Genomic DNA, 57,671 nt, shown 5'->3' with positions numbered 1-57,671 from the left:
GCTCAAGGAAAGAGAGCACATTCTGATGATGAGGTAACTCATGGAGCATTATTACATCTCGCCTTCTATGTCCAAGATGTTGAGGATATGTATCAGAAAGCACTCGCATATGGAGCCAAGCCATTTATAGAGCCGGCGAGTCTGTCCCTTGGCGAACCGCCGCTTGTAGTCAGAAACGCTCTCATCCACAGTCCCAATGGTGAGGTTATCGAATTTATTGAAGATGTAGATTTTGATGTGTCCTCCAGAGGGTCGGAGAACCATGGAAACAAAGCATTTTAACAAAGGGGCTCGTTACTTGCGGTACGATGAAATTAATGGGACTACCGAGGAAAATTCCAAATAAAAACATCGCAGGATCTGTAGATTATTTTAAGAGGAAAAAATGGGCAGGATTAAACTGTATCCTGTCCATTTTCTTTTCCCATTCATAGAAATGTCATTAGAACTGTTACACCAATCCCTAAAAGTGTTACAACAAAAGTCATCAATGCAATATTGATTATCAGATTTTCCTTTCCAACTGCATACAAAACCTTTATGTGATCTAAACATTCAGTATAGATTGTTTTATATTTCTCATTGTATTTATTATTTGTGAAATAAATTTCAATTTCTTCTCCCTCATAAAATGCTTTCCACTCCTTTACCTCACTCCTGTCATTTTTTTGATAACTCATATGTAGTTTGTTATCATTAATTGCTCGAATTTTATTTACAAGCCATTTATAATCTTTTGAAGTGATTTTGTCTTTCCCTTCATTAAAGTACTTATTCATTTTTTGATTTAATTCAAATTCTTCAATTCTATCAAATAAAAAGTAATAGAAATCCATTCTGTAACTACTCAAAATGCTTGTAAAGGTTAGAGGGGAATAAGTATTACCCGTAAAATAAAGCTCCATCTTTAATCCCCCATACCCTGTCATATCAGTAATCAGGTATTGCTCTCCGTTGCGTATCTCATATGTTGCACTCAAAAAAACATCCCTAAACGCTTCTTTATCAAAAGCGTTTTCAGGATAATTGATTACCTTTAATGAAGGTAGTTTGTAGGTAAAACCATAACAAAGTTCCGCTATCTCCATTAGTTTTGATTGCACCATCGAGTCAACCAATTCATCAAATATTCTATAAATATCACTAAAATCCATTGTTCTCATTAGACTATCAAGATTGTAATATCCAACAAACCTCTTATTATACAAATGTCTCTTATTATCCTTAATAAATTCAAGGAGTCTTACATCATCCATTATTTTAACAAAGGAGATCTTAAACTCAACTACCGCTTGATTATTATTTACTTGTGAAAAAGATGCGGTTATCTCTCTTATAAATTTGTCATCTAAGAATTTTATTGTTGCTAATGCTGATTGACTCGAACCTGCATATTGCAGAGTAAAATAATTTAGATCTCTTATCTTTTTTGGTTTATAATTCAATGCAACTTGATATTTTTCCCTGTTTAGTTTAGAAAACTTTTTAATGAGTCGATTCATTGCTTTGTTATCATAGGTTTCTAAGATAGTAAATTCCCATACTTTAAATAGTGATTTCCCTTCAATAAATTCCCTATAACGTTCGTTAGAGTTAATGTAGTCTTGATACTCTGTACTATTTTCAATGATATCTAAAAGTTGATTTACATATTTTTTTCTCTGCTTTTGGTGTTGTCTATTCCTCAAAAAATCATCCCTTTTCTATAATTACCCTAATTCCAATCCACCATAATTTTTTCCAAGGATCTCATTTATAGTGCTAAAGATGGTTTTTTACCTCTTCACAATATTGTTTGGTTATATTGGCTTTTTTAAGTATGTGTGATTTATCCTCTATTAAAAATTCCCGTTCATCTATTTTGCTTCATACCTGTAGCCTTTTTACTTCCTTCATTCAGAGGGTCGGAGAAGGGTGGAAAAGATAAAAGAGCTTACCGTACGATTCAGTTCGTCGAGCGCCTCGCCAAAGAAAAAAGAGCAGGGATAAGCCCTGCTCTAATCATTAATATTGCTACATGAACTTCTCAATAATTTTAAATATCACGGTTGCGAATACTGCAACCCAAAACCCTTTTGTACTGATAATACGTAAAGTTCTTCGAGCACATCTAAATGCAAACAAACTAAGTTGTTTTTGCATTTCTTACCCTCCTCATATGTCGGTATGGCAGAGGGTAAGGTTATTACATCAGGAAAGGCTAAGTACATCAAACGGATCTCATTTTTTCTAATAACCCTTTCGGGTTCCATTTGCTCTATTAATAACCCTTTCGGGTTCCATTTGCTCTATTAATAACCCTTTCGGGTTCCATTTGCTCCATTAATAACCCTTATGGGTTCCATTTACTACTTTATTAACCCTTATGGGTTCCATTTACTACTTTATTAACCCCTACGGGTTCCATTTACTACTTTATTAACCCCTACGGGTTCCATTTACTACTTTATTAACCCTTATGGGTTCCAATTACTACTTTAATGCCCCAACTTTGCATACAATCCTCTCCTGTATCATAACCACCTTCCCTACTTTTTCCATACCGACATTTTTATTATACAGTTACTTGTATAGCCCTGTCTAGAATGAAAAATTAACTAGAAGCGATATAAGAAGACGAGGTATTGTAAATGCCAAAACGCCCTTCATCTGAGTGTTTGACTTTTATTATTCAACCTCTTCATATGTTTCCTCATAGTACCTATCAACTTCTTTCTGTTACGGAATTACATCTTATATAATTTTGTTCCTACACTCCACCTTTCATGTGTGTAGCTACAGCTTAGGTAAACAACGAGTTCACTCTCGACATTCTTGTAGGGCTTTTTTGCATAAATTAAAGTAATAACAGCCTTCGTTCTTAGAACCGGTAATCTACTCTCCTTGACTGGATATTTCCGTTACCTTAGGTTGTAGTTTAGGGAAAAGAACGGCAAACACCCCCAAGATCATCTCCCCTATCTTACGATATAGGAGCATTCCCTTGGGGTGCTTTCTTCTGTTTCGTGGTATGGGGAAATTCCCCTCCCTAACGGCGAGGCTTCTTCCCCACCGGAATACTTTGGGCAAAGCGAAACACATTATGGGGATCATACTTGCGTTTTACCTGCTTCAGTCTAGGAAAGTTCACACCATAGTAAGCCTTGGGCCAATTTTTTATTTGCAAATCAGGAAAATTCACATAATCCCCTACAACGAAGGGACGTAATGCTTTTCGAAATCTTTTCACCCACTGAATATTCCGCTGCTGCTCGCTATTGTTCCTCCATCGCGCAGATAGCTCATAGATCGTCTCCGCCTTCCGATGGGGATAGGCTGTTGCTGTCGGTGATACTCGGCTCACTGCGCTTCCTGCACCACCTAAGCTTTGAGACCATACGGTAGAATGCCGGTTAGGTGCTTGAGACAGGAATTTCCGAATAATCCGAATCCCCTCGCGAGGCAAAGGGTGAAACCCGTAAGCTCCAGTTATTTTAAACTTCGGCTCCAAATTCAGATCCCCAGCGGCAAAAAACTTAGTTGCCTCGATAAATGGCACGGTTCGCACCATGACCTTCACCGGAGTCCCTGCTTTGAGCAAAGGTCTGATTAAACGGCGCAATTCCTCTTTGCTGCCCAGCAACTGTCCAGTAGACACGATCGTCCCTACCTGCTTCGCAGCCACCTCAATCGTTGAGGTTAAACGGTTCGTGACAGAAGGCGCCCAGCGCTGCCAAGCCGGGAGTACCCTCTCTAAATGGCGCCACTTCCAGGTTATGCTGTAGATGGAGACGGACTGAATAGGGCGTACCCGAAATGTAAACCTTGTAGCTATGCCAAAGTTCCCTCCTCCACCACCTCGTGATGCCCACAATAAATCAGAATGTTTCTTCTTATTTGCTACGATTGTCTTCGCCCCATACCGACCTGATGCGACAACCATCTTTACTTGTTTCAAGTTATCGCAGGTAAGTCCATATTTGCGCGACAGAAGTCCAATTCCGCCTCCCGAGGCAAGCCCAGCAATGCCCACATCGGGTGCAGTCCCCGCCGGAAGGGCCACACGCTTATCCCACAGCTTCCTGTACACACGGGCAAGCGGATTGCCCGTCTGCACATGGGCCACCATCCTCTTGCGATCCACCTGAACCTTATTCATCTCGCTCACATCGATAATAATCCCGCCATTGACAGACGAAAAGCCCTCATAGCTGTGACGCCCGCTGCGCGCCCTCAGCCGTACCCCCCGCTCGCGAGCCCACTTGACTGCGTTAATCACATCCTGCGTTCGTCTGCAAAAGACGATAACCCGCGGAAACTTGGAAAAACGCCTGTTGTACTCCATTCTTGCTTTATGATATGAAGGGTTCCCCGGCCGCACAATCCTTCCCGTTAATCGGGTTGCCCCTTTTTTCTTCTGCTTTGCCATCGAATGTCCACCATCCTCGTCCATGGAGTAAGCTACACTCATCTGCTTATTCCTATGTCGGGACATCTGACCTGGTAACGGCACCTGCCTTGTAGGCATTGTTTCCTCACCATTTATAATTCGTTAGCTCCATTCCGTTAGCCGCCTTTACAATCATTTTCGTGACAGCCTTAAACATGGCATTCATTAGGAATGGTACACGAAGCATCAAGTTACTTCAGAACGTTTCCCCTATTTGTGGCCTGTTGTACTTGCGGGTGCTTATTCAGCTGAGGATGATGATGAAGATGACAACTCCTATGGTTTCGAGTTTGATTATGGTCTCGCAAGGATACTAGATGGAATTGAGCAGTAGATTCGTTGATTACATCGTAAACAATACAAAACAAGCCCAGCACGGTGTATCTTGTGCATGGGCTTGTTTTGTTATTTAGAGAACCACCAATCTATTTATGCGAGGCCAATGGATCAGCTGCCGTAGACTTCGAACTCATAAAGCGAATACCAGTAGTCGGTACCCTGGTTCGTTGCATACATGCGGACATACCTCGCATTTACTGGTTCAAAGTAGATATCGTCAATGCCGCCATCGCCCGTTGATGTCGTATACATATCCGCCCAATTGAGGGCATCGTTCGACACCTGAATCCTGTAACCCTTCGCATAGGCAAACTCCCAATTCAATTTCACCTGATTGACGCGATACTGTTGTCCAAGGTCTACGTAGATCCATTGCGGGTTGGAATATAGACTGGACCATCTTGTCGTCGGATTGCCATCTACCGCTTTATCAGCCGTGTATGCGGCTGTCTCGTTGGAAGAAGCTGTTGCCGATTTATTTAACGCTAGATTTGGTTTGCTGCCATAAACCTGAAATTCATACAAGGAGTATCCGTAGAAGGTGTACGCCCTTTGCGTCCCGTACATTCGTACATACCTTGCATTCACCGGAGTAAAGAATATATCGTTGATGCCCCCATTACCCGTTGTCGTGGTATATACATCCGTCCAGTTGGCTGCATCATTGGATACTTGGATTTTATAGCCTTTTCCATAAGCAAGCTCCCAATTCAATAGGACTCGATTAATGTTATACGACTGACCGAGGTCAATCGCTACCCATTCTGAATCTGTAAACTGACTAGACCATCTTGTCGTCGCATTGCCGTCCACCACATTGTTCGGCGTAAGAGTTGCGTCTTGGTTGGAAGATGACGAAGCTGTCTTATTTAACGCTAGATTCGCTGTGGTGGCGGACCCAACGCTATCCCCATATACCTGAAACTCATAAAGGGAGTACCCATAGATCGTCCCTCGTTCCGTAGCGTACATTCTCACATACCTTGCCGTTGTTGGCACAAATCCAATATCGTCGACTCCGCCAACGCCAGTCGTGGTCGCATAGACATCCGTCCAATTGGTAGCATCGTTCGAAACTTGAATTTTGTAACTCTTGCCGTATGCGGTCTCCCAGTTCAGTCTAACTCGGTTAACGTTATAGGCTTGCCCGAGATCAACGTAGATCCACTCCGTATTTGTATATTGCTGGCTTGACCATCTGGTGCCGAACTTATTGTCGACCGCCTTATCGGCGGATACAGAAGAACTTTGGCTGGAAGAGGCTACAGCCGTCTTGCCGCTTGCCAGGTTTCCCGGAATCGTGTACGTTCCTTTGGTGAATTTGTAGATGTCTTCATACATTTGTCTGCCGTCATAAATGCCGCTTACGCCGTTGTTGTTCTTGTTCTTATAGAAGTTATATATACCGAAGATATCTTGGTACCAGCCTTTGATCGCCCCTGTCATGTACCCGTATTCTGCGCCAGCCTTTAAGTAATTATCGAACCGGTTCTTAAAGTCGGGGTCAGACATCGCTCTCTCGTCAAATTCCATTTCGATGCCTTGATTGTAGGTTTGAGCTTGGGTAGTAACAGCGGTCATTCTCGAATAGTCTGAACTCGGGACGAAGTAGTGGTTGGGCTGCTGGATACTGAAATCAAAGGTATAGTTATGCGCGTTTTTGCTCTGTCCTGCACCAAAGTATGGAATCCAGCAATATTTCAAGCCAAGCGAGTGCAGATAGTTTCCAGTGTTATTAATCGCATTAACCTCACCCTGATTGCCGGTGTCTATATCTTCGTGGAACCAATAGAAACCCTTTAATTCAAGGTTGCTGTATTGGGCTTGGTTCCATTTGCTTCGTACGGTGTCGATATACCATTTGGTTACCTTGGTCAAGTTGCTGGGATTGGTTTTTAAATTTTCACTGATGCCGTCGTTATCGACATCCCCGAAATTGGTTATTCTACTGTTGGGATAAGGTATCATAATATATACCTTGGATTTGTAGTTTGGTTGGTTTAGCGTGGCTGCAACCTGCTGGGTAGCTTGATTCAGGGCGTCCAGCTGTTGATTGGCAGTGAAAATACGGTTGATGTACCACTCCCAATCCGTCTTGTAGGTAAACTTGGCAGGGTCAGCCGAATCGCCGAAATCCCGATAGTCAGGCGTATTGATTCCTAGGAACAGGAACGAGTCAAAGAAGGTGTCGTCCATCACATTATTGCTGTTGTAGTGCGCAACATAAGGCAACAATGTATTTTTGTCATACGTGCCGATTTCTTTCCCCTCGTATGTGTTTCGACCTCCGTAATATCCGGTGTACAGCAAGGCCATATTTTTCACGTTTCCAGATGCCGCGGTGTTGGGTGGAAAATATCCCGTCGCAGCGGCAAGGTCAAGAGGCTGCTCTATGGCAGGCTGTGGCTGTTGCTCGAGATCAGATTGGGGCTGTTGATTGAAATCAGGCTGTGGCTGTAGATCGGGATCAGGCTGAGGAATTCCCCCTTGCTCCGGCTGAGTAGGAGTTTCAGGCAAAGGCTGTTGATCTCCCTGCCCCTGCGTAACCTCCGGCGGTATATCCCCCTCTGCATTCAGTACCGATGGATGGACAGAAAAAACAATCGAGAAGATTAGCACAAGTGATAACAACAACGAACCTCGTCTTGGATACCTTTGACTCTGCTTCATTTTTCATCCCCATTTCTTAGATTGAAATGACAATTACGTTTGTACAAGTCTGGTACATGAGCCTGACCCTGACGCCCAATTATTCCAAGTAGCCTCTTCACCATAGATTTTATGAGACATTTTTATCCGCAGTAATAGATAGTTGTTTACTTTGATATACACTTCTTTACATCCCAAAATCACGATGACGATGTACCCCTCTCTCTCGTTTCCTTCGCATGTAACCTACACAGTATCGTTCAATATTGACACATAAAGTAATGGGACGGTATGATCCATATAAATTTCATTTCAGTTCATAAAGGTGGCCTATGAAAAAAAAACTACAAATCTACATATCGTCTACTTTTTCTGATTTGGTTGAGGAAAGATACACCGCTGTAGAAGCCGTGCGTAAAGCTGGGCATATTCCTGCAGGAGTTGAGCTATTCTTCAAGGAAACTTCAATGGACATTAGGAAAAGATGGATCGATGAATCCGATATATATATCCTAATTCTCGGAGGATTCTATGGTTTAACGCTTCCTGATGATGAATCAAAGAGTTATACGCATTGGGAATATGATTATGCGGGAGAAGCTGGTAAACCCAGATTTGCTTTTGTAGTCACAGATGAAGCATTAAGACAAAAGCCATACGACTTTGTAGTAGGGGAGTATTATGAGAGGCTCCAAGAGTTTAAACAATCCGTATTTGAGGAAGTACCTACCTATTATGTTGAAGACATACGGCACATTAAGATGGTTATGCGCGATCAATTGCCAAAGTATGAAAGAAAAAAGGATCTGCACGGCTGGATTTCTGCCAAGGATGTCCCAGACGTACAAAAGTTATTGGAAGAGAATGCGAGTTTATTGAGAGAGAATGCTGCATTAATTGCTGAGTTAGAGAAAATTAAAAGAGAAAATCAATGATATGGAAGTACAGTATTTCATCGTCAGATGGGGGCTGTACTTTTTTTCTTCCCATAAAAATATCCTTTGAGTACAATAAATATTAAAAGATCTGGGGATAGGCCCATGGAATTCCATTAAGAAGGAGATAAACCATGAAATCCGCATATGAAATTGAAACCGAGCGTCTTGCTCTGCGCGTTTTTGAAGAAGAGGATGTTGAGGCTGCTAAGCGGTTTTGGGGCGATGAGGAAGTGATGCGGTACTGTCTTGGTGCCTCCGCCCATGAGAAGCTGCCTTTGACTCTTACAGCTTACCGCGAATGTCATCAGGCAAAGGGATTGTCCGTCTATGCGGTGGTGGAAAAAGAAACGGACATGGTCATAGGAGCCGGCGGTTTTAATATATCGGGAGAAGCCCATGAGGTTGAACTCATTTATCATTTTGCCAAGTCAAGCTGGGGAAAAGGATATGCGACAGAAGCGGCAAAGGCTTGCTTAGAGCTTGCCAAAAATCATGGCGGCGTGAAGCGAATCCATGCTTCTGTTGACCCTCAAAATGCGGATTCCAGCAGGATTCTTGAAAAAATAGGTTTTACATACGCCGGCACGGAATGGTTCGAAGATACACAGCAGGAAGAAGCCGTTTATGAAATCATGCTGAAATAAAGCAAGGAGGCGTATGATGAAAATTCGCGTACTAATCGCCGATGACAACTCATTCATCCGCGAAGGGATGAAGATTATTTTAACCACATTCGGGGAATTCGACGTACTCGCCACAGTAGAGGACGGCCGAGAAGCCGTCGAATACTGCCAAGCTCAAGAGGTGGATGTTGCCTTGCTGGATGTACGGATGCCGAATATGAACGGGGTTGAGGCCACCAAGCTGATTAGCGAGCAGACAGCGACCAAACCGCTCATTTTAACGACGTTTGATGACGATGAATATATTCTGGATGCCATCCGCTTCGGCGCAAAGGGATATCTGCTGAAAAACACCGACCCGGAGCGGATCCGCGATGCGATCAAAAGCATACACAACGGGCAGAGCGTCCTGCAGGATGTGGTGCTGGAAAAGCTCAAATCCCAGATGTCAGGGAGCCGGGAGTCGACGGAGAGTAAAGTGTCCGTCCCGACTGCATCCTTCGGAAAGCAGAAAGCAGGAATCAGTCCTGAAAGGGAGCAGAGTTCCCCCAATGACGGGCCCTTCGACCGCAGTTTGTTTACGGAACGAGAGCTGGATGTCATGTCGCTCATCGCGCAGGGCCTATCGAACAAGGAGATTTCTAAGGAAATATTTATTTCCGAAGGAACGACGGCAAATTATATCACAGCAATTTTGAATAAAACCGGGCTATCGCACCGGACACAGATTGCGATTTATTATCTGACGGGCAAAACCCGTTAGAGAAGGGAAAGGCTATCGCATGGAAGTTTGGACGGTTGGCAATAAAATGATCATGCTGCTGTTTGTTGTCATCGCTTCTTATTTTACGGCGGCAGCGGCTGATCCATGGTTTGTATTCTATTTTCTAATTTATTTGGCGCTGAATCTAGTCTTGCATATCGTGAAGAAGAGCGTCACCAAGCAGATAATTATTTTGGGAATTATTGTCTATTTGGTCGGTTGCACGGTTCACTATCCGTATTTTGCACTGCTGCTTCCGTTTAGCATGAATGAGCTGTCGTCCTTTCATCCGCGGAAAAACGGTTATTTGCTGATCGCCGTATTCCTTCCGATATTGTTTTTGCGCGGTGAAATGGTGATTTTGTATGCCTTTGTAGCTGCTTGGAGTTTCTTCGGTTATGTGATGGTTCGTCATTATATAGGGAGGGTCATTAAACAGGAGGATGAGCTTGAACGGATGCGCAAGGACGTGCAGAAGCTGGCGAAAAGCCTCAACGAAAACCGGGAATACGCCAGAGCTTCGGAATATATGGTCAAGCTGGAGGAGCGCAACCGGCTGGCTCAGGAAATTCATGATGGCATCGGGCATGCGATGACCGGCGCCCTGATTCAGATGGAAGCGGCCAAACGCCTTCTGGGCAGCGATGCGGCAACAGCGGAGACGCTGCTGCAAAACGCTATCGGCATCTCCAAGGAAGCAATTGATGAAATCCGGATTACGCTGAAACATAACAAGCCCCCCATGGAGCAGCTTGGGTTCAGCCGTTTGAAGACCGCGGTTGAAGCTTTTGCAGGCCAAACGGGACTCATGACCTCGGTCGTCCATGAAGGAAACATCGATCAGATCACTCCGCTTCATTGGAAAATTATTTATGAAAATGTCACGGAGGCTTTGACCAACAGTGCCAAATATTCTGGAGCTTCGGCCGTTCATGTGGAAGTCCGGGTATTGAACCGTTTTATTAAAGCCGTCGTAGCCGATAACGGCAAAGGTGCCCCCAAAATCGTCAAGGGCCTTGGCTTGATCGGGATGGAAGAGCGGACTGCACACGTCAACGGGACGGTCGTCGCCGACGGTACCCGCGGTTTTAGCATCACGACCCTGATTCCGTACGGTGACTAATGAAATTTCTCATTTGCCGTTAATCCCTCACCTAGCAAAATATGAATTTTCTCATGTAAAAAGGATGAACTTATGCACTGATATAAGAGCATCCTTTTTTATTATGATAAGGACATCGATAGCACAACGAAACGGAGTGAATGATAGATGAACGTATTGGAAATCCGGGGGCTTACAAAGAAATTTGGCGATTTTATCGCTGTTGATAATATGTCGCTGTCCATTCGGGAAGGTGAGATTTTTGGTTTTCTCGGATCTAACGGAGCTGGCAAGAGCACAACGATCAATATGGTTTCGTCGCTGCTGCGTCCAACCAGTGGGGAAATCTGGATTCTGGAGAAGGACATCATGAAGCATAGCCGCTTTGCCAAATTGAACCTCGGCGTTGTCCCCCAGGATTTAGCGATTTATGAGGATATGACTGCGTATGAGAATGTAAGCTTTTTTGCAGGGCTGTACGGTTTACGGGGGACCGAGCTGAAGGAGCGGACAGAGGAAGCGCTGACGTTTGTCGGTCTCGGCGACAAGGCCAAGAGTTTTCCGAAAAATTTCTCCGGCGGGATGAAACGTCGCCTTAACATCGCCTGTGCCATTGCGCATAAACCGAAGCTGATTATTATGGATGAACCGACCGTAGGGATCGATCCCCAATCGCGCAATTATATTTTAACCTCGGTGCGAAAGCTGAACGAATCCGGCTGTACGATTATTTACACAAGCCATTACATGGAGGAAGTCGAGGAAATTTGCTCCCGTATCGCTATTGTGGATCACGGAAAAATCATCGCTGAGGGAACCAAGGAGCAGCTGAAATCGACGGTCACCGACGTCAAAGATATTCGCATTGAATTGAAATCGGCCCAAGGCGGGGAAAGCGAAGGTTTAAAGACCATTCCGGGGGTGCGTAATGTACTTCAGGATGAACAGGTAATTCGGATTCAGAGTGATGCCGCGGTGGATAACTTGAACCGGATATTGAAGCAGCTTATGGATAATGGCAAAGAAATCCGCGCGGTTGAAGAACAGGAACCTAATTTAGAAACGGTATTCCTTACATTAACCGGGCGCAATTTACGGGATTAATAGATCGCGGAAAAGGAGGTTACCACGGTGAATATATTATCGATTGCATTAAAAGAAATAAAGCAGGATCTCCGCGATCGGCGTACGCTGGTGTTCATGCTGGGCTTCCCGATCGTCCTTATGTTAATCCTGGGTATGGCGCTGAGCAATGCATTCAGTTCCGATGTCAAAATCGGAGAGCTGAAGGTTTTGATAAAGGATTCAACCGGCGGCGGAGAGTTGTCTCAAGCGTTTAACGCTTTTACGAAGGAAGTAGGCAAAACGGGAGTGAGATTTGAGTCTCTTCAGCCTGGGATGGATGGACGGACGGAAGTTGAAAATAACCGTTATGTGGATTATGTCGAGTTGACTCCGCAAGGAATTTCCCTTTACGGCAGCAGCCGCGATACGATCGCAAGCAATATTGTGCAGGGGATGCTGGCTTCTTTTACGGATAAATATAATGCGGCTGTGGCGGTAGCCAAGATCGAACCGGCCCAAACCGAGGCGGTATTCGCGAGCAGCGGAACAGACTACATCAAAGAAATGTCCATAACGCCGAACCGAACGCCAAGCTCCGTCGATTATTATGCGCTCGCCATGACCGTGATGGTCGGTATGTGGGCGGCCATGTCAGCAGGCGGGCTGATCCAGAGCGAGATCAGTCGCGGCACAGGAAATCGGCTTATCATTGCTCCGGTAAGTAAAGGCGAAATTTTTACGGGCAAGATTTTGGGCGGAATGATGACGAATGTATTGTGCGTGATAGCGATGGTCCTGTTCAGCAAATATGTGTTTAAAGCTTATTGGGGCAGCCATATGGGGATAGTTGCCATCGTTCTGCTGTCGGTGGTCATCATGGCGATGGGCCTTGGCCTTGCATGCGGCTATATGATAAAAGGCAGGGCAGGCCGCAATTTCGTCAGTTTGATCGTTCAGCTCATGTCTTTTTTCGGAGGAGCCTATTTCCCAATCGGCGATGATTCCGGCAGTGGCTTGATGGGGTTCCTCATCAATTTGTCACCCATCCGCTGGGCTAACCATGGTCTGACGCAAGTGATTTACGGAAATGACGTATCGGCAGCCTGGCCGGTTGTTTGCATAAACATCGGCTTCGCCGTATTGTTTCTAGGTGCATCGATTATCGTGATGAGACGCCGGGAGGGATTGTAAGATGTGGAGTGAGATCTGGTTTCTAGCTACCAAAACGCTGATTGCGACATTTCGCAAACGCAGTGCGCTATTAATATACTTCGGTCTGCCGATTATCGGTATTTTGGGTTCCATACTGTTGTATGGCCAACAAGGGCAGACACAATTACGGGTTGGCGTGGTTAACGATGATCAGGGTCAACAGATTGCGGCGGATACGATCGGTTTTGTGCAGCGTCTCGACCATGTGCAAATCGTAAACGTCACGGCAAGCGAGCTCAAGGAACAGCTGGCTGCGAGCAAGTTGGACAGCGGCTTGATTATCGACTCGGGTTATTCGGAGAGCGTGCTGAACGGGAATCCAGGCCATATTTCCATCGAATCGGTGAAAGGGGCTCAAGTAACGGCGTACATGAAATCGATGCTGCACGGATATATCGATAATGTCGCGGCAATGGCGAAAATATCTGGAGGCGACCAAACCAAATTCCGGCAGCTGTATGATACTTACCATTCCTCGGACTTTAAGCTGACGTCCCAATCCGTAAATGATACATCTGTAACCAAAGCAATGTCGTTTCAATCCATCGGGTTTCTGCTCTTGTTTATGATGAACTCTGCGACCGGGCTATCGGAGCTGATTTTGAAAAACCGGGAGAACCGAACCTATTACCGCATTCTTTCCTCTCCGATCAATGCGAGGACCTATGTGCTGGCGAATGTTTTGGTGAATATTATCGTCATGATCGCGCAAATTATCGTCGCTTTGTTCTTCATGCGGGTCGTGTTTAATCTGGATCCAGGAATCTCAATGGGGGAAATGCTTATTATTCTAACGCTTTTTGCGCTTGTATCCGTCAGCGTGTCGCTGGTGATTGTAGCTTTCTCCAAAAACTCGGCGATGGCTGGAGCGCTTCAAAATCTGATTGTGACTCCAACCTGTCTGCTCGCGGGCTGCTTCTTCCCGAGAAGCATTATGCCTGAAATGCTGCGCCGCATTTCCGACTTCATGCCACAGAGTTGGGCGCTGCAGTCGATCGACAAACTACAGTCCGGAGAAGCGATGGGCAATATCTGGTTTAACCTGACGATTTTATTCGCCTTTGCGGTTGTTTTCTTCCTGATTGCAACATACAAATTCGGACGTAATAACGATACAAGAAACTTCGTTTAGCTTTCATGGTTTGCAGTGAAATATATTGGGGCATAAAAATAGCAAAGAGGTTGCACCCGGGTAAGCCGGCGTGCAGCCTCTTTGTCTTGGGCAAAACGAAACATATAATGCGGATCATACTTTCGTTTCACCCGAAGCCGATTTATTTCATGCTGATACCTTTATTGGATTGAGTTCATCAACTCGAAGAAATATTGAGGTTTATGGGTCTTATTTAGGCTATACCAAGCATCTAATGTTGTTTCTGAAAATACATCTAATGCTCTCAAGATGTGTGCAGAAAATTCCAATGGTGCTACTCCAGATGCCGTGATCAATTTCCCATCCGATACTACAGACTCCCTCTTGTAATACTGTTCGCCCGCATAAGTGGGACAGACCATCTTCAGGTATTCCATATCATTGCTTGTGTGGCAGCGTGAGTTCAGCAATCCTGTCTGAGCAAGTCCTATTGTGGCACCGCAAATCGCGGCAACCAGTATGCCTTCCTCTACACATCTCTGGGCAACTTGTAAGATCGGTTGGTGAATGGGTGCTGTCCATGTATCTCCACCAGGCAAAATCAATACATCTGTACTTGCCATGCTGCACTCCTCCAGACAGATTTCAGGGAGTATCTTCACCCCCCCCATCGTCGTCACAGGAGTCTTCTCATTCCCCACAGTAACTATTTTTGAGGGGGACATCCCCTTTTTATAAAATCTTCCCGAATTCAATTCGGCAGTTACATAACCGATCTCCCAGTCTGCCATTGTGTCAAATACATACAGATATACCGTATTACTCATGTGTACGTTCTCCTTCTCTACCCAATATTCAACGGATTCTCATCATCTATCGGTAATCCATGATTGTCTTCATCATAAAATAACTTCACTGACAACTGCTGTCAGTGAAGTTATGTTCGTTGATAATATCCCATTAATTCCGATGCAACAGCAATAAGTCTATCCTTCAACTGCTGTGGCTCGATAACTCGAATCGATTGCCCGTAGGATAAGAGAAGATGAGGAACATAAGTATCCATTGATGCTTCCTCAAGTACAAAGATTGCTTGATTTGCCGTCCTCTCTTGCAAATAGTGCCCCAAGAACCCGTGCAGACATAAGTCGTCCAATGCCTCTGCTCTGCCCTCGATAATTACAGAAAACGCTCTGTCATTGCCCACCAAATCAGGCAGCAAGTTTTGCTTAACAAACTCACGAGCTGAAAAGGCTTCGGGACGCTTAAATCGGATGGACGTACGCTTGATTTGTACAATCCGTTCTGCCCGGAAGATGCGGAGCTCATTCCTTAGGTGGCAAAATGCAACGGTATACCATTTATTATTCCAGTTCACTGTCCCATAGGGGTCTATGACCCTATGCTTGGGTTGCTCCTCCCGGACTGTGCGGTAATCGATTTCTAGAGAGCATTCCTGTTCTACAGCCTGCTCCAATTCCAGCAATACCGGCTGAATAGAAGGAGCTCCCCCTTGGTTGATTACTTCAAACCCTGCTAACTGACGATTAAGTCTGCGTTCCTGCTCCTGGTTCGAATACTTTTTCAACTTCGATGTCGCATTGTCTAATACTTCGCTCAGAGGATATCCAGCTTCTTTTGCAAAGACGGCAGCATGAAGGAGTGCCTTTTTCTCCTCCATATCAAATAGCAGAGGGGCTCTGATAAAATGATTGAGCAAGCTATATCCGCCATAATGACCTGAATCAGATACGATAGGCACTCCACTGGCACATAGTGCATCAATATATCGATAGACAGTCCTAATATTTATTTCTAGCTTTTCGGATATTTGTTTGGCAGTCATTTTAGCGCCCGAATTCAGCAGCCACAATATTGCCAGCATATTATCGTTTTTTGGCATCGCATAACCCTTCGTAATTCACTCAAGATTTAAGGACTAACATCTTACATATTTCCGTTTGAAGCCGATCTGCCCCTTCTCTACCGCCTTTTGAATATTCATGGATGCATTCAAGAACTTGCTCTTTCCAGAATCGCGATTGACCTCCACCTGGCCTACTTCCTTTGCGATCTCGACTGCCTTATCATGAAGCGGCTGATAGGATACTCCCACGGTGTAGATAAAATTATTCATCGCGTACTTCGCACGTTCAGGAGCATCATGAATCGTATTTTTCACAAGTCCCAGCATATCGTCAATTTTGGCTTCAGAGAAATCACTGTCCGGGCGATTTCCGAGCATCCAGCAATAACAGCTCCAGCCTGCCGACATTTTAAGCTCTATATCGCTTGCAATCCATTTATCGGAGACTTCTTGTGCAATATCCGTCTCTGCCAGCGTTACGGCCACCACATAATCCGATAGCATATAGAAATAGGCTTGATCAATCCACCGCTCGAAGTCCGCCGCAGTCATTGCCTCAGGATCCGCGATCACTCCGGCAAAGTACATCGCATCATAATTTCCTGTAGCATAGAGCTCCTCCGCTAATGGCTGATTGCGTTTTATTTTCCGGAAGATAGGCTTCATCTGACCTGTAGCTACTCCAAAAAGCGGCTCATGCGCGCCATTGGATAGGTATATTTTCTTGGTGCGTTCCTTGCCGAGAGCTTCAAGCTCTTGCATGACCGTCTCTAGATTCATGATTCATACTTCCTTTGCAATGGGTTGTCTTACGGAATAAGCTCGGCTTCACTTCAATATATCATAAAGCAGCCTGGATCCAATGAAATCAGAAAGAGAACTATCTCATCCGTTATCGCTGGGACTTGTACAGTATTCCCCATTATTTGGATCCACCTATTTCCCATATTGCGCTCGAAACTGTAGCGGCGTCATACCGGTCACTCGACGGAACGTATGGACGAAGTGACTATCGCTTTGGAAGCCCACAGATGCAGCAATCTCCTTCACAGTAGGGCATCTCCCAGAGAGGAGCATATCCTTCGATTTCTGAATGCGGAATTGCAGTAAATATTGATAGGGACTTATTCCCCAGCTCTTGCGGAACAATGAATTCAGATGCTGTGGACTGACCCGCAGTGTGTTCGCCATCCGTTCCAGCCCGAGATCAGGGTTCCCGTACGTTTCTTCAATAAGCAAATATAGAGGCGCTAGCCTCTCATGACCTTCAGATAAGGAGGGTTCACTGCCAGCTTGTCCGAACTGCTTGATAAGCGTCAGGAAGGTATATACCTCTAGCGAACCGTTAACCCCGGCAAGATCGAAGCTATGATTGCATTTATGATCGTATTGCCGATGAATTTCTGCGAGCGGCGAATCAGAACCCCAACTCAGCGGCTGCATATGCTGAAGATCAAGTGACGCTGTGATGGGATTGGCGAGCGCCCCATCGAAGGTCATAAACCATGTTGACCAGACGCTTGTGTCCGCACGATAGCTATGGCTCACATTCGGCTTGAGCAAGATGCCCTGATTCGGATACAGCTTCACCGTTGTTCCGTTTACCGAGAATTCTCCGACTCCCTCTAACGTATGCAGCCAGTGAAAAGCGTGATAGCCGTGTTCCCGATAGATGGCTCCCTGGTGCGTCATTAAGCCAACACTACCCAAGTGAAGCGGCAGTCCCCGGTCACGCTCCGTTGTTATGAAATGTCTGCCATAGCTGATGTCCATAACCGCTCCTCCAGTTTCATTTTTCGATATTGAAAGCGCTATATATGATATTTTATTACGGATTGGGTTCGATTAGAATAACTTACAAAGTTGATATTTATTATATCCTTGAAACGGGAGTGATCACGATTATGACGGTGAAGCTTGGATTTATCGGAACCGGAGGAATCGCCAATCATCATATCCGCAGCTTAGCTCAAATCGAAGGCGTATCCTTGACTGCATTCTACGATGTTGACCTTGGCCGTGCACAGAAAGCGGCTTCCGAGCACAATGATGCGAAAGCATACGCGAAGCTGAACGACATGCTGGACGACAATAAGCTCGATGGCGTCTACATTTGCGTTCCACCGCTGGCCCATGGGGATGCTGAACGGCAATTAATCGAACGGGCAATCCCTTTTCTTGTAGAAAAGCCGATCGGCATCAACCGCGACACCCCCGCTGCCATCAGTCAGGCGATCAAGGACAAAAATTTGATCACGTCCGTCGGGTATCACTGGCGATACAGCGAAACGGCACAAATAGCTAAAAAGCTGTTGGCTGAGAGGACTCCCGGCATGGCACTCGGATACTGGATGGGCGGAATGCCGATGGTGCCTTGGTGGAGAGTGATGACAGGATCAGGCGGACAGTTCGTCGAACAGACGACGCATATTGTCGACATGCTTCGCTTTTTGTGCGGCGAAGTGAACGAAGTATATGCCGCATACGCGCTTCAAGCAATGGGCAAGAAAGTCGAAGGAACCGATGTTCCCGATGTCGGGACGGTTACGATGAAGCTTGCGAACGGCATGGTTGCCACCATTTCCAACACCTGTATGATGCCCGTCGGCCACCACGTCGGACTCGATATCTACACGGACGAAGGTGTGCTCGAGGTGCGTGACACCTCATTGAAGGTGATCGAGACTGAGGGCGTTCAGACCCACTCCAATGGGATTGATCTCACTATCGCTGAAGATGAAGCGTTCATCCATGCGATCCGTACTGGCGACACCTCCCGCATTAAGTCCAATTATGAAGATGCGCTCCGAACTCACGAAATTACGATTGCAGCCTCTGAATCTGCCGTCTCCGGCAAACCTGTATTGCTTGGTTCATACTAGTGATTGGAGGGGATCGACTGTGAAGTTCTCATTGTGCATCGGCGCTTATGGCGGAAAAGACGTCATTTATCATTTGGAGAAAATTAAGGAGCATGGCCTGCACGGATTGGAGTATTATTCGTGGTGGAATCTTGATGATCTGAAACAAATCGCGAAGGAGCAAGAGCGCATCGGGGTTGGCATCAGCGCGACATGCACGAAGTTCTTCAATCTAGTCGATGAATCGTTCAGGGACGATTACATTGCCGGGATACGTGAAACGATTGAAGCGTGCAAGATTCTGAATGTCACTTCAATTATTTCTCAGACGGGCGACGAGCTGGAAGGCGTGCCTCGCGAGATTCAGCGCTCCGCAATGGTGGAGACGCTCAAACGCTGCGCGCCGCTACTCGAGGAAGCCGGAATCGTCTTGGAGGTGGAACCGCTCAACGGGCTCGTCGACCATTACGGACATTTCCTTCAGCGCTCGGATGAATCAGTGGAAGTGATCGATCGGGTAGACAGCCCGAACGTCAAGCTCGTCTTCGACGTCTACCATCAGCAGGTCACCGAAGGCAATGTCATTCGCAACGCTACCAATTATATCGACCGAATCAATCATTTCCACATTGCAGACAATCCCGGCCGCAATCAGCCTGGCACAGGCGAGCTAAATTACGTAAACATTCTGCGCGCAATTAAAGAAACCGGATTCTCCGGGTTCGTCGGATTGGAAGGCGGCTATACGATCGACACCGACGTAGCGGTGGAGCAATTTAAGCAGGACATTCTTACGCCAGTATTCGGAAGCGTGCAGTCATACGCATAGCGGAATCGGCACGAAACAGGACATTGCGACGTAATTTAGCCGCGATGTCCTGTTCTGCTTCCATCTAAAACACCAGCTACGTGCAATGGTTAAAGCGTTCCAACTACATCCTCAGGGCGCGGCCCTTCGATAACTGCTTACCACCGAATACATTCGCAATGCTGCCCGCAATAAACAACTGCGCAGCGAAGTAGGTCAGCATAATCCAAAAGCCTGACGCCGGCACGGCGCTGACGAACTTATTCCAGGCCAGAATCGAGTCCGACACGGCGAACAAAATCGCCCCGACCGAAGCATGCCAGTTCCGGCTCATGATGGCGGTCCAGCACATGACTGAGATGACACTCACGTAAACGGCGACCGACAGCCATAAGTCGCTATTATCGCTGTTAGCCATGATTCCATTGTTCAGTTGCCAACCGATAAGCCACGAGTATAAGCCGATTGGTATCACGCACACCAACGTTAACAACGAAAATTCCCAACGCCTTATCATGGCCGCTACATAAAACAGATGCCCTAGCAAAAAAGACAACAATCCGAGCATAAACCACTCATTTCCGTTGTTCAGCAGCAACGCGTCACCAACTATGCTAAAAACCAATCCAATCACGACCAAAACCTTATACATCTTCAACTTGTCCGCAGACGGCGAACTGACTGCGAGCACAATGATCAGCACCATCGGCAGAAGCTTGAAGACCCAGTTTAGTACGCTACTGTTCAAGGACAGCGTTGCCAAGTGAATCACACCTGTTACGATAATTGCAAAAACCAGCCATTTCCGAAGCATAAATCAAGTCCTCCCCATCATTTTGGGTATTTGCTTGAACTGATTCTGACTGATACGTATGCCTATTTTCGCGTCCACATTACTCAACTGGCTGTCTGATGCGACTGCGGTGCTATTATGAAAAAAAGCCCTTAAGCGATATTAAGGGCTAGATATTCATCCAAGTGACCAATGCCTGTCGAAGATAGCATCTTTTGATCACAAGATATACATCAGTATATAAAGACAAAGCCATTCCTGACAATGGAGTGGTTTTAGCTTATTGCAGAAAACCATAGCAAATTTGTAGTAATTCAAGAGGACAGTTGCATCAACACCATTTCACGCATCGGGCCATCCGTCCCTCGACCCGGAGGGAAGATCTATGATTACTCTGAAAAATACTGTTTGCTAACTCATAATGTAATTATAAAAAAACAAAAATGGGTAGAAATCCAGATGTATTCTGAAAATCCCTACCCATTTTATTGCACCAATAAAATATCTAACATCAATTCAACAACTTATTATTATTGGCTATATTAGACTTCCACAATTTTTAATAATACTTAGAGTCCGCTTCTCTTTTTATCTTTGAAACGTAATGGTCTCACTTACACTGCCCAGCTTCACGCTCGTCTCGCTCGGCTTAGTCTCGGCAATGACCTTACCGTTACGGAAAGAATATCGTACGGCAGCCTGCTTGCGAATCGCCTCATACTCATTCTCCGCATTCAATACGATAAAGTTGGCCGGCTTCCCTGCCTCAATCCCGTATTTATCCTCAATTTGCAGCGTCGTCGCGCTGTTCTTCGTAATCAAATCGATGCTGTTCACGATCTGCTCATAGCCCATAAGCTGTGAAGCATGAATGCCCATATGCAGAACTTGAAGCATATTGCCTGTCCCAAGCGGATACCATGGGTCAAAAATATCATCATGACCAAAGCACACATTAAGTCCTGCTTCTTGAAGCTCTTTGACCCGTGTTAAGCCTCTACGCTTCGGATACGTATCAAAACGTCCTTGCAAATGAATATTCACAAGTGGATTGGATACAAAATTGATCCCCGACATCTTCAGCAGCCGGAACAGCTTGTACGCATATGCATCATTATAGGAGCCCATCGCTGTGGTATGGCTGGCCGTTGTACGTGCGCCGATGCCGCGTTCGTAAGCTTCCTTGGCCACTACCTCAACGAATCTGGACTGCTCATCGTCAATCTCATCGCAGTGGATATCGACGAGGCGATCATATTTTTCGGCGAGATCAAATGCGATTCTCATCGAATCTACGCCATATTCGCGTGTAAACTCGAAATGCGGAATGCCGCCAACCACATCGGCCCCCATTTTCATCGCTTCTTCAAGCAGTTCTACTCCATTTGGATAGGAGAGAATCCCTTCCTGTGGAAAAGCAACAAGCTGAAGATCCACATAAGGCGACATCTCCTCCTTCACTTCCAGCATCGCCTTAAGCGCTACTAGAGTAGGGTCTGTCACATCCACATGAGTTCTCACATGCTGAATGCCCTGAGCGATTTGCCATTTAAGCGCCGTCTTCGCTCTCGTTTTGACGTCCTCTACAGAAAGAGTTTCCTTCCGCTGCGACCATCGCTGGATACCTTCAAATAGCGTACCGCTTTGATTCCACTCTGGCTCCCCTGCTGTTAAGGTGGTGTCTAAATGAATATGCGGCTCAATAAAAGGAGGAAGCACCAGGCTCCCGTTCACATCAATGACCTCATGTCCTTCTGTGGGAAGCGGACTTTGGGTAATCGTCTTGAATGCTCCATCCACAATCTCGATATTCCATAAACCTTCACGACCTCTAAGCTTCGCTTGTTGTATAATCACTGTTCATTCCCCTTTTCTCGTTTACGTTAAACTGTTTTTCCGGGAAACACTTCATACCTATAACATACAGCACAGCTGTACCGATCAAGCCATTAATAGGCGGGATGCCAGGGACGAACTGAGCAATCAGAATGCCACCGAGCCATGCCAATATCGCAATCCAGTTCACGGATTTGAAGCTCATTTCTTCGAACTTCTTATAGGAGCCACGGTTCAGAATATAGAAATCCGCTAGCAGAATCGCGCCAATCGATGGCAAAATCGAGCCAAGTACCGTCAAGAAGCCTACGAAGTTATTGTACAGCCACATCGCCATGATTGTGCCTACTGCTCCATTAAAGACAACAATGATATTCTTAGGCAGCTTCGTAATATTGGCAAAGCCCAGACTGGATGCATACAGCGCATTTTCATTTGTCGTCCAAATATTTAACCCTAGCACAATGATAGCCGGCATAATCAAACCTTGCAAAAACATAACATCTGAGATATCCGCTTTCCCATATACAATCGCGCCCACTGCTCCAAATAGAAACATCAACGAATTTCCTAGGAAGAAGGCAATGACCGTCGACACAACCGCTGAACGAGTCGTTTTTGCAAATCGGGCAAAATCCGGTGTCAGCGTACCACCACTGATGAAGGAACCGATACAGACGGTCAATGCTGTAGCAAGACCCATCATTTCCTTCGGCTGATAATTCATTAATCCTTGCAATCCGCCTGCTGTTGAAGTTGCTTCGAAGACCGAATAGCTTCCTAATATCGCAATCGACGGCACAGCTACGATGCCGAGTATCGCCAATGCTTTAATTCCATAGATCGCGGTCACCGTCATTAAGATTCCTGCAATCGCAATCAAGACATACACGTTCATTCCCGTTACTTTCTGAACCGGAACTGCGAACATCGCTACCCCTACACCAAACCAGCCTACTTGCGTAAAACCTAGCAATCCTGAAGATAAATAGGAACCCTTCGTGCCAAACGCATATTTCGTCAGCAAGTGAGTCGATAAACCCGTCTTTGCCGCAATATAAGCAAGCGCTCCTGTATAAATGCCCAAGATCAGATTCCCTGCCAGTACAATCCCGATAAAAGCACTGAACGTTAAGCCATTTCCTAACGCTCCGCCTGACCACATGCTTGCCGAGAAGAACGTAAATCCAAGCATTACGGCGAGTATTTTCCAAAATCCATTCCGATGTGCTTGTGGTACAGGTTGCAATGAGAATTCCAAATCCACTTTTTCCATTATCCATCCTCCAGATCGTCTAGATACCGAGTATGCTCAAGCAGATGGAACAGGCGGGAATGATCGATGGCTTTCAGGAGCAATAAAAAAGGCTTATTGCCCAGTTGCCCTGACAATAAGCCGTTTACGATCGCAGTAAAACAATAGGTACACGTGCATATACACACGTATCCCTATAAAGATCATACATTCCGCTGTCCTTGTCAGCCTCACGGGACTGAATTAAAGGTATCTTATTAAATTGTCACTATTATAAATAAATATATCAGTATCAACAAGTGTAAATATTGGAAGTTACGTAAGCTGCGACGGGCAGGACATCGATGATTGGCTGTCATTCCCCTCCAGAAGATGGTTTTTCACTAAGTCATAGATTTTACGAACTTTTTCGTCCAGCAGATCCAGATGCACGATTCTCGCTTCACGTATATATTCTTTCCCCTCCACGTAAAGCAATAAAACGGGCGCGGTGAAAACAGAAAAACTCCCGGCAACCGCCGGAACTTCTTGAGCATTGATCGTCGCCAGTTGGATATCCGGGTATTTCGTCAATAATTTCTGTACCTGCGGCCGCAATCCATGGCACACACTGCACCCTGTCATGGTGATATAGAGAAACGATAATCGATGGCACCTTATAAATTCATTTGCCGATTCGACACTCGTTAATTGTTCATATTCTCTCATGGTTCCCTCCAAGTGTAGGAATCTCTCATGTTCCACAAGGGATGGGATATATTCCCACCTACTTGTTATACGGTTCTACGTAATATCTATAGTACGAAATATAAGGGCACCCATTTGGGTACCCTTTATAGTTGACAGAGTTCAGGATGGAAAATTGCAACCGTGTAAATTCACAATTCACCAACTCAAGGCATTAATCCAAACTTCAGCGGTATTAGGATTTTCCCTCTTAATCCAACTGATCGTCCAACATAGCGTCAATGACCTTCAATATCCTCTTTTGCTCATTTAGACTTCTGATTCGGAGCCTATCCACAATTTCTGCAAGTGTAGAATCGTTCCCCTCTCCACTCACAGGTTGGATGTAACTAAAGAACTCCACCATCGAGAGGTTGAGCGCACTCGTAATTCTAGCCAGTACTACGACGGAACATACCTTTTCAGAACGTTCCAACTTGCCAATATAAGTCTCGTGTAGCTCAGCCTTGCTTGCAAGTTCCTCCTGGCTTAGTCCGCGTAGTTTTCGAAAGTGCCGAATGCCTTCCCCTACCATCTTCATAAAATCACTCACAGCAATCACCCTAAGCAAACCATAGACCAGCCATTTGCACACTCCAAGATACTATAGGGTTTATTTTATTAATATATACCCTATAGGGATTTATTTTTGATATAATAAGATTGCCCTGTTTTAAAAAAAATAAACTAAAAGGCATAATAAGAAACGCTACTTAGAACTTTACAAACTTAATCATCTCAACAAGTCCCCGTATCGAATCGGATATATGATATATAAACAAGGAAGGAATGAGTCCTATTAGAGTGCAATGCATATTCCCCGATAGCTCAACTGCGGATGTCTATGTTTCCGAAATTGGAGAATTTCTTCGTCTCACAAAATTAGTAAACGGGATAACAATGGAAGGAATCAATTATAATGTAGTTCATACAGAGCTAATTGTAGAAAAAGAAACTTTCTATATTTCAGTGCTATTGAAGCATAGGCATGTACAATAACAAGCTCAACCTGAAGCATGGCAAGGATAAAATTTACATCATTATAGGGGTGTCATTCATGAACGATTATTTTTTTCATAGGAATACCGGGCATAGATCACACCCTACGACTATTACCATCCTTTCTCTAAAATATTACTTATGTACCGTATTCCTTTGTCATCGATTTTCAGCACCCATTTTACATGATTGAAATATCCGGTTTTATTTAGAATACATACACCTTCAACAATAATATCGTCCCAAGGAAGGGCTTATCTATTTTATGGACTATCTGGTCTACCGTAAAGCTCATTTCTTATCCTCCCCCATTATCCAATTTGTCTGTTCAAGGCCATCGACTGAACAACATGCTTCCAAGTCGCCTAGCTCATACCTTATAGAGGGACAACCAGCCTTCTATTCCCAACAAAAGCAATTAACACAAATAAAATTTCCCGCCGCCACTTAGATACGCTTCAGCTTAACGGTCATATCGGCGGAAATAAAAAAGAGCTGGCGCCTCCAGCTCTTTCCGATTTGGGTCCATTCCAGTCTGGCATTACACCTATTAATCTTCTAATTCGTCCTCAAAATCATCATCATCCAGCACGTAAGAACAAGAATTATGTTGAATAAAGCGTACGGCATTTAATCCTATCATTTGAGCTGCTTGGCTAGTATTGCCGTCCGGTAAAATAGGTGCGATGGAAAGATCAGCGACTTTAAGATTGGTTGTACCGAATACATCCAGCTGTCCGTTGACAACTCCATCTTGAACGCTTTTCCCCATCTTGCACTGCCCGCCATAATGATAGAAATTTGAATACGATGCTCTTACGAAATCACTAAGCTGCTTCTTTTTTTCTGCCTAATCGGGTATTTGGAAAACTGCCTCCGGAGGGTACACCACAGCTTTTATCCCGCTATTATTTACTCTAGCCTCTTGAATAATGTTGTACATATTAATATATTGATCCACCAAGAAATCCAGATCATTTGTTGCCTGTTGCAATGGGTTAAAGGAAAAGGACGGCAGTGCTTCGGGATCGCTGTGGGAGGCCATAATCGTACCCTTACTCCGTGGATTAAGGTCTATAAGACCAAAACTCATAACATTGATTTGCTTATTTACTAAATCCAGCTCCCACCCATTGCTTGCTATATCTGAAGCTGGAATAAAGAGTGGTGCGGGGACTCCTAGAATTTGAAGGCGGCGGCCCTCCCCTACATTATCCTTATTTTCAGCTGTAAATGCGCCTAAAATAATCGGTTGATTAGGATCATCACCAACTACCGGTAGTATCTGTGATGTTAGGCGGAACACAAAATATTGCTGCTGCAACGGAGCAACAGTTAGCTTCTATGCAGGAGGTTACTTCTTCTGCAAATATACTGTCCAGCATGGCAGAAGAACTCCAAGAGAAAATAAGGCAGTTTAAGTTGTAACAGGAGCAGAATGCTTGATAAATGGTCTGACTTGAACAGATAAAAGGAGGCTGTCCCAAAAGTAGAGCAATCTACTTGGGGGATGGCCTCTTTGATTAGCATAATCTGCCGAATTGAACAAATTACCATTCATAAAAATTCTCTTCGATCATTTCCTCGAATGAATTGGCTAATACCTTGATCTCCCCGGTATCGTGATACCCGATGAAAACCTCTCCTGTCTGATTCATGAAAATCGGATCGCCGGATCCATCTATGGAAATGACATAACTGGTTCGTAAAACCTCTGCAAAGGGATGTCCCTTGAATTGCTCTCGAAACCCCAACGTCAAATCGACAACCGTTTCATTGCCGAGACTAGAGCCATTAGAGAATGCATGTATCGCAAGACCTGCATATGCTCCTCCAAACGTCTTGATAAAGTGTACGTAGTCCTCATGAAAGTTTACATTCAGCCGTTGCTCCGCACTAACAATTTCCTCTTGGCTTGCCGGAATGCCTACTAGTGTTTCATTAACTTCCTGATGAAGAAAAATCTTTAATCTCTCCATTAACGCATCCTTCATAGGTAATCCCCTTCTCAATAATTCCCCAGTTTAGTTCAGCAGTTGTTCCCCGTTTACAATCTCCTTTCAATCAGTAATCGCGAGCTGCATCGAACCAGCGCCCGGCCATCTCCTCCGTTATAGGCTGGCCGATCAGGTGATCGGACTGGCTGAGTTGCCATACTGCTTCGCCAAGATCTTCTCTTTCGGTTGTTTCGATGCCTTTGAGGGTATTGAAGCGCATGGTGAAGGTGGTAATGGCTGCCTCGGCATCAGCAAGGCTGCGAGCCTGCGCCAAGGATGCCTGTGCAGCATTGTAAGCTTCGTTAGCCAGTTTGGCCAGACGTTTAGGCCAAGACGAGAACGGGCGGCCGTATTCGCTCTCCCACCACTCAGGCTTTCGCAATTGGCTCACTGAAGCATAGCCGGCCCATGGGCGTGTCTTGGCGCGTGTTTTCACTTGCTGCCTTAAGCGCTTGCCCGCGGCCTCTTCCACATTGTAGGCGATAAATCCTTCAAGCAACGGCCACGTGTCCAAGGAGGGCATGTCCTCTAAATCAGACATGAAGCGCAGCTCCAGATTCGTTAACCGGGCATGACGAGCCAACAAGTCCATGTCGCAAAAGTTCCCCCATAAGCTCAGTGAGTCAAGATTGGGGAACCGGTCTAGACAGTCCAGCGATATGGGCTGTCCCAGCGGCGTGTTTTGCAGCGTCAGGCTCGTCACCTGGTGCAATTCACCGAGGTCGGGCAGTCTGAAAGGAGGATCATTCTTGCGTCGGCCGGTGCGCGGCGCCAGTGTCAGAGAATACGGCATATTTCCAGTAGCCGATAAGCGTAATAGATCGCCAGACACGTTCAGGCGGAAAGATCCCTTCGGAAGCTTCAAGCTCAGACGCTCTGCGGACTGGCCCAGCTCGATATGCAAGCCATGCACAATGGACTGACTGGCGTCCACCACCGTATCTGCAGACAGGATTGGAGCCCACGTCATCTCTTCAATAGGACGTGTCCGCGCCCAGTCCAAGAAGCCCGTGTCACTGCCTGAATAGTACAAAAATCGCGGCCAAGGCGAGCCCGCTGGCGTAGAAAAGGCATCGAATACGGTCCAATCGATGCGCGCGTCTGGCTCGACGTGAAGATCCACCCTTTTCCCCAGTTGCGGCGGTCCGATTGATAGGCTGCCCACGCCGGGCCGAAGGACAAGCGTGTGGCTGTGAGGGCCCGTCAGGTCAATGGGATAACTACCATCTTCTGTAACAGAATCAGAAGAGTGAGCTTGGTTATGAATTGGCACTTCCGTCATCCTTTCTTCTACCTTTGATTACATGTTTGATGCTCATTAGCTAATATAGCCCTATATAATATGTATCTTAATTTCATTATAATGATCGCTTGTCCTGAATCCACCTACTTATTACCTGAATTCTGGAAGTGCGCATGAGTCATCCCCTCATGAAAAAAAAGGGTGTCTCTCTGTCATTTCAGGACTTCGAGACACCCTCTTTTGAACGATTCCACATCTTCTACATGCTCGCCCTACTATAAAATTAAAACGTATTGTATACCTCTTCACATTCTTCTGCAGTAGGTTCATAAAAACAATGCTTCTTCCATCGTCCTGCGAGTGGCTGATTATACCAAGTGTCCGGGCATGGCCCGGGATTTTCGAACGTTCCTGGACGGAAATACCATAGGGAGAATTTAGCTGGCCAACTCCGCTCTCCATTCACAGCCCGTCGCGCCAGACGCCGTTCCCTATCTCTTGCGTTTTGATAGTACAAACCATGTTGCAACGCTTCGAACGCATGCGGCTGGTTGATCATTTGGGGAATTGTCCGGATGCCTTTAAAATCAGAGCAATTCGCTCTTACTCGGTTAATGCCAACATTTCCAACAAGGAGCATGCCCTGTTCGCCTTCGGTCTCAGCTTCAGCTCGAAGCAATCTTGCCAACATATCAATATCCTGTTGCCTGGCTTTTACGACTGCCATTTGCTCACCTCTTTAGATTTCTCTAGACTCATCATATTGTAGGCGAAGCGGAAGTGTTACTCTGGCAGAAATAAAGAGCGTATCAATCAGGGCAACCTGAGATCGGTGCCCTGAATTACATACGAAATTAATTTATTTTAACGTCATCGCGCAATACAAATTTGCTTAAGTCATTCTGCAATTGCTGTGACATATCCCTTAACTCTTTGGCGGAAATTTGGATTTTCTCCGCGGAAACTAGTTGTTCTGCTGTACCTGTAGCCATTACCTCAGCTTCATTCGATGTACGATGAGAAATATCGGATACATCTGCAATAGAAGCCACCACTTCCTCCATTCCAGCTGACATTTCCTCAGTGGTTGCGGATACGTCCTGAATTTGTTCACTTACAAGCTTAACCTCACTAAGAATGCAATCAATGGTCTCCTTCGTTCGCTCAATAGATTCCATTCCCATATTCGTCTCGATTTGTATCGAATCCATAGCGGATACCGTTGCTCCAACAAGAGATCGAATATCAATCAATAGGTCAGAAATGGATTTCCCAGAGCTTGATGTTTCTTCAGCAAGCTCTCCTATCTCTTGTGCAACTACGCTAAATCCACGACCATGCTCTCCCGCGCGTGCTGCTTCAATATTTGCATTTAAGGCAAGCAGCTTTGTTTGCTTTGCAATCTCCAAAATTGACTCTATAATTTGACTTATACGTACTGAATGCTCATCAAGCTTAGCTACAATCTGGGCAGAGTCGGCCTGAGTCTTCTTAATACTCTCCATTTGATCCATGGTTTCTATCAGTTGCTGATTCCCAATTACTGCATTTTCACTTGCGCGAATGGCAACCGAAGCAACCTCAGATGCCGCTTCCGCAACTCGTGTAATCCCAATCGCCATCTCATTCATTGCAGATGACGCTTCCACTGTCGTTCTCTTTTGTGAAGCTGTCCCATCCGATACTTTCTGCACAGAATCGGCAACTTTCTTCATATCCTGTATAGATTGATCTGAGATTCCAGTTAGTTGCTGGGAGGATTGAAATGTTGTTAAGGAAATTTGTTGATTTAAGCTAAGCACTCGATTCATCGATTTTTGCATTTCATTAAAGGCCGCACCTACAAGCTGCAGCTCATCCTTAGTATTCAGTACAATGTCTTGGGAGAAATCCCCCTTCGCCATCGACTCCGCTCTTTGCTTTAAGATACTCACTGTATCCATAACACTCCTAAAGAATGCTACATAAAATATGACTACTAATAGCAAGACTACTACCATGATCACTAATGTTACATTGCGCTCAGCAGTGTAGTCATCAATACGTTCTTGAAGAATATGATCTAATTCCATTATGGCTAGTTTGAATACCTCATCCGCTGTTGTGATCGCAACCGTCCCTTGAGTGAAAAAGGTATCAGGATTCATGCTCATCTCTTGCTTATGTATAATTTCTTGTTCAAGTAAAACAAGATAGTTTTGAATATTTTGTGCAACCTGCCCTCCCTTCTCAACCAGATTCACATTAATGTTACTCTGAGATTCCGCAATTTTGGAAAGGGATTTATTTAGACTGACAAGAGCAGTCTTACTCTCATATTCTCTCAGGAGTAGCTGGATTTTCAACTCATCCGTTAGTGTTCTCGATGCAAGAATACCATTGCCAGTTCCCCGAATAAAAGCGGAGTTTTCGATCAATGCAGGCAGTTCCTGAACGACCAGCCTCATCAAATAGTATGAATTAATTTCATTATCAAGTGATAATTCAGACTCATCGGCACTGCTGACAATAAGTTCTTCTATCTGCTCCACCAGTTTTGAATGACGAACAAAACTATCTGATGCCTTTAAGCTTTCATAAGAATCACGCAGTTCAATCCATTCTCTATGAATAGAAGCCCATTTTTCATATGACTGGGGCAGGTTTTTTTTCTGGAATTTTGTTTCGATGTTTTCAATCAATTGAGCAATTTCTTGTAGCTTCGCCTCAATAGCACTCTTTGCTTCTTTATTTCCATTCAAGTAACCATTAATAAGCCCACGTTGTTGTTGTACTTGTAGCATGAAGGGCATTATTTCACTGATCTGCTCAACCCCAGCTTGTTCGCCTTTGATGAATTTTATTTGAGTTTGCTGTGTCGCGTTCCAATTATATAGAAGGACTACTATTGGAATAATAAATAGTACACTGATGAGCATAAACTTTTGCCCATATTTTAGCCTCGATAGAATCGAAGTAAATGGACTTAATAATCTTTCTAACATACTTTCTTACCCCCATGATGTATTCTCTTAGATGTCCAGTATATTTTACCGATGAAGTTTACCAAACACTTGTGATAAATATCATAGCCAGCAACCTTTTCTAGCAGATAAATAGGATGAAGCCATTTCTCTTGAAACGCTGGAATGATGCTCACCCAGACATCTTTATGAAGTTGGTTTCCATTCATGAATCTTGCTGGAGTGTTAGTTATGCGCTAGACGCTGAAGTCATGGACGCGTTTTGCGTAATCATGTATGGATAAAAGCCTCGCCCCAGTGATGATTGTATTTAAAGTGATTCAGCAACATCATGGCAATACAGTAGCCTATGATTGCTTAAGACGATCGCGAGAAGCTTTATTCGCATTTAATCGAAATATCGCGAAGGAATCCGTCATGATTGACATCGTAAATCAGCTTGGACTGGATGGAGAAGCGATCATTCAAGATGCTGAACATCAATCCGGACAATCCTTATTGAATGAGGATTTTAGACTCGCTAGAAGCCTTGGTGTTCGAGGCTTCCCAACGATCGTCATGATCAATGAAGAGAATAAAGGAGCCAAAATCGTAGGTAGTCGTCCGTTGGAGTCTTATGTTGAGGGCCTTCAGCAAGTGTTAAATACGGGAGAAATTAAGCCAAGGCAACAACCATCACTTTCGAACTTACTTTCGCAAGAAAAGCTATTATTTTCTAAAGAAATTGAAGTGATGTATGAGATCGACAAGTCGGGGATCAACGCTTTTGTTGAAAAAGAACTTGCACCAGGAAGTTATGAAATAGGGGATCTCTTAGGGGAGTTCTACTATACAACAAAGAGTTCTTGATGGGGAACGTTGAAAATGAGCGAAAATAACCATTCCTCTTAATTTCGGTGCGTTTGCCATGTCTGCCCACGACATTCATAAAAAATTTATAATATTCCCCCTTTCATCTTTATAATTTTTTTGTAATCTGGAGCAAGTTCGTATTTGTGGTAAAGGGAGGGATATCGGCATGAGGTTTTGGGAAATAGGCTTGATCGTTGTTAATTTTGGCCTGTTGTACTGGACGGTAATCGCGAACAAGAAAGGCGGACGGGGATGGTTCATCCCTTTAGGGATCGCCTACACTTTGGTAATTGTGCAGATTGTCGTGGAAGGTGGACGGTGGGAGATGGTTCCGGCCTACTTGACGCCACTCTTATTGATGGCTTATTTCTTCATTAACAAGCGGAAGAAAGCCAGTAAAAGCCGGATTGCTGTTACCGTTCAAGCGATGCTATTGACCGTATATTTGTTGGTCTCGGTCGTGCCACCTGCGATGCTGCCAGTATTCTCGTTTGAACAACCCACGGGGCCCTATGCGGTCGGAACGACGGTTTATCATTGGGTTGACGATGAGCGGCGAGAAACATATTCGGATAACACTGCTGATAAGCGCGAGCTGATGGCGCAGATTTGGTATCCGGCCGCCAAAGGCGTCGGAGAAGAGAGAAGCCCATATCTCCGGAACGCATCTAAGATGACGACAGCCATATCAAGCAAAATGATGGGTCTTCCGGCTTTTGTGCTAAGCCATCTAGGGTTGATCAAGACGCATGCTTTGGTGGAGGCTAGGCTCTCGGACTCGGAGAGCCGGTATCCGGTTCTGATTTTCTCCCATGGGATGAACGGGTATCGCAATCAGAATATGTACCAGCTAGAGGAGTTGGCCAGCCACGGCTATATCGTAATCGCTATCGATTATGCCTACGAAGCTGCTGCCTCCGTTTACCCTGACGGAAGAGTCGCCGTGAGTAAGACCGACCCTAACTTGACTTCGATTGCTCAGTATGGGGGGCATATCCCGCTTTGGACCAGCGACGCTGCGTTTGTGCTCAATCAAGTGGAGAAGCTCAATCAGAAGGATACTGCGGGTCGATTTACAGGCAGAATCGATCTTGAACGAATCGGCATGCTTGGACATTCATTCGGTGGAGCCGTTACGGTGCAAATGTTACAGAATGATTCGCGTGTGAAGGCTGCCCTTAGTATGGATGGAGGGTTTTATGGTCCGCCGGTTTCGGTCAAAGGATTCGGAAAGCCTTTCTTCATGATGTATTCAGACGAGACGTACAGCAATGTAATGATTTCTTACGATGATGTCGCCAAACAGTTAGGTGGGGTAAGCCGTGAAGCGTTCGAAGCCCCGAGGAAAGAATATATCCAAAAATCGGGCTATGCTCTGGCAGGCGGAGGGATGTCGATCCTTATTCCGGGTTCAAAGCATGCAAGCTACACCGATCTTGCGTTATTCTCTCCCCTGCTTGGCCTCAGCGACGAAAACCCACGGCGGGATCACCGCATCGTGAACGAATTCAGTGTTGCCTTCTTCGATCGGTATTTAAAAGGGAAGGACGATTCTGCGCTGCAAGTTCTGGCCGCCAAGTACCCAGAAGTGAATTTCAAGGTGAACAACTGATCCATAGCATCGATTCTTACGTCGCATGCTCTCCACAGTGACCCACGTTCTTTGGCGATGGGTTGAAGTTCTGCCCCCGCAACCAACTTACACATGTAGCTCGGCACATATATCAAAATGCCTTTAATCCACATTCAGCGGGTTAAAGGCATTTTTGCGTTATCTTATCATTTCACGGCTCTTTGGGCGATAGGAGCTCTGTCTATTATTTGTATAATACCTTATCTACATTGTACTTAGCCTTGTATTCGTTAATAATGTACGTCTCGTATATTTCTCTATGGACGGCATCCTCAACCAAACAAACCTCGATCTTGGTTACTTCCTCCCGATTATCTTTGATGACCGACACCGTATCCTCGAAATGCTTCTTGATCCGAGGTCTTAGCTTCCGCGCCTTGCCGACGAATAGGAGTTCATCCTTATCATTGTAGAACATAAAGATCCCCGCTTTATCTCTAGGAATCTGAATGAAATCCGTAAACCCGTATATATGGCTTAATTTAGGATCAATCTGTTTGTAAATCGTGACATCCGGTGTTGGAATCGTTATTTGTATCATAAACATTCACTCTCTCTTCTGTGTCATTGTTATTTTCGGTTCGCCTCATGTTCTCGAGTCTAGGTTATATTCTATCTATTATGGACATACCTGTCTATTCCATGCAGGAAGTTCGATGGTAAGGTACTTAGTTTCAAGGCAGAAAAGGCGCTGGGCTTATCGCGCCATATATTCTTGACCTAGTACAAAGACCCCTTTTTCGAGGGGTCTTCTTTTCAATAAGAGAGGTGTATTTTAAAGCAACTTAATCAGCTCTTCTAGCTCATCAACCAATATCTTTGCGGATTCAAAATCAGTATTTTTTAAAGCCATTTCTATTTTCATTTCAACTGCTTTTTTATTTTGTTCCGCTTCTAAATAGTCTTTATTAAAATGACTAGCATAAATCATCTGTCTAAATTTACGCATACTCATTTTTCTTATCGTCTTATCGCCGATGATTAAAACATAATCCATACCATTTACAACAGAATAGAAATCATGAGAAATCATGAGAATCGCACCTTTATAGTCTTCAATGGCTTTCTCCAATGCGATTTGTGAATAGGTGTCTAAATGGCTTGTCGGTTCATCTAGAAGCAATACGTTTGCTTTACTGGCAGCAACTTTGGCCAATTGAAGCATATTTTTTTCTCCACCAGATAAAGATGCTATCTTCTGATTAACGATTTCTCCTTCAAAGCCATAGTGTGATATATACGATCTAACCTCATCATAAGTGCTAAACCCAGCATCAATGAATTCTTCTAGTATTGTATTAGAATCCTTTAACACTTCGCCTTGAAGCTGAGATAGATAAGCCACTTTAGCATCTGCATTTATTTCAATGGAATCATGATTATTGTTAAAGATATCTCGGAGTAAAGTCGTTTTTCCGGTACCGTTTGGACCGATAATGGCTACTTTATCCGTAGATTTTATCTCAAAGTTAACATGGTCTAGCAGCAGCTCATCAAAGGCAACGCGATAATTATTAACATTTACAACAACGGTATCTTCCATTTCATGATCCATATCAAAACGAATATTCGGTTGCTTCATATCAACAAATGGCGCTTTAATTCTACGTGCTTCCAATCTTTCTTGAAACTTAACTCTGGCTTTTAGTGCTCTCCCTCTAGATGCATCTGCATTAACAGTCGCGATAGCTCTAAGATTATCAATGATGTTATCGTATCTCTCAATTTCTTCTTGTTCAGCGACTGCGATTTCTTGCAACTCAATTTTAGTCTGAAGTAATGAGAAGTTATAATCAATATATCGCCCATCAAATTCTTGGATCTCTTTATTTTCAAGGTGTATAATTTTGTTGAAACAATGATTCAATAGATATCGGTTGTGCGTAACAACTAGCAGCATTCCTTTGTGAGAATTAATAAGATTTCTGAGCGCATTTAGGTTTTCAAAATCTAAAAATACATCGGGTTCGTCCATAATCATTAAGTCTGGACTACTAAGCATTTCCTTCATCACTTGAATAAGTTTGAATTCCCCACCACTCAGATCGGATACCCTAACATCTTTTAGCTTCATGAGGTTTGCTAGATTTAGTTTCTTATTAATTTTGCTCTCGAAATCATCCCCACCGATTGAATCAAATGCGTCTAAAGCTAATTGATACTTTTCTAATAATGAATCAATATCCGATGATGTTTCCATCTCTGTACAAATAGCTGTTATTTCATTTTGTATCTTAATAAATTCTTCCGCTATATATTCAAAAACTGTTGTTTCTTTTGTTTTGTCTTGTTGAGAGAATTGACTTACATGCCCAATTTTGCAAGTCGGGTCAACTTCTAATTTGCCCTCGAACAAATATCTTTCTGGATCCATCAGTATATCTATTAATGTACTTTTCCCATTGCCACTCGTTCCTATAAAAGCACAATGCTGTGCCTCTTCAAGCGTAAATGAAATGTTTTTATATAGTTCTTTTTGCGGGAATGAGAAGGATAAGTTATCAACCTTTATCACAAGTATTACCTTCCTTTATAACTAAAATAGTGTCTATTCTTAGGTGTATTACAAAATATAGATTTTGAGTGTAACACTGTTTACAACCAACTTCAAACCATTTGAATCCCATCGCTTGGAATATCGGTAAAAAGTTCCATTCTGCTTCCTGACGAATAGCCTAGCTGTTCCATTTCATTTGAGTTGTACAATAAAAACTTGCCGTTACTTATGATACGGTTCAGCTTAACGGGTCTATCAGCGAAAATGAAGAAAGGAGCAGCCAAGGATGCTCCTCATTCAATCACTTATTTATCACCTAGCTTTATCCCTGCTATTCAACCTGTTATGTACATGAAAAGTTACCTTTGTCCCTGTACCTAACGTACTTGTGATATGAAGTCCTGTTCCGAAGTGCCTTTTTAATCGCTGATCCGTATTAATCAATCCTACACCTGAACGACTATCCACTTTTCTTTCTAATATTCGTTGCAATTGAACCTCGTCTATTCCATCCCCATCGTCTTCAACGGTTATCTCTGCATGCGTCTCATAGACAAAAATCCGAATAAGAATCGTTCCTCCACGATTGCGCTTCATTATGCCATGTCTTATCGCATTTTCAACGAGAGGCTGGATCGTAAGAAATGGGACTTTTATGCCCCCGTAGCCATCTATCTCCCAAATAACCTGTAACCTTTCTTCAAACCGAGCCTTTTCAATATATAGATAAGAACGCACTAGACTTAATTCCTCTTCGATAGGAACAAGCCTATCCATATTTTGAAATTTAAATTTATTCCTCAAAAAATTGCTGAATTCATCGAGCAAATTACGCATTTTATCCAAATCAATATCGCTTAAAGCTGCTACAGCATTCAACGCATTAAATATAAAATGAGGCTGGATTTGCGCTTGCAGCCATGCAGCTTCTAATCGCAGTTGTTCCCGAACGGATTGTTTAATCGTAATTAACGCCTCGATCCGTGATTTTATTTCTATTGCTTCCACTGGCTTCGTCACATAATCGTTTGCCCCCGCTATAAAACCGCTCTGAATATCTTTCGGTTGGCTTCTTGCGGTAAGGAGCAGAATGGGAAGCTCTGTGAGTGTAAACCGCTCGCGAATCATGCGCGTCAGCTCATAACCGGACATCTGCGGCATCATAACGTCGGAGATGACCAGATCCCAGTCCTTGGTATCCAGCAAAGCCAACGCTTCTTTACCGCTCGTTGCCATCGTTACTTCGTATTCGTCAGGTGGCATTATGGCTTCAAGCACTTGAAGATTGACAGGATCATCATCGACGATTAATACAAGCGGACGAGTACGATTTATTTGGAATGGAGTTGTTGGTGTTGCCCCTTTCGCAGCTAGCGGAAGTTCCATTTGGTCCAAATCATCAGTAGAGGCTATTTTTTGCATCGCCATCGATTGTAATACGAACGGTTCCAATCGGTTCGAACCTTCACTTTCTTCCTCCGCTTCCTCATCCGCCAGATTTAACGAAAATGTAAATTTCGAGCCTTCCCCTACAACAGAGGATACATCTAACGTACCTCCATGAAGCTCAATCAACTGCTTGCTTATGCTTAAACCTAACCCAAAACCGCCTTCTATCATCGTCACACTCGTACTGCCTTGCTCATACGGACGGAATAAGCGCTTAAGCAGGTGCTCATCCATTCCGATCCCCGTATCGGCAATCACAATATACGCTCTGCCGCCTTTGGCAAAAGCTTGTATCGAAATTGTCCCTTCATTCGTATATTTCACAGCATTATGAAGTAAATTGAACACGATTTGGATCACTCGATTCTCATCCGCAATTACCGGGGGAAAATCTTCCGAAATCTGATTTGCAATTGTGATAGACTTTACTTCTGCGTTAAATTGCAGCATATCCATTACTCCAGTCACAATTGGCTGGATAAATATTACTTTCCTTTGTAAACGTGGATTGCCTTCCCGTAAACTCATCACGTCAATCAAGTCGTTTAATATCCATGACAACCGACGTCCTACAGATAAAACCGTTTCAAGCTCCTTGATACTCCGTTCCTGCAATAAATGCTGTTCCCTTTTTAAAACGGATTGTGACATGTTAAGCATGGTATGCAGCGGATTTTTAAATTCATGTGAAGTGTTTGCCAGAAATTGATCCTTATGGTCATTCATTCTTTGCAAGGTTGCAGCAAGCTCTTTGGTGTTCGCATGCATGATAAAGTAACCCTTAAACCATTCAGAGGCTAAACAACCCATCGCAATAATCATATCGAACGGATAGTAGACAAGACTCAAACCGCTATTCAGCAAGATTAACGACCAAAGAGAATGGTTCACCAACGCTAGAAAAGAGAAAAGCAGTAAAAGATTGCTCTTTAAATCTTTGATTACTTTTTTAAACATTGTAATTAACGTGATAACTCCAGCAACAACAACTAATAAATAATAAACCGGAAAGAGCATAATCACTTGAGGTGGATCTAAAAACAACGTGATGCCGGCAGTCCCTAGATTCATTACTTTATAGATAGGGTACATCCTACGCCAATATGGAAGCTCGCGATGATTCATACACTGGAGCAAAGCATAGGCTGCAATAACGAAAGCAATATTAGTCAGCCTAAAATCCCAATTACTTCCAATATAAAATAATTGATGGAACAACTTCTCATCCGTACTAAAGACACTCGTGATCGTTACACATAATGCAAGCAAACTGAAATAAAGCAGCTTCTTTTCCTTATTTCCTAGTACATACAAAATAAGTGCATAGACAGCATGCATAATAAATATAATCGCTGCCAAAAACTGCATAAAAACGGAAGCATTCGTCTCTTTGGCTATAGCTTCTTCTGAACCAAATTTAATGGATCGGACAATGCCCCCGCTTCGACTATCCACATAATTCGCCGCCTGAATGACGATTTCGATTACACCGTTGTCATCTGCTGTAAAGGCTGTAGAATAAGGTAGGTCCTTCGAAATATATTCATCCTTTGTTGTCGCCACCTGTCCAGATTTAATAAGCAAGCGACCGTTTACATATAATTCTGATGCAGTGCGTACGCTGGGTACACGAATACTATAATTAGGATGCTTTGCAGGGTCTACATAAAGACGCAAACGATAAGAGCCATATCCGTATGGAGATGGCTTGTCAGCATGCAAAGCTTCATTCCATCCTCCCGGTACCTGAATATGCATTGGCGCATTATCGCCTAACAATTGTTGCCGACTACCATCTATCAACCATTGCGAGGGATAAAACTCCCATTCCCCATCAAGTAAGAGAATGCTGCCATCTTCTGCATTCCAATTGCGCAAATCAACGAATTGCCCATTATGAATTGACGCCTGTTTGGGAACATGAAACGCTTCCATCCATAAAATGCGCAAACCGGTTAAAACAAATAATATGAACACTAGCAATAATATAATATAGCTCTTTTTCATTTGATATTTGGATGAGTGAGTTTCCAAGAAGTATTTCTCCCCTAGTCATTTTCTTCTAAGACATTTAAATAAACACTCTCCATAATTTACCACAGTTAATATAGCAGAAAAACGGACGATAGAGACATCTTTATGTCTATTAAATAGAAATACCTACTTGGAATTACGCGAGTTTGTTGTTCAAAGGAAATTTCGTGCTTGGTATTTGTTTCATCAATTAGTTGGCTCGTTTTTGGGTTTAATGGAAGTCATTTTAATTTGGGTGAGGTTTTCTAAGTTGATTTCAATTTGTAATTCGGTATGCTCATTAATAGCGATTAGGATTTTATCTTTAATTTCTAAGCTTTTTATAGGGTTTGAATTTTCAAAAAATATTCCCCATACCAAACGGTCTTCAGCATCCGTACAAGCAATAAATCCTTCATTTCCCATTTGACCATCACCGCCACAGATTTTCCTGTCTTGATAATCAATACTGACCCATTCATCAACGATCGTCCAACATTCAACATTATACTTTGATATGCTTTCAATGGTTGTGTCACACAAGGGAGAGCAATAAAATTTACTTTCATTTGTGTTGGGGTTATATGCGCTGTAACAACTTAAGATTGTTACAGTGCCATTTGGAAAGATGATGCTATTAATGCCGGGCAGTTCATGCTTTTCAAGATTCCAATGTTCCGCAACAACAATATTCATAATAAATCCCCCTTTATATCTTAAGTTACTAATATATACAGCTACTTGTTGAGGACTATTAAGCTATATAATCTAGTAATCGTTTCCTTAGAAATTTTTTCACTGTATAGGCCTTCATTTTGCTTCCAGTGTAGCAATGCCCTTTTTCATAGAGATCGTGAACTGAGGATAAGCAAGATTGTATTGAACTCCAATGCCAACTGTAGATAGTAAGCGTTGGGTGTACATACTTACAATTTGAGTAACTTCGGAACCCCGATTGTACTTCTCATAGAAATATTCCTTGATCTCACACGAGGTGTCATTACCAAAAACCTCAGCACTCCATGTTCCCATACGCTCTTCATAAGGGAAAGCACGTTCTATTGGCCCATCTGGATGAAATAGTAGAGGGATTGTTTGAAAGCAAGAATGAATTTTATCGGAACGAGGGAGCAGCAAAGGTTTCGGCTGCATCCAATTGTTCCATCTCCGGCGAAAATTTTTCGCCGTCACTTATGGTACGGTTCACCTCGGTTTATCTTCACGGCACGGTAAATTTGCTCCACGAGTACCAAGCGCATCAACTGGTGCGGCAGCGTCATACGCCCGAAGGACAGCTTCGAATTGGCACGGCGGAGAACAGCATCAGATAGCCCGTTGGAACCACCAATCACAAAGGCTACATTGCTTGTCCCGTACGTCGCCAATCGATCGAGCTGCGAGGCTAAGTCCTCGCTCGACCAGAGCTGTCCGTCAATCGCCAGTGCCACGACATGGGCATCCGGCTTAATATGACCAAGAATACGCTCGCCCTCACGATCCTTAACCTGCTCCAGTTCGGCATCACTCATTTTCTCTGGTGCCTGCTCGTCCGGTACCTCGGACACTTGGAATTTCACATACGGTGCGAGCCGCTTGCTGTACTCCGCAATGCCCTGCACCAAGTATTTCTCCTTCAGTTTCCCTACGCATACCAATTGAATGTTCATTGTTGTCGTTTACCCCGTTTCCTGATCTTGATCGTAATATAGAAAAGGAGAGCAGCGCACGCCCTCCCTTGATACAGCCATTATGCCTCTAGTGTACCCGACATCTGCTTCCTTCGTCCATGTCGGTGTTCTCGCTGCTTGATAGCTACGTACACTACCCCCTCAATATGTGTACGATGCCATGGCCCCCATCCACGATGACCCGATCCCCTGTCCGCAATCTCGTTGTTGCATTGCCGCAGCCTACGACAGCGGGGATGCCCAATTCCCGTGCTACAATAGCCGCGTGTGAGAGAGGTGCCCCGACATCCGTAATAATGGCAGCGGCTCTTGGGAACAATGGCGTCCAGCCAACATTTGTCGTAGATGCCACTAGAATCTCGCCCGATTGCAGTTGGTTGCCTTCCTCAGGCCGGTTCAGAACACGGACAGTCCCTTCTACTCTGCCGGAAGCGCCGGCAAATCCTGTGAGCCCAGTCCCATCTTCCACGACTGTAGGCATGGATGCATCGAAGACATCGACTCTTCGCTCTGGATTGTTCGCCCACTGAAACGGATCGAACCGCCCACGAATCAACGTAGGCAGCGGCGGCAGCGTCAAATATTTCTCGTATGTCTCCTTACGGGCAGCAACATGCTTCATGCCTGCGCCATCTCCAGCAAGCAGCCTCTGCACTTCCTCCTTATACAGAAAGAACACATCGCTCCTCACATCGCTGATTTTCCCCACCTGCAATGCAAATGCACGAATGACGCGGTACACCCGCACAAATTCGGATCGCGTCTCCTCTCTTAGATGAGCATACTCCGATGCCTTGGCAATCTGCTTCTTTATGTGCTTCGCCTTTTGCGGATATTTCTGCTCAAACCGTTCCCAGGCATCTTCATATTGCGACCTCTGACGGTTCAGAAGCTGCTCCACATTCGTGTCCGATCTCTCATATTCTTCGATTTGAATCTCTAGCCACTTCGGATCCTCTCCCGGGTGAGGAAGAGATAGTTCAAATTCATGCGGGCCGCGATGGCCGTATTGCTTCAGGTATTCTTCGCGACTCATCGTCCCTTGGAGCACCTGCGATATGCCGATAACCGGCCCAAGGCTGGCCAATCCGGACTTTCCTCGCAAATTCGACATTAACGCATTCGCAGTCTCCATACCAGAGAGCTTAGTAAGTTCCTTATTCAGCTTATAACTCGCATCCCCAAATTTCCGTCCACCTGCTATTAAGCCCCACCATGACTTGCATGTATAAGGCCACAGCTCATCACTCCATATGCTACACAGTTCCTTACGCGAACTTGTTGCCTGAATACGATTTGTCATCCTCGCACACCAATCGGGATTGTCAGCGAGGTACTGCTCGATATCCTCAAGCGTAGTCTTGACCTTCTTCGCAAAACGAAAAATAGACGGAGTTATTTTTGTAAACACATGCCACCGAGAATAAGGATATACGGGAAATTCCATTCCCTCTGGAATCTTGCCAAGTGTTTGGGACAATTTATCCAGACTCTTTGCAAGCGGTACTCCCAGTGCCGGAAATATAGACACCGGCAAACTTATATTTGTATATGCCCTCCCACATATATTGCCCGACATAATGCGGAAGCCCGATATCATATTTGATTCCTCATCAAGTGCCCTTAATACGGACCATGTCAGCGGCGTCATGACGTCTGGAGTGGCTTCGCCGATATTCGTATTCGTCCATAAGAAATCGCCGGAGTTCGTGTCATTCCATTCATACGTATCCAGATTCCCCAGCACTAGCGTAGTGATCGGTCTCGTCTGGAGAATATATAGTTTACCTTCCGCTACAGCCCACTCGATATCCTGCGGACTTCCCAGTTCTTCCTCCAGCTTAGACGCTAGTCGATAGAGTTTAGGTGCATACCGCTTAAACTCTTCGGGCCCTTCGTACCTCCCTTTTGGTCTTCGGAGTGCAAATGAGAAAGCGTTGGCCTCACCCGATACGAGTTGCTCACCCAATCCATGCACATAATTGCCTACCATAGCTGCATAGCTGCCTGTAATCGGATCAGCAGTGAAAAGGACACCCGATAGCTCGGAACGAACCATGATTTGAATGACGACCGCGATTTCATGCGCCTGCTCCATTCCTTTTACGGCACTATAAGCCTCCACCCGTTCAGAGCTTTTGGAGTCATATACCCTCCTAATTGCCTCTCGGATTTGCTCATCCGTCGTTACGTTTAGTACCGTCTCGAACTCCCCTGCATAAGATGCTTGCGCAGAATCTTCGCTAAGCGCCGAAGATCTTACCGCGAATGCCACCTCCCCATGGTGGCTGCGCATACGCTTCACATAGACTTGCACGGCTGACCAAGCCTGTACATGTAGCTCCCCATCCTGAAAAGCCGACGTCAGTACGACGATACCCTCCGGCACAGGATATTTATGCTGATACATCCAAGCCAGCATGCTTCCTTTGCCTCCGGCATCTGCTTGCAATGCTGGCGTTAATTCCTCGAAATGCACAACCATTTTTCCCATGAGCAGCTGCTCCTCCCATATGCTTTCCCCGAATACATACGGATGCTGATTGAACCTCATGATGGCGATTGATGATAATCGTTATTCGAGAAATATCGCTTTCTCCCTTATTTGTAAAAGCTCTGTCTAAACATGTCGATATATTCGTCCGCTTCCTTCACCATATGCACATAATCATCAGAGTTTATCTGCATTGCATTTGCACGTTTCATCTTATCCTTTAGAAATCCATGGAACGTCCAGACGATGATATTAATTGCTTTGTCGATATCCAAGCCTTCCTTGAACTTAGAACGATCGAACCCTGCAAGCACTTTGCCGAACGCTTCCTGCGTCAGTCCCTTATTTCGCTGCTCGATGTGCGGCCTAATGTCGCTTGCCGTCTCGATATATGCGGCGTTTAGAAATTCGAACAGCTCCGGATACTGCATAAGCAGCTCCCATCTCACCTGTTGAACCTGCCTAAATCGAATAAAGAAATCCTTCTCCTCTAGATTGATTCTGCCGTAAAAAAGGCTCATAACCTTCTCAACCCCATAATCATACAAAGAGAGAAACAGCTCCTGCTTGTTATTGAAATAATGGAACAATAATCCTTTCGATATCCCAGCCCCTTTCACCATCTCATTGGTGGATGCATGCTCATATCCTTTTCGTACAAATTCCTTCATGGCTGCGTTTATGATTCGATCCTGCTTTTCTGTAGATAGGGTTATAAACTTCGAATTCATCGCGACTGTCACCCTTTAGTTGTTTACTTCAAATATTTGGTAATTATTATCATAATCACGTTGACCATTTTGGTCAATATGCAAATTAAAAAGCTTTGCCCTTCATTCACAAAAAAATAAAAACTTTTGTACCCAAACGCGTAAAAGCATGATAGAATACGTCTATGCAAATATTTACATGGTATTTATCAACAACTACTACTTGGAGGTGTTAAGAATGGCGACGATCATTCTGTACATGGCTTACCTGCTTATTCCCGTACTCAGCTTCCTGTTTCTGTTCAACCTGCTCGACAACAATAAGAAGAGAACACAATACTCCGTCACCTACGCATCCGTGATGTCGGCATTCTGCTTCATCGTGTTCTTGTCGGGCCAACTGTAACCTAGCAATCATTAAATTGACATGCAAAAGGGGCTGGATATCCAGCCCCTTTATTTGTGCTTCCCTATTAGGTTTTATTGCTTACTCAGATACATGGTTCATGATTCGCTCCAAGAAGACAACAGCCTCTGCTCTCGTAGCATGTCCCTGCGGAACAAGCTTCTGTCCGTTGCCTTGGATCAATCGCTCACGAAGCAGACTTGCCAAGCTATCCTTCGCATAATCCTGAATTTCACGGTAATCTGTAAACGCCTGAAGCGCATCTGCATCCCCTGTCGCGCTCAACTTGCTGAATTGCACAAGTGCACGCGCCGTAATCGTGAACATTTCCTGCCGTGTAATCTTATCGTTCGGGCCAAATGTCCGTGCGTCCCTACCCTGCACAACTCCATGCTCTTTCGCAGCAGCAACAGCATCTGCGTAATAGGCATTCGCAGGAACATCCTCAAATCCGCTCATCGACTGCACAGATTGCAGATTCAACACGCGTGTCAGCAGGACGATGAAGTCTGCACGTGTAACTTGCGTATTCGGAGCAAAGCGATCCGCTCCAAGACCCTGAATGATTCCTCTGGCAGCTAACGACTCAATAGCCGTTTTCGCCCATTCCAGCTTATTGATGTCATGGAACGTTACCGCAGAGAAGCCAACTGCATACGTACCAAGCTGCTTCACTGCAAATTGTACCGTTCCTGTCTTTGCATCATACTTTGCATTTGGAATGATAGTAGGGCGTCCTTGCTCATCTACACCCCATACAACGATTGCATGTGGACGAGTCAACTCATCTGTGCTTGGCTGATACGGAATCGCTACCTGCATAGCTGCTCCGACTGCAATGTCCTTCAGCGCTTTTCCATCTACGCGCAGTTCCAACTGAACGGCCGGACGATTTGCAGTACGTCCAAGCAACTCTGTTCCCCATGCACTGCGATCCGGTTGAACGATGGCGACATCAATCGTCTTCGCTCCTTGTGGAGTTTTCCCACTCGCCACATTCGAAGGAAGCGTCACACCTGCATGAGGTGTAACAACCTCATATTGCTGCTTTAGAGAAGCATCTGTCAGTGCCGAAGATGGCATGGATACAAGAATATCCCGTACCTCTTTGTCTGCCGACACTTCAATCCGAACCTTCTTCACACCATTCGAGTCCGGCTTCAAGCTGTCAGCAGCTTCCCCCAATACCTCAGCAGGGATGACTGCCTTCGCTGTTGTACTACCTGCATCCCGCTTCGCTTGTACCACAATCTTGCCATTCTCCAGCTTCGCTGCTCCTGGATCTGGCTTCGGCGGCTCTGGACGCTTGTTCTCTTCCTTGGAACTGTTCGAACTCGAATTGTCCGTTGACGGATCCGGAATATTTGGCTTATCTTCTAGTTCTACCTTCAGTTGGAAGTCTGCATACTTCGTTGCATCTGCCGCACTCATCACCCGAATGACGGCTGTTCCCGGCTTCAATGCCTTCACAAGCCCGCTCAGCGTTACACTTGCAACTCCTTCTGAAGAAGAACCATACACAGACCATACAACGGATTTATTGCTTGCGTTGTCCGGCAATACCGTTGCATTCAATTGCAACGTATCTCCGATTTTCAACGTTCCTTCGTTACGGTCAATTCGAACTTCGTCAATGCGAACCTCTGGCAATCGATCGACCGTAATAAGACTATCTGCATACACCGATTCCACGACGCTCGTCGCCCGTACGATTGCAGTCCCCAGCTTAAGTCCGGTTACCACTCCATCTGCGCTTACCGCCGCAACGCCATCCTCTGACGATCCATAGACCGACCACGTAACAGAACGATCATACGCTTGGTCTGGCAGAACCTTTGCATTCAGCTTAACGCTTTCGTTCACAGCCAAGTTTACACTCGGCTGATCAAGCACTACCGAAGTAGGAGGCTTACTCTCTAGTTTTCGTATCGAGAATTCATCAATGACTACATCATTACTATTCTTCACGAGAAACTTCATCTCGTTGCCAACAACCTCAACGGCTACATAGATTTGCGCCTTCGTTCCATCTATTTTGTACTGCCAATCTTGTGGCACAACTTCATAGAACTTCGGCCCAGAGGAGCCTGCAATGATGTAAGTGGTGCCCTCTCCCTCCCCGACGGGCTTGCCACCGCGGAGTGGATACGTACGCAGGTAAACATGATCATGGCCATTCAAGGCTACGTCCACATTAAGTTCATCAAATGCGGATGTCCAAGCTTCGCGAATACGCTTCTCATTATTCTTGCTGCCATATGGACCACGATGAAACGTGACGATTTTCCACGTTTTATCCGTTGCAGCCAAGTCACGGCGCAGCCATTCCTTCTGCTCCTCGAAGTCGTACTCACTATTCAGCACTGCAATATGAGCGTTATGATAATCAAATGAATAATTGCTGCCCTTTAAGCTGTCTATTCCATTCTGAGGATTGTTGAAATGGGCAAGGAAATCATCATTTTTCCGAGTACCCGTTACCTCGTGGTTGCCGACCACCGATACAACTGTCGTCTTCAAGAACGTATCCTGTACGGCCTTGAACCACATATTCCACTCGGCCTCTTTAAATCCGTTCTCTACCATATCGCCAGCCTGAAGGATAAAGTCATAATCAGGTTGATCGGTCACTGCTTTTCGTACAATATTGCTCCAGAGTTTGAATCCTGCCTCATCTTCGGATTGGGAATCGCCGAAGAAGAGGAATTTCGTACGTGTACCGTCCAGCTCAGCCGTCTTGAATGCGCCCTGCTCACTCACCTTATCGCTGCCGTTGCCAACACGGTATACATATTCCGTTCCCGGCTCAAGTCCTTGCACAACTGCCTTGTGTACACGAACTGTACCGATATCCCACGTATGGAGCATATTGCTCGTACCGTTCGCACGAATGACATTCGCATTGTGAAAATCGACGAAGTCCTTCTTCTTCACGATCTCTACTACTGAAGCATCCACGTTAATCTTCGAATGCCATGTAAAGCCGCGAGAAGTTGCAGGATCTTCTCCCATCGACACACTGATGTTGTAAGGCAATTCGCTGCCCGCTAGCGGGGATACCTTGAACTTCACAACCGGACTGAAGCGTACTCCCTCGTTCGCTTGCAGCTCGTATTCGCGTACCGTCCCCGTCAGTTTATTCGTGGTAAGCTTGCCGTCAGCGCCCGTTACACCTAACTCTATTCCATCACGTGTCACGATACGCGCTCCCTGCACCGGAGCACCAGCCTCATCTACAACCCCAAGCACAGTGTCTTGCCCCTCAGCTACACCGTCTGCATTCCAATTCAAGCGTAAATGATACTGAATAGCTGCGTGCATAGGCAGACCGAAGAAGCTAAAATCGGTATTTCCCTTATCTGCCAATGCAATGCTTCCGGATTGAAATTCAACCTTAAATGTGCCCGACACATCCGATTTCAGGTGATATTCAATCCGTGCAAGCGATTCGTCATCCTTCAAGTTCAACTGATTCACATCAGACAGCTTCAGGTTCACTTTCCCATCCGGGGCAATATGATGCTCGATATTAGCGGGAGCAAGTTTATCGCCTGCAACTACTTCTATTTTTTCTATCAAATTCGGGTCAACCTTAAATCCGACTTCAGCACGTTTAATATTGGAAGGCTTATATCCTTTGACCTCTACCTTATAAACATTGCCTGCATATGCATTGTCTGCTCCCGTATATACCAGCCTCGATGCCCCAGTATCGACTGTGAACATCCATTCTTTCTCTGCTCGATTCCCGTTTAGGTCACGAATTTTGACCATCACGACATGAACACCGTCTGCCAAAGGTACATTTGGTGTGTAGTGGATTTCACCCTTAGGTGGATAAAATCCATGCTGCACCAGCTGTCCGTCCACATACATGCGTACCTTATCAGGATCAATTAATGTTGTTCCCGGATGCTTAATCGGATCATATCCGAAATCTTCACCGTACACATGAATTCTTGGAGTCGAGGTATGAATCGTGCTGCCGTCAACTGGAGAGAAGTCCTTTAGCACTGGAGGATCCATGTCATCCATGTTCGGGCCATACAGCGCTCGGATTTGATCGATATAGAGAGTCCCATCGTTCTTGTTTGTATTTTTCGTCTCCATATATCGAATCGGCATGGAAATTTGAAGCGGAAGAGGTCTTCCCTTTGGAACCGCTGCCTCGATATACTTCCATCCTTTGAAATCAAGACCCGTCTTCTCATCCGTATAATCAATATCTACTGCAGCCCCATTGCCGTCTCGCAGCTGGCCGCGCAACCAGTGCTTTTGACCGTCACCATACACCCATACGCTTATTTTTTCCGGATAGCCAGGAATATCAATATACTGATCCTTGCTCTTCGTATTGATGTATGCGCCTGATATCCCCACTGTATCCGTGAAGTCATACTCCAGCTTTGCAGCCTTGCTGCCGAACCGAACGAATTCCTCATCCGTCGTCTCACTGAGATTCACGCGCTTGTATCTTGCACCACTTTCTTCCAAGTAACGATCCAGACCATTCTCGAAATCTTCCAACACGACAGGCTTCAGCCCTATATTTACTTCCATTGATGCCTCGACATTACCGTACTTGACGATAATTTTGCCATTCTTATCCGTTTCTAACGTCGCGGTAAATAAACCGTTAGCATCAATAGAACCGATCGGGCCCTCGACCTTCCACTCAAACTGGCGATTATCGGAGATAACAACCTGCCCATCTCGAACAGCCGTTACCTGCATGCTCACTTGTTCGCCAGAAGAGAAAGCCTTTACCTTGTCAGGCAGTATGAGATCTGTCAAATCCTTCACAACCTCGACTTGACCTTGCCCCTTTACGTTACCTGTTGCCGCTTCCACATTTGCGATCCCTGCAGTAGATCCAGCCGTAAACTTACCATCCCCTGCTATCACTCCAAATGGGGGATCTACAGCCCACTGCAATGCACCTGTATATGGAGCAGGATGCCCATTGGCATCTACCCCAGCTGCTGCGAATTTGAAGGTTGAGCCAACGAGCACTCGCTCCATATTTGGCTGTACGACTAACTTCGAAGCAGTCCCTTGCTCTGGTGCCTTATTTACGAGCAGCAATCCGTTTGCCGTCTTGCGCTCACTGCCGTCAGATGGGCGATTCAGCACCTTGCGAGTTAGTTCGCCCGGCAGCTTCGCTACGAACGTGGACGAGCCGCCACCATCTAGGCATAGCGCATTGACGACACCCATGTCCTTCAGCACCTTGCCGAAATCATCATAGGATACACCTTCACTAAATCCAGGTGCACGACCGTCAATCACCATCATGATAATGGAGCCGTCAGCCTTCGTTCCAATTGCTACTCGTGGATAGAGTGCCTTATCTGGATGCTCTTGTGCCACGCCGTCCTTGACCAGCATGAACACACCGCCGACTGCCATTTTAACGTCCTTCCACTCATCCTCCAGCTCGAAGCTCGCTGAGATTTCATCCCCTACCTTCAGCTGACCGAGGATTTTGCGGTTCTCTGTTCCCGAAGCAGACAACACAACCTTTCCCGGGGCAAGCGGCGAGTCCCCTTTGTCTTTGCGTAGTTCCGCGACCTTGAGTTTTAAAGTGCTGCCACTCTTTACTTCTCCCGACAATACATCTAGGATAACTTCGTCGCCTATATCATTTGTTTTGGTCGAAGTATGGAATGCAGATGTAAATAAGGACAGCTTGTCGGCATTTTCCCGCATCCGATTAATTTCTGATATTTCATAGTCTTTTCCGCCAATGTGGAGGGTACGCTTCAACTCAGGACTCAGTCCATATATGGACGTTCCATCCTTCTTCAATCCATAAGCATACCAATCCCATTTAGGCGGCGGACTCACTAATATTTCGCCGTCACCCATGAATAATCCAAGAGGCACGCCTGTCGTCATATCATAGAAGTCGCCGTTAATGGCTGCGATGACCCGATTGCCCGCCTTGTCGGCATTATCGGCCATCTTCGTAACACCCGCCATACCGTACACTTTTCCGTCCGTCATTCCAGGCTGCAAATCCAAGGAGGGATTCTTCGGATCGAATTCCACGTAATGAACCTTCTCTTGCCCTTGTGGGAGCTCCATATTGTTCCAAATATAATTCGCTCCTGGTGCAAGTTCCATCTTGCGCTCATCCGTAACTTTGGCGAAGCTTCCTGGAGCAGCACTTGACGCCATTGCCATACTAGTCCCTGTCGATGCAATCGTGGACCAGATCATACACAGTGATAGAACAACCGCCAACCGTTGTCGGATTTGTTTCATACGTAATGCGTTCCTCCTACCATCGAAATGTTCGAGAGGCCTTGTCCTCTCTATAACATGACCTAGTATAGTCGGCTGTCTCTGCAAAGTAATGAAACACATTTATCATTTCTTCGCCGATTCTACTCTTTACGGAATATAAAGATTTCTAGATACCGAACTGCTTCCGATACTCAAGCGGCGTCATATTCACGATCTGCTTAAATACTCGATTAAAATACTGCAGCGTCGTATATCCAGCAGCATTTGCAACCTCATACACTTTGAGATGTGGGTTCAATAGAAGTTCCTTCGACTTCTGTATACGAACCAGATTCACATAATCAACGAAGGAATAGCCATATCCGCGCTTGAATTGAGCACTGAAATAAGAGATACTCATCCCATATCGTTCACTTAATTCAGACAGCGACAGTTCCTCATGATAATGAGCGTGTATATAATCGCCGGCCCGCTGGATAAGCAGTCTTGCATTGTTCCTCCGCAACATATTCGTACGAGCCGCCCAATGCTCAGCCATACGCTGAAAATGGGGACCAATATCCGCTTCCCGCTCTGGCAGCAGATCCAAGTAAGTGATTTCATGCTTGCGGAACAAGCACCGCCACTGGGCATCCAGTTCCCGTAAACATTGGAATCCGGCCTCATCTGCGGTACGAGCATTTCGCATTAAACCCTGTACCAGTTGTTGCTGCTCCTGCAGCATGTCGACAGCTGTGAGGCTTCCGAGTTGGTGGAAGAACCGATAGATGTGCCCATATTGGGTGTGATATACACGATAATATCCTGCCAGCTTGCTGGCTCTTCTGAGCGCATCACTAACCTCATCACGCTTCCAAGGCTTCGGCAAGAACGCAATGGCGCCATATCGCATCGCTTGAAGCAAGAGCTGGTGATCCGACGAACGTCCTGTGAGCACCACCACGATCGGATGCTCCCTCTCAGATAACCCTCTAGCAAGAGTCAGACCGTCTACCCCGTTTCCTGACGTATCCGCTATTATGACTTCAGGCCATAATTTCTCAACCTGTTCCCACGCTTCCGGCTGGCTCCCTGCTTGTCCAATGACTGTATATCCTCCCTCTTCCACCATCTGCACGGCTTGCCTGCGCTCAATAACATCTTGATCCGCCAGCATGACCCGCAACATCAATATCAATGTCCCTCCTTCGCTACTTCTACTTGGTAATCAACGTTAGCATAGTCCGTTGCAATCTGGTCATGTTCACCCCAATCTTATCCAAATCTTAATAGTTAGGCGCAAACCCGTCCCCCTTTCATTCCCTTCTTTTATAAAGTGTTCCATATGGTGCTTGATGATCCCCTTCCTTATGTCTACTATTGATTACATGCATCTATACAAAAAAACTGCCGCACGCACTCTTCGATTTTCCATCATTCGCAATCGATACCTCCCTCTCTCAACAGGCTCACGTAAATTTACCGATAATCCGTCACCTCCGTATGCAAGCGCTTACTAAATTGTCTAAACTTAACTCCTCTGCTCGATTCAGCCTTGATTCATCAACGCATCATCAGTTCGTTCTAGTCCTTAATTTTGGGCATCACCTCCTTTATCGCATGTTTCCTGCCCGAACTACGCACAATGATAGCAATGCTGTCAATTTTAGAAATGAACGGGAGAACAGCCTTCTATGAAATCCTTCATCAACCTGTATGTAACTGATTTGAAACGCATTACGAGCAACTGGGCTGCCGCCATTGTCATCACTGGCCTTATCGCCCTGCCATCCCTATATGCATGGTTCAATATCCTGGCATCCTGGGATCCGTACAGCAACACCAAGGGGATATCCATTGCTGTCGCCAATAACGATACCGGCGATACACTCCTCGATAAGCCGATTAACATTGGCAAACAAATCATCGAATCGTTAAAGACAAACGAGGCCATCGGCTGGACATTCATGGATGAAAAAGAAGCACTGCGCCGTGCCGAGCGCGGACAAGTGTATGCCGCCATCATCATTCCAGCCGATTTCTCTGCGCGTATCGGTACCGTACTGACTGACAATCCCCAGAAGGCCGAGATCGTCTATTATGTAAATGAGAAAATCAATGCCATCTCGCCTAAAATTACGGGCAAGGGAGCCTCGGGCGTCATCCAGCAAGTTAGCTCCAACTTCGTTCGTGAAGCGAACCGCACCATTTTCAAAATATTTAATGAAGTAGGCATAGAGCTAAAGAATGAGCTGCCCACCATTGAGAAGGTCAAGAACCTTGTCTTCAAGCTGGAGAAAGGATTCCCCGAACTCATACATGTGGTCGATGTGGCACTTCGCGATACGGCAAAAGCAAATGACATTGTCGCTTCGGCCCAGCGCAATCTTCCACTGGTATCCCAAGTTGCCGAGGAAGGCGCCCGCTTTTCTCGCAGCGTCGCCGATCTGCTTAATTACAGCGAGCAAGGGATTGATACGATTTCTCCCTTTATCAAGCAGGATCTTAACTCCATCCATCAGACAGCACTGGCTATCCAAGACCTGACCTCCATTCTGCAGGATGCGGGCAGTGATCCTTCTATCGTGAAGGAGGCACTTAACCGTGCAGAAGGACGGCTGGATACGGCCGTCACCCTTGTGAATGGTCTGAACAACTGGTTCAATCGGCTCAACGGGCTTGTCCCAGGCGATCGCTTCAGCAGCACCATAGGCCGTCTGCAATCCATACGTGACAAGCTGGAGCGACAGTTAGCGATTGTTCGACAGATCTCAGGCGCGGTGGAGCGCGGTGAACAAGTATCGGCAGACCTGATTAATCAATTGAGTCGGATTTCCAAGGAAACAGCGGATGCCACCGGCAGCATACTGAATCGATATGATGATGAGATTAAGCCAAATATCGTTCAGGGCATCCAGACAGCCAAGCGTACCGTAGGCAATGCCCAAACCGTCCTTCAGGATGCGGTGAAGCATATGCCTGACGTGAAGACGATCCTGAACGATGCAGCTAAGCTAATTACAGTCGGCAGTGAAGAAATTAAGAAGATACAGCAAAGTCTGCCTGAAGCGCAGTCCAAACTAACTAACATTGCAGATCGGATTCGCGAACTGGAGGCACGCGGTGATATCAACGAGATTATTGATTTGCTGAGAAATAACTTCGAGAAAGAGAGTGAGTTCTTCGCCGAGCCCGTCGTGTTGAAAGAACATAAACTGTTTCCAATACCGAACTATGGTTCGGCCATGTCACCATTCTTCACTACATTATCTTTATGGGTCGGCGCCCTGCTCCTGGTGTCGCTTCTGACGGTGGAGGTACATGAGGAAGGCGCAGCGTATAAGGATTATCAAGTATATTTCGGCCGCTATCTCACCTTTGTAACGATTTCCCTGCTGCAGTCTTTACTTGTGACCTTAGGCGATTGTTACCTGCTGAAGGCATATGTGTTGAATCCATTCTGGTTCGTCATCTTCGGCATGCTGCTTAGCGGCGTATTTATGCTAATAGTATATACGCTCGTATCTGTTTTCGGCAACGTGGGCAAGGCGCTGGCCATCGTGCTGCTTGTCCTCCAGTTGGCGGGATCTGGGGGTACCTTCCCGATTCAAGTAACGCCGCCGTTTTTCCAAGCGATTCATCCGTATTTGCCTTTTACCTACGGCATTAGCATGATGCGTGAGGCAGTTGGTGGGATTCTGTGGGATGTGGTGCAGCGCGACCTGCTCATGATGTGTGTCTATATTGCGATCACGCTCGTTATTGGTTTGTTGTTAAAAACACCACTGAATCGCTCTAGTGCCAAGTTCGTGCGCAAGGCGAAAGAGAGCAAGCTGATCCACTAGTGCATATCCAACTGTAATCCAACGACCAGTACAATCAGAATGGTCGCCAATAACCCTTTAACCATATTAGCGGTAGCAGTACAATTAAGCTCCCCGTGAGTCCTAAATCGAACATTTCACCCCCTTCCTTGTTCATCGAACCATGATACAATGGAAGATGCCAACATGGACAATCGGGGGAACGCTCATGCGCTTATATCAACAAGTATGGACAGACGTGAAGCAATGGGATCGGAACATTAAGCTGTTTTTTGTCGCCAACTTATGCTTCCAAGTGGGCGGTGGCATGTTCATGGTGCTTTATAATTTGTATATTCAATCACTCGGATATAATGATGATATGAATGGGACACTCATCAGCCTGCAATCTCTTGCAACGGCTTTGATGTTTGTTCCAATCGGCTTTTTAGGGGATCGCACGAGCCGGAAGAAGGTTCTCATTTTCGGCGCACTGCTGACAGGAATAGGATTCATTGGACGCGCCTATGTTGAATCTGTGATGAGCTTGAACATGCTCGCGATCTTCTCAGGACTTGTCGCTTCGGCATTCCAAGTCATCGCAGTCCCATTCCTTGCAGAAAATGCGCAGAAAGAACAGCGACTACAGCTCTTCAGCTACCACTTTGCTCTAGGCTTAGCCGCTCAGGTGCTCGGCAGCATGGGGGGCGGCGCATTGGCCGACATACTTCAATCCGTCGGATGGAGCAAGGTTGCTAGCTTGCAGACGGTGTTGATGCTAGGGGGAACGGCTACATTAGCCGCCTTTCTACCGTTGCTCGCCGTTAAGGAGGTTCGCAAGCAGGACGTTCTTAGGGTAGAAATAGAGGCTGAGGATAGGAAACCAGCACAGGCAGCGGCTTCAGTAGAAGCTCCTGTACAAGCTGAGACATCCCCGATGCCTCAACCGGCTGCAGAATGGCGCGATATCCGCCGCCTCACCTTCTGTCAGCTGCTTGTAGGCTTAGGCTCAGGACTCGTTGTGCCTTACTTGAATTTATATTTCACGAATCGATTTAACGCTTCTATTACCGCTGTCGGCTTCCTGATCTCACTTGGGCAGATCATGACGATTATCTCCATGCTCATTGGACCAACACTGGTGAAGCGGATCGGACAGGTGCCTGCAATCGTCGTGTTCCAGATGCTGTCCCTCCCCTTCTTGCTGCTTACTGGATTTACAAATGCAATCTCCATTGCCATCGTGAGCTTCCTGTTCCGGCAAGCGCTTATGAATGCGGCGAATCCAATTCAATCAGCAGTCATGGTTGACCGTATCTCGGATTCACGTCGCGGAATTGCCAACTCCTTAACACAGACCGCCTTCATGCTTGGCTGGGCGAGTATGGGAACCGTACAATCGTATCTGGTCACCACTTACGGTTACTATTGGGGCTATGCGCTAACCTTCAGCATTACCGGTGTCCTGTACGTAACCTCATCCATCTGTTATTTCACGATGTTCCGAGAGAAACGGATTCCAAAGGGTCTTCAGGCGGAGGGAGTCACTACATAAAACAGGATCAGCAGCCTCCTCGCTCTGGACAACATCCTTAACAATAACAAAATCGCTGCCTGATAACCCAGGCAGCGATTTTTATATAATCTATATGATGATTGCATAATACGACTATTTACCATTTACCCTAATAAAACCTCTTACTGTTCTACTACAAGACTATTCGCCTGCAAATCTACAATCTACACCTACAACAGCTTACTTTCCTTCGCTTTCTTCAAGAACTTATCGCTGTTCTTATTAATTGTCTTCTTCAAGCCTATACCAAGTACAAAAGCAATTCCGATATAGATCAATAGGATAAGTACATGCTTCGTCACAACATCCCATAGAATTCCCCCGACTGCCTCACGCATAATGCCTATCGCATGTGTGAACGGCAGGAACGGATTCAGCTTCTGGAAGAACTTCGGCGTCATTTGAATCGGGAATGTACCACCAGAGGCCGCCAATTGGAACACAAGCAATACAATGGACAACGCCTTACCTACATTACCGAATACCGATACCAACGTATAGACGATGCTGACGAATATGATACTGATGAAAATCCCGAACGCGAAGAACCAGAACTTGTGCACGACATAGGTTTTGAGCAGGAACATGTCCCCCAGTGTCACGATCATACTCTGACATATACCAATCGTCACGAAGGTCAGCCAGCGTCCAAAGTACACTTGGTAGCTCTTGTAGTCATGCTTATTCTCGATGTCTACAATCAGCATGGAGATGAGCAGCAAGCCGCCGACCCACAATGCCAATGTCGAGAAGAACGGTGA

Annotated in this window: 43 protein-coding genes and 1 pseudogene (2 of these 44 cut by a window edge); 15 read left to right on the top strand and 29 right to left on the bottom strand. The window is 45.3% G+C overall.

Going from position 1 to position 57,671, the window contains the following annotated elements:
- Nucleotides 1-282, top strand: partial view of a VOC family protein gene (locus PBN151_RS23765; RefSeq protein ID WP_072730969.1) — the 3' portion only. 201 nt of this gene lie to the left of the window's left edge; the window shows 282 of its 483 coding nt (coding positions 202-483); its start codon lies beyond the left edge, outside the window; its stop codon occupies nt 280-282.
- A 146-nt stretch (nt 283-428) separates the two neighbouring features.
- Here the strand turns inward: PBN151_RS23765 and PBN151_RS23760 are convergent, their stop codons facing one another.
- The 3 genes from PBN151_RS23760 to PBN151_RS23750 all read right to left on the bottom strand — a co-directional run bounded on the left by PBN151_RS23760 (nt 429) and on the right by PBN151_RS23750 (nt 7,402).
- A complete protein-coding gene (locus PBN151_RS23760; protein WP_227775011.1) occupies nt 429-1,688 on the bottom strand; it encodes a hypothetical protein in 1,260 nt (419 codons plus the stop codon).
- Between the two features lie 1,340 nt (nt 1,689-3,028).
- Nucleotides 3,029-4,408: an FAD-binding oxidoreductase gene (locus tag PBN151_RS23755; RefSeq protein WP_072730990.1), complete on the bottom strand. Its 1,380-nt coding sequence runs from the start codon at nt 4,406-4,408 to the stop codon at nt 3,029-3,031.
- A 468-nt stretch (nt 4,409-4,876) separates the two neighbouring features.
- A complete protein-coding gene (locus tag PBN151_RS23750) occupies nt 4,877-7,402 on the bottom strand; it encodes a discoidin domain-containing protein (RefSeq protein WP_227775009.1) in 2,526 nt (841 codons plus the stop codon).
- Nucleotides 7,403-7,749: 347 nt separating this feature from the next.
- On the opposite strand from PBN151_RS23750, the gene PBN151_RS23745 reads away from it, so the two are divergent.
- The 7 genes from PBN151_RS23745 to PBN151_RS23715 all read left to right on the top strand — a co-directional run bounded on the left by PBN151_RS23745 (nt 7,750) and on the right by PBN151_RS23715 (nt 14,252).
- A complete protein-coding gene (locus PBN151_RS23745; RefSeq protein WP_072730967.1) occupies nt 7,750-8,352 on the top strand; it encodes a DUF4062 domain-containing protein in 603 nt (200 codons plus the stop codon).
- Nucleotides 8,353-8,486: 134 nt separating this feature from the next.
- Nucleotides 8,487-8,999, top strand: a complete 513-nt coding sequence (locus tag PBN151_RS23740; RefSeq protein WP_072730966.1) for a GNAT family N-acetyltransferase — start codon at nt 8,487-8,489, stop codon at nt 8,997-8,999.
- A gap of 16 nt (nt 9,000-9,015) precedes the next feature.
- Entirely contained in the window at nt 9,016-9,741 is a 726-nt protein-coding gene (locus PBN151_RS23735) for a response regulator transcription factor (RefSeq protein WP_072730965.1), read from the top strand.
- Between the two features lie 19 nt (nt 9,742-9,760).
- The gene (locus tag PBN151_RS23730) at nt 9,761-10,864 is read left to right on the top strand and encodes a sensor histidine kinase (RefSeq protein ID WP_072730964.1); all 1,104 of its coding nucleotides are present in this window, start codon (nt 9,761-9,763) and stop codon (nt 10,862-10,864) included.
- A gap of 147 nt (nt 10,865-11,011) precedes the next feature.
- Nucleotides 11,012-11,947, top strand: a complete 936-nt coding sequence (locus tag PBN151_RS23725) for an ABC transporter ATP-binding protein (RefSeq protein WP_072730963.1) — start codon at nt 11,012-11,014, stop codon at nt 11,945-11,947.
- A 27-nt stretch (nt 11,948-11,974) separates the two neighbouring features.
- Nucleotides 11,975-13,099: an ABC transporter permease gene (locus tag PBN151_RS23720; RefSeq protein ID WP_072730962.1), complete on the top strand. Its 1,125-nt coding sequence runs from the start codon at nt 11,975-11,977 to the stop codon at nt 13,097-13,099.
- 1 nt (nt 13,100) lies between these two features.
- The gene (locus tag PBN151_RS23715) at nt 13,101-14,252 is read left to right on the top strand and encodes an ABC transporter permease (RefSeq protein ID WP_072730961.1); all 1,152 of its coding nucleotides are present in this window, start codon (nt 13,101-13,103) and stop codon (nt 14,250-14,252) included.
- A gap of 161 nt (nt 14,253-14,413) precedes the next feature.
- Here the strand turns inward: PBN151_RS23715 and PBN151_RS23710 are convergent, their stop codons facing one another.
- The 4 genes from PBN151_RS23710 to PBN151_RS23695 all read right to left on the bottom strand — a co-directional run bounded on the left by PBN151_RS23710 (nt 14,414) and on the right by PBN151_RS23695 (nt 17,853).
- Nucleotides 14,414-15,040 carry a type 1 glutamine amidotransferase family protein gene (locus PBN151_RS23710; protein WP_072730960.1) on the bottom strand — a complete coding sequence of 209 codons (627 nt, stop codon included), beginning with the start codon at nt 15,038-15,040 and terminating at the stop codon, nt 14,414-14,416.
- Nucleotides 15,041-15,150: 110 nt separating this feature from the next.
- On the bottom strand, nt 15,151-16,116 hold the full coding sequence (locus PBN151_RS23705) for a helix-turn-helix transcriptional regulator (RefSeq protein WP_072730959.1): 966 nt from the start codon (nt 16,114-16,116) through the stop codon (nt 15,151-15,153).
- 36 nt (nt 16,117-16,152) lie between these two features.
- Entirely contained in the window at nt 16,153-16,860 is a 708-nt protein-coding gene (locus PBN151_RS23700) for a DNA alkylation repair protein (protein ID WP_072730958.1), read from the bottom strand.
- A gap of 156 nt (nt 16,861-17,016) precedes the next feature.
- Nucleotides 17,017-17,853: a helix-turn-helix domain-containing protein gene (locus PBN151_RS23695; RefSeq protein WP_072730957.1), complete on the bottom strand. Its 837-nt coding sequence runs from the start codon at nt 17,851-17,853 to the stop codon at nt 17,017-17,019.
- Nucleotides 17,854-17,984: 131 nt separating this feature from the next.
- Between PBN151_RS23695 and PBN151_RS23690 the strand changes: the two genes are divergently transcribed.
- Together PBN151_RS23690 and PBN151_RS23685 are read left to right on the top strand one after the other, a co-directional pair.
- Nucleotides 17,985-18,962 (top strand): Gfo/Idh/MocA family protein, encoded by a 978-nt coding sequence (locus PBN151_RS23690; protein WP_072730956.1) that lies wholly within the window; start codon nt 17,985-17,987, stop codon nt 18,960-18,962.
- Nucleotides 18,963-18,981: 19 nt separating this feature from the next.
- A complete protein-coding gene (locus PBN151_RS23685) occupies nt 18,982-19,770 on the top strand; it encodes a TIM barrel protein (RefSeq protein ID WP_072730955.1) in 789 nt (262 codons plus the stop codon).
- A gap of 103 nt (nt 19,771-19,873) precedes the next feature.
- Here the strand turns inward: PBN151_RS23685 and PBN151_RS23680 are convergent, their stop codons facing one another.
- The 11 genes and pseudogenes from PBN151_RS23680 to PBN151_RS23635 form a co-directional block, all read right to left on the bottom strand.
- Nucleotides 19,874-20,563 carry a lysoplasmalogenase gene (locus tag PBN151_RS23680; protein ID WP_072730954.1) on the bottom strand — a complete coding sequence of 230 codons (690 nt, stop codon included), beginning with the start codon at nt 20,561-20,563 and terminating at the stop codon, nt 19,874-19,876.
- Nucleotides 20,564-21,130: 567 nt separating this feature from the next.
- The gene (locus tag PBN151_RS23675; protein ID WP_072730953.1) at nt 21,131-22,399 is read right to left on the bottom strand and encodes a cytosine deaminase; all 1,269 of its coding nucleotides are present in this window, start codon (nt 22,397-22,399) and stop codon (nt 21,131-21,133) included.
- Nucleotides 22,374-23,654 (bottom strand): cytosine permease, encoded by a 1,281-nt coding sequence (codB, locus tag PBN151_RS23670; RefSeq protein ID WP_072730952.1) that lies wholly within the window; start codon nt 23,652-23,654, stop codon nt 22,374-22,376. The genes PBN151_RS23675 and codB overlap by 26 nt, the downstream gene beginning before the upstream one ends.
- A 294-nt stretch (nt 23,655-23,948) precedes the next feature.
- A complete protein-coding gene (locus PBN151_RS23665; RefSeq protein WP_072730951.1) occupies nt 23,949-24,341 on the bottom strand; it encodes a thioredoxin family protein in 393 nt (130 codons plus the stop codon).
- Nucleotides 24,342-24,570: 229 nt separating this feature from the next.
- Complete coding sequence (locus PBN151_RS23660; protein WP_072730950.1) at nt 24,571-24,912, bottom strand: helix-turn-helix domain-containing protein; 342 nt, start codon at nt 24,910-24,912, stop codon at nt 24,571-24,573.
- 996 nt (nt 24,913-25,908) lie between these two features.
- Nucleotides 25,909-26,190, bottom strand: a pseudogene (locus PBN151_RS32075) (GMC family oxidoreductase); the annotation flags it as partial.
- An 18-nt stretch (nt 26,191-26,208) separates the two neighbouring features.
- The gene (locus PBN151_RS32070) at nt 26,209-26,682 is read right to left on the bottom strand and encodes a hypothetical protein (protein WP_227775020.1); all 474 of its coding nucleotides are present in this window, start codon (nt 26,680-26,682) and stop codon (nt 26,209-26,211) included.
- Nucleotides 26,683-26,908: 226 nt separating this feature from the next.
- A complete protein-coding gene (locus tag PBN151_RS23650) occupies nt 26,909-27,352 on the bottom strand; it encodes an SMI1/KNR4 family protein (RefSeq protein ID WP_072730949.1) in 444 nt (147 codons plus the stop codon).
- 70 nt (nt 27,353-27,422) lie between these two features.
- Nucleotides 27,423-28,637 (bottom strand): hypothetical protein, encoded by a 1,215-nt coding sequence (locus PBN151_RS23645; RefSeq protein ID WP_370510450.1) that lies wholly within the window; start codon nt 28,635-28,637, stop codon nt 27,423-27,425.
- Nucleotides 28,638-28,881: 244 nt separating this feature from the next.
- Nucleotides 28,882-29,325: a cell wall hydrolase gene (locus PBN151_RS23640; RefSeq protein ID WP_065291060.1), complete on the bottom strand. Its 444-nt coding sequence runs from the start codon at nt 29,323-29,325 to the stop codon at nt 28,882-28,884.
- A gap of 127 nt (nt 29,326-29,452) precedes the next feature.
- On the bottom strand, nt 29,453-31,582 hold the full coding sequence (locus PBN151_RS23635; protein WP_072730948.1) for a methyl-accepting chemotaxis protein: 2,130 nt from the start codon (nt 31,580-31,582) through the stop codon (nt 29,453-29,455).
- 255 nt (nt 31,583-31,837) lie between these two features.
- Between PBN151_RS23635 and PBN151_RS23630 the strand changes: the two genes are divergently transcribed.
- Both PBN151_RS23630 and PBN151_RS23625 read left to right on the top strand, forming a co-directional pair.
- On the top strand, nt 31,838-32,410 hold the full coding sequence (locus tag PBN151_RS23630; protein ID WP_227775006.1) for a DsbA family oxidoreductase: 573 nt from the start codon (nt 31,838-31,840) through the stop codon (nt 32,408-32,410).
- A gap of 169 nt (nt 32,411-32,579) precedes the next feature.
- Entirely contained in the window at nt 32,580-34,025 is a 1,446-nt protein-coding gene (locus PBN151_RS23625; protein WP_072730947.1) for an alpha/beta hydrolase family protein, read from the top strand.
- Nucleotides 34,026-34,230: 205 nt separating this feature from the next.
- Here the strand turns inward: PBN151_RS23625 and PBN151_RS23620 are convergent, their stop codons facing one another.
- The 8 genes from PBN151_RS23620 to PBN151_RS23585 all read right to left on the bottom strand — a co-directional run bounded on the left by PBN151_RS23620 (nt 34,231) and on the right by PBN151_RS23585 (nt 44,918).
- Nucleotides 34,231-34,587 carry a nucleotide excision repair endonuclease gene (locus tag PBN151_RS23620; protein ID WP_072730988.1) on the bottom strand — a complete coding sequence of 119 codons (357 nt, stop codon included), beginning with the start codon at nt 34,585-34,587 and terminating at the stop codon, nt 34,231-34,233.
- Between the two features lie 234 nt (nt 34,588-34,821).
- On the bottom strand, nt 34,822-36,561 hold the full coding sequence (locus PBN151_RS23615) for an ABC-F family ATP-binding cassette domain-containing protein (RefSeq protein ID WP_072730946.1): 1,740 nt from the start codon (nt 36,559-36,561) through the stop codon (nt 34,822-34,824).
- 294 nt (nt 36,562-36,855) lie between these two features.
- Nucleotides 36,856-39,999 carry a hybrid sensor histidine kinase/response regulator gene (locus PBN151_RS23610; protein ID WP_072730987.1) on the bottom strand — a complete coding sequence of 1,048 codons (3,144 nt, stop codon included), beginning with the start codon at nt 39,997-39,999 and terminating at the stop codon, nt 36,856-36,858.
- Nucleotides 40,000-40,212: 213 nt separating this feature from the next.
- A complete protein-coding gene (locus PBN151_RS23605; RefSeq protein ID WP_072730945.1) occupies nt 40,213-40,701 on the bottom strand; it encodes a hypothetical protein in 489 nt (162 codons plus the stop codon).
- A 114-nt stretch (nt 40,702-40,815) separates the two neighbouring features.
- On the bottom strand, nt 40,816-41,157 hold the full coding sequence (locus PBN151_RS23600; protein ID WP_139295413.1) for a hypothetical protein: 342 nt from the start codon (nt 41,155-41,157) through the stop codon (nt 40,816-40,818).
- Between the two features lie 35 nt (nt 41,158-41,192).
- Nucleotides 41,193-41,672, bottom strand: coding sequence for a 23S rRNA (pseudouridine(1915)-N(3))-methyltransferase RlmH (gene rlmH / locus PBN151_RS23595; RefSeq protein WP_072730943.1), 480 nt, complete (start codon nt 41,670-41,672; stop codon nt 41,193-41,195).
- Nucleotides 41,673-41,826: 154 nt separating this feature from the next.
- A complete protein-coding gene (locus tag PBN151_RS23590) occupies nt 41,827-44,187 on the bottom strand; it encodes a PEP/pyruvate-binding domain-containing protein (RefSeq protein ID WP_072730942.1) in 2,361 nt (786 codons plus the stop codon).
- 107 nt (nt 44,188-44,294) lie between these two features.
- Nucleotides 44,295-44,918 (bottom strand): TetR/AcrR family transcriptional regulator, encoded by a 624-nt coding sequence (locus tag PBN151_RS23585; RefSeq protein WP_072730941.1) that lies wholly within the window; start codon nt 44,916-44,918, stop codon nt 44,295-44,297.
- Between the two features lie 217 nt (nt 44,919-45,135).
- On the opposite strand from PBN151_RS23585, the gene PBN151_RS31490 reads away from it, so the two are divergent.
- Nucleotides 45,136-45,303: a hypothetical protein gene (locus PBN151_RS31490; protein WP_155987339.1), complete on the top strand. Its 168-nt coding sequence runs from the start codon at nt 45,136-45,138 to the stop codon at nt 45,301-45,303.
- Nucleotides 45,304-45,384: 81 nt separating this feature from the next.
- On the opposite strand, the gene PBN151_RS23580 is transcribed toward PBN151_RS31490, so the two are convergent.
- Both PBN151_RS23580 and PBN151_RS23575 read right to left on the bottom strand, forming a co-directional pair.
- The gene (locus PBN151_RS23580) at nt 45,385-51,570 is read right to left on the bottom strand and encodes a phosphodiester glycosidase family protein (RefSeq protein WP_072730940.1); all 6,186 of its coding nucleotides are present in this window, start codon (nt 51,568-51,570) and stop codon (nt 45,385-45,387) included.
- A 148-nt stretch (nt 51,571-51,718) separates the two neighbouring features.
- Complete coding sequence (locus PBN151_RS23575; RefSeq protein WP_072730939.1) at nt 51,719-52,720, bottom strand: helix-turn-helix domain-containing protein; 1,002 nt, start codon at nt 52,718-52,720, stop codon at nt 51,719-51,721.
- Nucleotides 52,721-53,225: 505 nt separating this feature from the next.
- Between PBN151_RS23575 and PBN151_RS23570 the strand changes: the two genes are divergently transcribed.
- Together PBN151_RS23570 and PBN151_RS23565 are read left to right on the top strand one after the other, a co-directional pair.
- On the top strand, nt 53,226-55,376 hold the full coding sequence (locus PBN151_RS23570; RefSeq protein ID WP_072730938.1) for a YhgE/Pip domain-containing protein: 2,151 nt from the start codon (nt 53,226-53,228) through the stop codon (nt 55,374-55,376).
- 187 nt (nt 55,377-55,563) lie between these two features.
- Nucleotides 55,564-56,889, top strand: coding sequence for an MFS transporter (locus tag PBN151_RS23565; RefSeq protein WP_072730937.1), 1,326 nt, complete (start codon nt 55,564-55,566; stop codon nt 56,887-56,889).
- A 191-nt stretch (nt 56,890-57,080) separates the two neighbouring features.
- Here the strand turns inward: PBN151_RS23565 and PBN151_RS23560 are convergent, their stop codons facing one another.
- Nucleotides 57,081-57,671, bottom strand: the final stretch of a protein-coding gene (locus PBN151_RS23560; RefSeq protein WP_072730936.1) for a YhgE/Pip domain-containing protein. Its footprint extends 2,409 nt past the window's final position; the window shows 591 of its 3,000 coding nt (coding positions 2,410-3,000); its start codon lies off the right edge, out of view; its stop codon occupies nt 57,081-57,083.

Source organism: Paenibacillus sp. NAIST15-1 (assembly GCF_001894745.1).
GTDB classification, from domain to species: domain Bacteria; phylum Bacillota; class Bacilli; order Paenibacillales; family Paenibacillaceae; genus Paenibacillus_B; species Paenibacillus_B suaedae.
The sequence above is the reverse complement of the archived record's forward strand: the minus strand, read 5'-3'. Positions and strand labels throughout refer to the sequence as shown.

Coding starts and splice junctions, on each gene's coding strand:
- PBN151_RS23755 (WP_072730990.1), bottom strand. CDS start 4,408: ATGGCAAAGCAGAAGAAAAAAGGGGCAACCCGATTAACGGGAAGGATT.
- PBN151_RS23745 (WP_072730967.1), top strand. CDS start 7,750: ATGAAAAAAAAACTACAAATCTACATATCGTCTACTTTTTCTGATTTG.
- PBN151_RS23740 (WP_072730966.1), top strand. CDS start 8,487: ATGAAATCCGCATATGAAATTGAAACCGAGCGTCTTGCTCTGCGCGTT.
- PBN151_RS23735 (WP_072730965.1), top strand. CDS start 9,016: ATGAAAATTCGCGTACTAATCGCCGATGACAACTCATTCATCCGCGAA.
- PBN151_RS23730 (WP_072730964.1), top strand. CDS start 9,761: ATGGAAGTTTGGACGGTTGGCAATAAAATGATCATGCTGCTGTTTGTT.
- PBN151_RS23725 (WP_072730963.1), top strand. CDS start 11,012: ATGAACGTATTGGAAATCCGGGGGCTTACAAAGAAATTTGGCGATTTT.
- PBN151_RS23715 (WP_072730961.1), top strand. CDS start 13,101: ATGTGGAGTGAGATCTGGTTTCTAGCTACCAAAACGCTGATTGCGACA.
- PBN151_RS23710 (WP_072730960.1), bottom strand. CDS start 15,040: ATGAGTAATACGGTATATCTGTATGTATTTGACACAATGGCAGACTGG.
- PBN151_RS23705 (WP_072730959.1), bottom strand. CDS start 16,116: ATGCCAAAAAACGATAATATGCTGGCAATATTGTGGCTGCTGAATTCG.
- PBN151_RS23700 (WP_072730958.1), bottom strand. CDS start 16,860: ATGAATCTAGAGACGGTCATGCAAGAGCTTGAAGCTCTCGGCAAGGAA.
- PBN151_RS23695 (WP_072730957.1), bottom strand. CDS start 17,853: ATGGACATCAGCTATGGCAGACATTTCATAACAACGGAGCGTGACCGG.
- PBN151_RS23690 (WP_072730956.1), top strand. CDS start 17,985: ATGACGGTGAAGCTTGGATTTATCGGAACCGGAGGAATCGCCAATCAT.
- PBN151_RS23680 (WP_072730954.1), bottom strand. CDS start 20,563: ATGCTTCGGAAATGGCTGGTTTTTGCAATTATCGTAACAGGTGTGATT.
- codB (WP_072730952.1), bottom strand. CDS start 23,654: ATGGAAAAAGTGGATTTGGAATTCTCATTGCAACCTGTACCACAAGCA.
- PBN151_RS23665 (WP_072730951.1), bottom strand. CDS start 24,341: ATGAGAGAATATGAACAATTAACGAGTGTCGAATCGGCAAATGAATTT.
- PBN151_RS23650 (WP_072730949.1), bottom strand. CDS start 27,352: ATGAAGGATGCGTTAATGGAGAGATTAAAGATTTTTCTTCATCAGGAA.
- PBN151_RS23645 (WP_370510450.1), bottom strand. CDS start 28,637: ATGACGGAAGTGCCAATTCATAACCAAGCTCACTCTTCTGATTCTGTT.
- PBN151_RS23640 (WP_065291060.1), bottom strand. CDS start 29,325: ATGGCAGTCGTAAAAGCCAGGCAACAGGATATTGATATGTTGGCAAGA.
- PBN151_RS23635 (WP_072730948.1), bottom strand. CDS start 31,582: ATGTTAGAAAGATTATTAAGTCCATTTACTTCGATTCTATCGAGGCTA.
- PBN151_RS23630 (WP_227775006.1), top strand. CDS start 31,838: ATGGATAAAAGCCTCGCCCCAGTGATGATTGTATTTAAAGTGATTCAG.
- PBN151_RS23625 (WP_072730947.1), top strand. CDS start 32,580: ATGAGGTTTTGGGAAATAGGCTTGATCGTTGTTAATTTTGGCCTGTTG.
- PBN151_RS23620 (WP_072730988.1), bottom strand. CDS start 34,587: ATGATACAAATAACGATTCCAACACCGGATGTCACGATTTACAAACAG.
- PBN151_RS23610 (WP_072730987.1), bottom strand. CDS start 39,999: ATGAAAAAGAGCTATATTATATTATTGCTAGTGTTCATATTATTTGTT.
- PBN151_RS23605 (WP_072730945.1), bottom strand. CDS start 40,701: ATGAATATTGTTGTTGCGGAACATTGGAATCTTGAAAAGCATGAACTG.
- PBN151_RS23600 (WP_139295413.1), bottom strand. CDS start 41,157: ATGCAGCCGAAACCTTTGCTGCTCCCTCGTTCCGATAAAATTCATTCT.
- rlmH (WP_072730943.1), bottom strand. CDS start 41,672: ATGAACATTCAATTGGTATGCGTAGGGAAACTGAAGGAGAAATACTTG.
- PBN151_RS23590 (WP_072730942.1), bottom strand. CDS start 44,187: ATGGGAAAAATGGTTGTGCATTTCGAGGAATTAACGCCAGCATTGCAA.
- PBN151_RS23585 (WP_072730941.1), bottom strand. CDS start 44,918: ATGAATTCGAAGTTTATAACCCTATCTACAGAAAAGCAGGATCGAATC.
- PBN151_RS31490 (WP_155987339.1), top strand. CDS start 45,136: ATGGCGACGATCATTCTGTACATGGCTTACCTGCTTATTCCCGTACTC.
- PBN151_RS23580 (WP_072730940.1), bottom strand. CDS start 51,570: ATGAAACAAATCCGACAACGGTTGGCGGTTGTTCTATCACTGTGTATG.
- PBN151_RS23575 (WP_072730939.1), bottom strand. CDS start 52,720: ATGTTGCGGGTCATGCTGGCGGATCAAGATGTTATTGAGCGCAGGCAA.
- PBN151_RS23570 (WP_072730938.1), top strand. CDS start 53,226: ATGAAATCCTTCATCAACCTGTATGTAACTGATTTGAAACGCATTACG.
- PBN151_RS23565 (WP_072730937.1), top strand. CDS start 55,564: ATGCGCTTATATCAACAAGTATGGACAGACGTGAAGCAATGGGATCGG.